Source organism: Arthrobacter cheniae (assembly GCF_003602275.1).
Taxonomy (GTDB): Bacteria; Actinomycetota; Actinomycetes; order Actinomycetales; family Micrococcaceae; genus Arthrobacter_D; species Arthrobacter_D cheniae.
In genome coordinates this window covers 172,152-229,822 of the sequence record NZ_QZVT01000006.1, presented here as the reverse complement: position 1 = coordinate 229,822, position 57,671 = coordinate 172,152, and the positions used below count along the sequence as shown (strand labels likewise).

Here is a 57,671-nt window from a genome sequence, read left to right as displayed (position 1 = left end):
ATGCGCGTCAGGACGAGGGTGGCCTTCTTCCGGCCCTTGCCCGAACCTGTCAGCAGCTGCTTGCGGACCTCCTCGGGAGTGACGGAGGTGCCCCGCTTCTTGATGTCGAGTACGCCGATACCCTCGGAGCGGACCCAGGCCTTGAGCGCCTTCACGTTGTAGGGCCGCACCTCGAGTACGCGGTAGGCGCGGGCGAACGGGGTGTCCGTGTACGTCGGCGCGCAGATGTAGGCGATCATCGGATCCAGGAGGTGACCGCCCAGCTGCGCGGCGAGGTCGGCGACGAGTTCGGCGCGGATGACGGCGCCGTCGGGCTCGTAGAGGTAGCCGCGAGGCTTCCCGATACCGGCGATGGGGCCCTCACCGAAATCGGCCGCCGACGCCATTTCCGCCGAACCCCGCGGCCCGATGACGAGGGCAGCCCGGCGCACGCCTTCGCGGCGCAGGGCGTTGAACCACAGCGCCACTTCGGTGACGTCGCCGTCCACCGACACCCACTGTGCCTCGCAGGTGCCCGGGATGGACTCGTGCGGCATGCCCGGCCCCATCTTCACGCCCACCGGCTTCCCGCTGTCGGCAAGTCCCTGCGCGAAGGACAGCGGAGGCGAGAAGGCCTCGGGATCGAAGAGTCGGGACGTTCCCGACGACGTCGTCGTCCTGCGCGCCGGGTCGAGCCAGACGCCGTCGTACTCCGCCGTGTCGACGAAGGAGGCGTCGGCGTTGACGACGCGCGCGTTCGGGAACGGCATGAGGTTCATCGTCGCCGCGGCGGCTGTCGTCTCGTCGAGCTCGACGGCGGTCACCTCGCGGTCGAGGGTGGCCAGGGCCATGCTGTCCGCGCCCAGCCCGCACCCGAGGTCCGCGACCTTCACGAGGCCGGCGTCGACGAAGCGCTGTGCGTGGCGTGCAGCGACCGTCAGGCGGGTGGCCTGCTCCAGCCCCGCCGTCGTGAACACCATGTGGTCGGCGAACGGACCGAACTTCGCCGAGGCCTTCGCCCGCAGCCGCGACTGGGTGAGGGCGGCGGCAACCACTTCGGGGGAGTGCCCGGCCTTCCGCAGTTGCTCCGTGAGGCGGAGGCTGTCGGCTTCGGTGTAGGGGCCGAGGGAGTTCAGCAGCTCCCAGCCCCCAGGAGTCAGGATGTCTGCGATGTTGTCCGGGGCCATGCGGCCAGCCTAGGCGAAGTACACGCCGATCCTGTTGCCGCGGATCAGCTCCACCTGGATGTCCACGTCGTAGACGTCGCGCAGCACCTCCGGCGTCATGATCTCCTCGGCCGTGCCCTGGTGGATGAGGGCGCCGTCGCGCATCGCGATGATCGTGTCGGAGTAGCAGGACGCGAAGTTGATGTCATGGATGACCAGCACCACGGTCTTCCCGAGGTCGTCGACGAGCCGTCGGAGCAGGCGCATCATGTCCACCGAGTGCTTCATGTCGAGGTTGTTCAGCGGCTCGTCCAGCAGGATGAAGTCCGTGTCCTGCGCCAGCACCATCGCGATGAAGGCGCGTTGCCGCTGTCCTCCCGAGAGCTCGTCGACGAACCGGTCTGCCAGCTCGGTCATGTCGAGGTACTCGAGCGCACGTTCGATGTGCTCGCGGTCCACCACCGTGGGTCTGCCGCCGTTGTGGGGGAAGCGGCCGAACCCCACGAGGTCGCGCACCGAGAGCCGGACGGTCAGCTGGTTCTCCTGGCGGAGGATGGACAGCGTGCGGGCGAGCGTCTGGCCGGAGGTCGTGCTGACGTCCAGTCCGTCGACATGGACCGTACCGGCGTCCAGCGGCAGCAGCCTGCTCATCATCGACAGCAGGGTGGATTTGCCGGCACCGTTCGGCCCGATGATCGAGGTGACGCCGCCCCGCGGGATGGTGGCGCTGACGCCGTCCACCACCGTGATGGGGCCATAGCGCTTGGTGGCGTTGTCGAGGGTGATCACCGGACACGGCCTTTCAGGAGGAGGGCGAGGAAGACGAGGCCGCCGGTGAACTCGATGACGATGCTGAGCGCGGTGTCGAAGGCGAACACCTGCTCGAGGACCAGCTGGCCTCCGACGAGGGCGATCACGCCGAGCAGGACCGCGATCGGCAGGACGACGGCGTGGCGGAACTGGCTGCACAGCTGGTAGGCGAGGGCCGAGACGAGGAGCCCGAAGAACGTCGCCGGACCGACGAGGGCGGTGGAGACGGCGACGAGCACGGAGCAGATCACGAGCACGAGGGTCACGGTGCGCCGGTAGTCGACGCCGAGACCGACGGCCGTGTCGCGCCCCAGCGCCAGGACATCGAGGCGGTGCCGCAGGCGCCACGCCGGTACGCAGAGCCCTCCGACGGCGACCGCAGAGATCAGCAGCAGGGTGGGGTCCACGCGGTTGAAGCTCGCGAAGAACAGGTCCTGCAGGATGATGTACTCGCTCGGATCCATGAGGCGCTGGAGCAGCGACGAGGCGCCGCGGAAGAACACGCCGAAGACGATGCCCACCAGCAGGAGCAGGTGCAGGCTGCGTCCGCCTCCTGTGAAGAGCCACCGGTAGAGCATCGAGGAGAAAGCGACCATGAGGGTGACTTCCACGGCGAAGCGGATCGGCGGGCCGAGCGTCAGCAGCGTGGAGGCACCGAGGGCGAAGGCCAGTGAGGTCTGGATGAGGATGTAGAGGGCATCGAGCCCCATGATCGACGGCGTCAGGATCCGGTTGCCGGTCACCGTCTGGAACAGGACCGTCGACACCCCCACGGCGACGGCGACGAGCACCATGGCGCCGACCCGGTTGAGTCGCCGCGGCAGGACGTAGGCGAGGTTTCCCTCGAGGCCGACCAGCAGGAAAGCCGCCACGAGGGCCGCGGCGGTGACGCCGAGGACCACCAGCCAGACTCGCGGAGGAAGCGTCCGCACGGGTCTCCGTGCCGTCTGCACGACGGCGGCGGGAAGGGCCCCTGTCCTAGCGCGCACCGGCGGTCCTCCTCACGAGGAGCGTGATGAACAGCGCGCTGCCGACCACGGAGACGATGACGCCCACGGGCACTTCGTAGGGCAGGCGGATGACCCGGCCGAGGATGTCGCACAGCAGGACGAAACCGGCGCCGAACACGGCGATCCAGGGCACGGCCCTGCGCACGTTGTCGCCGATGAGCAGGGACACCAGGTTGGGGACGATCAGCCCGAGGAAGGGGATGGAACCGACCACCACGACCACCACGGCGCTGATCAGACTCACCAGCACCAGTCCGAGGTTCATGGTGCGGCGGTAGTTCAGGCCGAGGTTGGTCGTGAACTCCTCGCCCATCCCGGCCACGGTGAACCGGTCCGCGCAGATGTAGCCCACGACGGCGAGGGCGGCGACGATCCACAGGAGCTCGTAGCGGCCGCGGATGACGCCGGAGAAATCGCCGATCATCCAGGTGTTCAGGGTCTGCAGGAGATCGAAGCGGTAGGCGAAGAAGGTGGTCACAGCCGAGATGACACCGCCGAGCATGATGCCGACCAAGGGCACGATCAGGGTGTTGCGCAGGGGGATGCGGCGGAGCACGACCAGGAACAGGGCGGTCCCCGCCATGGCGAAGAGCGCGGCGACGACCATTTTTCCGACGATCGGAACGGCGGGCAGGAGCAGAGTCGCCACGAGGATACCGGCCGTCGCGGACTCCACCGTGCCGACGGTGGACGGCTCCACGAACCGGTTGCGCGCCATGAGCTGCAGGATGAATCCCGCGATACTGAGCGCGACACCGGCCAGGATCACGGCCAGGGTGCGCGGGATCCGGCTCACGAGGAAGGTCTGCCAAACCTCGGCGTCTCCCGCGAGGAGATCGGCCGGTGAGACGTCGGACACTCCGACGAAGAGGCTGATGAGGGCAAGCAGCAGCACGGCTCCGGCGGCCAGCCACAGGGCGGGCGGTCGGACGGAGCCGTGCTGCTGTGCCGGTTGCTTCGACCGGAACATGAGTGTTGCCAAGAGGTACCTGCCGCGGGGGAGCAGTGTGCCGATCAGGCCGCGACGGCCTCGTTGACCGCCGACACCATCGCATCGAGGTTGTTCAAGCCATAGCCGATCAGGTACCAGCTCGCGGAGTCGAGGTAGGTGACGGCGTCGTTCTTCGCGGCGTCGGTGCCGTTCACGAGCTCGTTGTCCAGGACGGCTGCGCCCGCCGCGCCGGCCTCGCCGACGGCGGCGTCGCGGTCGATGACGAACAGGTGCGCGGGATTGACATCGGCGATGTACTCGAACGAGACGGCCTCGCCGTGGGTGCCCTCGGACTTCACGTCCGCGGCGGGCTCGACGCCCAGGACATCGTGGATGAGCCCGAAGCGCGACCCGGACCCGTAGGCCGTGACCTCGCCCGCACTGGTCAGCAGGACGAGGCCGTTCCCGGCGGATGCGGCGGCCTCCTTCGTCTCGCTGATCCCGGACTGGAGGTTCGCAAGGCGTTCGGTCACTTCGTCCTCGAGGTCGAAGATGCGGCCGAGTGCTTCGGTGTGCTCGGTGAAGCTGGCGATCGGGTCGGCGGCATCGACACTGAGATCGATCGTCGGCGCGATCTCCGACAGTTGGTCATAGGAGTCGGCCACGCGGCCCGAGATGATGATCAGGTCGGGCTCGGCGGCGGCGATCGCCTCGAAATCCGGTTCCTTCATGGAGCCGATGTTCGCGGTGTCGCCCCCCTCGTAGTCCGACAGCTGGGCGGGCAGGGTTCCCTGCGGTACGCCGGCGACGTCGACCCCGAGTGCATCGAGCGTATCGAGAGCGCCGAGGTCGAAGGTGAAGACGTTCTGGGGGTCCACGGGTACTACGGTGGTTCCCTGCGCGTGGTCGATGGTGACCGAAGCGGCTGTTGTGGGCTCACCTGCCGCTTCGGAGGATCCACCGCATCCCGAGAGGGCAAGGGTGGCCGCGGCGGCGGCGGAGAGGACGGCGAGTCGCACATGTGCCATGGATTGGCTCCGGAAGGTAAGGGCCGGGCAGGGCCGGCGGTGGAAGTAAGGAGTGCCTTACCTTCTCGAATGTAGAGGGAAGCCGGTGAATTACGCAAACGAAGCGTGACCTATTTGATGGATGGCAGCCACTCACGGTGGCGGAATCCGCAACGGCTGGCACTCGCCTTGACCGAGTGCCAGCCGTTGCATACAGTCAGGACTGGCACTCACTCCCTGTGGGTGCTAATCCCGAGGGAAGCGTTCGCCGGCACCGCGACGACGGTTCACGCCCAGCCCGACGGCCTATATTCCATTGGTATCGAACGCAAAGGAGAGCCCGAGTGTCGGTCTCTATTAAGCCCCTTGAGGATCGTATTGTTGTCCGCCCCCTCGAAGCCGAGCAGACCACTGCTTCCGGCCTCGTCATCCCGGATACGGCCAAGGAGAAGCCCCAGGAGGGCGAGGTCGTAGCAGTTGGACCGGGTCGCGTCGACGACAACGGTAACCGCGTCCCCGTCGATGTCGCCGAGGGCGACATCGTCATCTACTCGAAGTACGGCGGAACCGAGGTCAAGCACGGCGGCCAGGAGTACCTGGTGCTCTCCGCCCGCGACGTCCTCGCAGTCGTCGTCAAGTAGTACCCCGAACGGAGAAGCCCCGGCCCGCGATGGCCGGGGTTTTTTCTCGCTGCACAAGCCTGAAAGGAATCAACAATGGCAAAGCAGTTGGAATTCAACGACGCCGCCCGCCGTGCCCTCGAGGCCGGCGTGGACAAGCTCGCGAACACCGTCAAGGTGACGCTGGGCCCCCGTGGACGCAACGTCGTGCTCGACAAGAAGTGGGGCGCTCCCACCATCACGAACGACGGCGTCACGATCGCCCGCGAGATCGAACTCGATGACCCGTACGAGAACCTCGGCGCTCAGCTGGCCAAGGAAGTAGCCACCAAGACCAACGACGTCGCCGGTGACGGAACCACCACCGCGACGGTCCTCGCCCAGGCTCTCGTCAAGGAGGGCCTCCGCAACGTGGCCGCCGGGGCCGCACCAGGACAGCTCAAGCACGGCATCGAGGTCGCGGTCGAGGCCGTCGCCAAGCGCCTGCTGGAGAACGCCCGCGAGGTCGTCGGCCAGCAGACCGCGAACGTCGCGTCCATCTCCGCCCAGAGCACCGAGGTCGGAGACCTCCTCGCCGAGGCTTTCGAGAAGGTCGGCAAGGATGGTGTGATCACCATCGAGGAGTCCTCCTCCACGCAGACCGAACTGGTCCTCACCGAGGGCATGCAGTTCGACAAGGGTTACCTCTCGCCGTACTTCGTGACCGACGCGGAGCGGCAGGAAGCCATTCTCGAGGACGCGCTCATCCTGATCAACTCGGGCAAGATCTCGTCACTGCAGGAGTTCCTGCCGCTGCTGGAGAAGGCCCTGCAGGCAGGTAAGCCGCTGTTCATCATCGCCGAGGACATCGAGGGCGAAGCGCTCTCGACGCTCGTCGTCAACAAGATCCGCGGAACCCTGAACGTCGTCGCCGTCAAGGCTCCCGGCTTCGGTGACCGCCGCAAGGCCATGATGCAGGACATTGCCACCCTCACGGGCGCGCAGGTCGTCTCGCCGGATCTCGGCCTCAAGCTGGACCAGGTGGGCCTCGAGGTGCTCGGTTCCGCTCGCCGGATCACCGTCACCAAGGATGCGACCACGATCGTCGACGGCACCGGCAGCGCGTCCGACGTCGCCGACCGCGTGGCGCAGATCCGCGCAGAGGTCGAGCGCACCGACTCCGACTGGGACCGCGAGAAGCTCCAGGAGCGCCTCGCGAAGCTCGCCGGCGGAATCGGCGTCATCAAGGTCGGCGCAGCTACCGAGGTCGAGCTCAAGGAGAAGAAGCACCGCATCGAGGACGCCGTGTCCTCGACGCGTGCGGCTCTCGAAGAGGGCATCGTCGCCGGTGGCGGCTCTGCCCTGGTCCATGCCGGCAAGGCACTGGACACGGATCCCGACGTGCTGGCACTCGAGGGCGACGCGGCCACCGCTATCGGCCTCGTCCGCCGCGCCCTGGCCCAGCCGCTGCGCTGGATCGCCGAGAACGCCGGACACGAGGGCTATGTCGTCGTCGCCAAGGTCTCGGACCTCGAGGTGGGTCACGGCTTCAACGCCGCGACCGGCGAGTACGAGAACCTCGTGGACGCCGGCATCATTGACCCGGTGAAGGTGACGCGCTCCGCACTGCGCAACGCTGCCTCCATCGCCGCGCTGGTACTCACGACTGAGACCCTCGTGGTCGAGAAGCCCGAGGAGTCCGACGGCGCGGAAGGCCACGGCCACTCGCACTAGGACACGGGGGCTTCTGGCCCCATCGGCAGTTTCAGAAGCACCCCGGCGCATACCCGCGCCGGGGTGCTTCTGTGTCCGAAGCTTCCAGTGTCGGGCCCGGCGTCCGTTACGGCTGACAGCCCTGTGCCGGCTGCCGATGTACTCCCTAGCATTGTGGAACGACGACGCTCAGAAGGAGGGGGAGGCGTGGCACGACGACTGTTCGGCGAGATATCGCCGCTGACCTACCGCATCGCGACGGAGCGGATGATCCTGCTCAGGCATGTACGGAACCTGCGGCAGAAGGGCACCCTTGCGGTGACGCGGCCGCAGGAGGAACTACCCGTCACGGTCTACCGGCATTCCTCGTTGATCCGGCGAAGGCTCGGCAACGTCGACACGGAGTTGCAGGACAACAAGGCGATCAGCCTCGGTCTGACAGCACCGAAGATCGACGGCATCCTGATCGCCCCTGGTGAGCGCTTCTCGTTCTGGAACCTGGCGGGTCGCTGTTCGGCCAAGGAGGGCTACAGGGAAGGGCTCACCATCAGCAACGGTAAACCGACCCGCGGGATGGGTGGCGGCACGTGCCAGTTCACGAACCTGCTGCACTGGATGGTGCTGCACAGTCCGCTCACCGTCGTGGAGCACCACCACCACAACGGGCTGGACCTGTTCCCGGACTACAATCGGCAGATCCCTTGGGGCACCGGCACCTCGATAGCGTTCAACTATCTTGACTACCAGGTCGAGAACCGCACGCCGTACCTGTTCCAGTTCCGCACGTGGACGACGGACGAGTATTTGCGGGGCGAGCTCCGCGCCGACCGGGAGTTGCCGACCAAGTTCCACATCAGGGAGCGCGACGCGTATTTCTACGAGCAGGAGGGTGAGGTGTACCGCCACAACAGGGTGTTCCGGTCCGAGCGCGACAAGCGCACGGGGCTCGAGCTGTCGGATGAACTGATCCTCGAGAACGAGGGCCGGATCGCCTACGACCGTTCACTGGTCCGTGCAACGATCCTTCCTGCGCGACCCGCACCAAGGGATACCACCCCCTGATCAACGACGGAGCCCGGTACTCCTTCGAGTACCGGGCTCCGTGGTGCTACCCATCGTGTGGGGCGGCGCTGGTCAGGCGTCGACGACGATCGCGGTGACGACGGGCTGGCGGTTGTAGAACCGGCGCATCCAGTTGGCCGTGGCCCGCTCGATGATCTCTTCCGGATCCTGGCGACGTCCGCCCTGTCGGTTCGACGCGGCGTCGCGCAGGGCCTTCTCGACGGCTGCACCGGCCTTGTCGAGGTCCTCGTCGGAGCAGGAGAAGCCCTTGGTGAAGAACTCCGGGACCTCGACGAGATCGCCGTTGTCGGGGTCGATGATCGCGAGGACCGTGACGACACCCTCCTCGGCCAGGCGGCGGCGCTCCACGAGGTCCTCCTCGGTGATGCCCCCGACGCTGTCCCCGTCGACGAAGACCAGGCCCGCCTCGACCTTGCCCGAGATCGTGGCGCGTCCGCGGACGAGGTCCACGGTCACCCCGTCCTGGGCGAGGACGACGTTGCGGGGATCGACGCCGGTAGCGACGGCGATCTCCGAGTTGGCGCGCAGGTGACGCCATTCACCGTGTACCGGCATGACGTTGCGGGGCTTGACGATGTTGTAGCAGTACGCTAGTTCACCGGCACTGGCGTGCCCGGAGACGTGCACCTTGGCGTTGCCCTTGTGGACGACGTTCGCGCCGATCTCGGTCAGGGCGTTGATGATGCCGTAAATCGCGTTCTCGTTGCCCGGGATGAGTGAGCTGGCCAGCAGGACGGTGTCACCCTCGCTGATGCGGATCGCATGGTCCTTGTTGGCCATGCGCGAGAGCGCGGCCATGGGCTCGCCCTGGGAACCGGTGCAGATCAGCACCACCTTGTGGTCGTCGCTGCGCTCGAGCTTCTTGAAGTCGACCAGCAGTCCCTGCGGGATGTTCAGGTAACCGAGGTCTGCGGCGATGGTCATGTTGCGGACCATCGAACGTCCCACGAACGCCACCTTGCGGCGGTGGCGGTGGGCGGTGTCGATGATCTGCTGGATGCGGTGGATGTGGCTCGCGAAGCTGGAGACGATGATCCGGCGCGGTGCGGTGCGGAACACGGCGTCGATGGCGGGCGCGAGGTCCTTCTCCGACGTCGTGAAGCCGGGGACGTCCGCGTTCGTCGAGTCCGTGAGGAAGAGGTCCACGCCTTCGGCGCCCAGGCGGGCGAAGCCCGCGAGGTCGGTGATGCGGCGGTCGAGGGGGAACTGGTCCATCTTGAAGTCACCCGTGTGCAGGACCATGCCGGCCGCGGTGCGGATGGCGACGGCGAGGCTGTCCGGGATGGAGTGGTTCACGGCGACGAACTCGAGGTCGAACCCGCCCATGGTGCGGCGGTCGCCCTCCTTGACCTGGATGGTCTTCGGCGTGATGCGGTGTTCCTTCAGTTTCGCCTCGATGAAGGCGAGCGTCAGTCGCGAGCCGACCAGGGGGATGTCCGCCCGTTCCTTCAGCAGGTACGGGACGCCACCGATATGGTCCTCGTGTCCGTGCGTCAGGACGACGGCCACGACGTCATCGAGCCTGTCCCTGATGTAGGAGAAGTCCGGCAGGATCACGTTGATGCCCGGCTGGTGCTCCTCGGGGAAGAGGACACCGCAGTCCACGATCAGCAGCTTGCCGTCGAACTCGAAGACGGTCATGTTTCTGCCGATCTCACCGATGCCACCGAGAGCGACGATGCGCATGGCTCCCTTGGCCAGTTCCCGTGGTGCTGTCAGTGCGGCAGGTCTTTTATTCACAGATTAGGTTTCTCTCAGTGGTGGCGGGGGCAGGGGAGAGGCCACTGGACGTACGTCGTCGAGGCCGGCAATCCCGGCGGATCCCTGAAGTGGTCCCGGTCGAGCCGGGAAGATACTCCTTCTAGGATACGTCGTCGGGCGCCGCATCGAAGGATCGGGGGCCGCAGATGGCTGGGCGGGACCCGGGGAAAGGTCACGGAACGATAAACTGACCGTTTGCGATCGTCCAGCAGCACCCGCACCCCGAGGAGGGACACCATGACCGCCGTCCTGCCCGCCGCACCGTCGGAGCGTGCCGCCGACGCGTCGTCGGGCCCCGGGGACCGCCGGTTCCGCCCCGAGGTGCAGGGACTCCGCGCGCTCGCCGTCGCCATGGTGGTGGTGTACCACGTGTGGCTCGGGCGGGTATCGGGTGGCGTGGACGTCTTCCTGCTCGTCTCGGCGTTCCTGCTCACGCTCACGTTCACGCGGCGCCTCGAGGCGGGGAAGCCGCTGGCCCTCGCGGCCTACTGGCTCGGCCTGCTGAAGCGCCTGCTGCCCGCCGCCGCCGTCGTGCTCCTCGCAGTCCTCGCGGCGACTGCCGTCTTCATCCCGAGTTCGCGCTGGAGGTCGGTCCTCGACCAGACCTGGGCGGCCCTGACCTACCGGCAGAACTGGGAGCTGGCTGGCAACACTGTCGACTATTACGCACTGGACCACAGCGCCGCGAGCCCGCTGCAGCACTTCTGGTCACTGTCCATCCAGGGTCAGGTGTTCCTCCTGTGGCCGCTGCTGTTCGCGGCCTGCGCCGTGATCGTGAAAATGACGCGGGCCCGGCCGAGGCCGGTGCTGATCGCGCTGTTCGGTGCGGTCTTCCTGCTGTCCCTCGCGTTCTCCGTCCGGCAGACCGGCGCCGACCAGGCTGCTGCCTATTTCGATACGCGCTCGAGGCTGTGGGAATTCGCGCTCGGTTCGCTGGTCGCGCTCGTGCTGCCCTACCTCGTGCTGCCGGTGCGCGTCCGCGTGGTGCTCGGCTGGACCGGGGTGGCGATGATGCTCGCCTGCGGAATGCTCCTGCAGGTGCAGCAGCACTTCCCGGGCTATATCGCGCTCTGGCCCACCCTCGCGGCGGCCGCCGTGATCGTGGCCGGGCGAACCGGCAGCCCCGCCGGCGTCGACCGCTGGTTGTCCTCCGCACCGCTGATGCGGCTCGGGGACGCGTCCTACGCGCTGTACCTGTGGCACTGGCCCGTCCTCGTTATCTGGCTCATCGTCGCGGACAGGCAGGCCGCGGGGATCCTCGACGGCGCGGTGATCATCGGTGCCTCCCTGGTACTCGCCGGCGCGACCACGGGGTTCCTCGAGAAGCCTGTCCGCTCATGGAGGTGGCCCTCCGTCCGGCGGCGGCGGACCGGTCTCGTCGCGGCGGTGGCCCTCGCCCTGGTCGTGGTGCCCCTGTCCGGCTGGGAGTACCGGGTGCAGGCGCAGGAGGCCGCGGTGGAGCAGCAGACGCAGGCCGACAACCCGGGTGCGGCAGCGCTGCACCCCGATTTCGAGTTCCGTGGGGCTACTGATGCCCTGGTGAAGCCGCTCGCCAGCAGCCTCGGCGCGGAGTGGGCAGCGGTGGACGGACCGTGCTCGCGGGCGCTCATGCCCGCGGACCCGCTGCTGGCCTCGTGCGTGCAGACGGGTGACGACGCGACGGCGGAACGGACCGTTCTCGTGCTGGGGGATTCCCATGCCCAGATGTGGATGACAGCCCTCGGGGGTATGACGACGGCCAACAACTGGGTGGTCGTCTCCGTGCACAAGCCCAACTGCAGGTTCGTCGATTCACCCGCAACCGTGGACCCCGAGTGCCAGGCATTCAACGAGGCCGTGACGGACTACGCCGTGGCCTCGGCGCCCGACGTCGTGCTCACCGTGGGCTCGCGCACGGAGTTGAGCTCTCCGGAGGAGAAGGTGCCGGCAGGGTTCGAGGCCGGTATCGCGCCCCTCATCGAGGCCGGCATCCCCGTGGTGGGCCTCCGGGACACGCCCCGCTTCGAGGAGGACATGGCCGAGTGCACGGCCCGGAATGCCACCGATACGGCGGTATGCGACATGCCCGTCGCGGAGGTGCTGGCACCGTCGTCGCCGCTCGCCGCCGTAGCCGCCGGTATCCCCGGACTGGAGTACCTGGATCTCACCGACCTCGTCTGTGCGAAGGCCATGTGCTCCGGCGTCATCGGGAACGTACGCGTCTATATGGACCATGACCACCTGTCGAAGACCTACGTCGAGACGACCATCCCTGTCTTCGAGGAGCGACTGAAGTCCGTGCTCGGCTGGTGACGTGAGGCCTGTCACCGGAATAGGGCACCCCCGCGATCCGTTCTAGACTGAAAGAGCCCGCCGGCGCATCGTAGCCGAAGGTCCCTTCCCCACCCGGTGACACCGAAAGAGGCGCAGCAGTGAGCCAGCAGTCCGGCCAGAACGAAACCCACGACCCCTTCGGATTCATCGGCCTGACGTACGACGACGTGCTCCTGCTCCCCGGCCACACCGACGTCATCCCCTCGGAGGCGGACACGTCCTCGCTCATCTCCAAGCGCATCACGGTCAAGACGCCGCTGCTCTCCTCAGCCATGGACACCGTGACCGAAGCGCGCATGGCGATCGCCATGGCCCGCCAGGGCGGCCTCGGCGTCATCCACCGCAACCTGTCCGTCTCCGATCAGGCGGAACAGGTGGACCGCGTGAAGCGCAGCGAGTCCGGCATGATCACCAATCCGCTGACCATCGGACCAGAGGCCACGCTGCAGGAACTCGACGAGCTCTGCGGCCACTACCGGGTGTCCGGCCTGCCCGTGGTCGACGACGCCGGTCACCTCCTCGGCATCGTCACGAACCGTGACACCCGCTTCGTGATCGAGCGGGACTTCCCGAGCATGCTCGTGCACGAGGTCATGACGAAGATGCCGCTCGTCACCGGGCGGGTCGGCATCAGCGGGGACGACGCCATCAACCTCCTCGCGGCTAACAAGATCGAGAAGCTCCCCCTCGTCGATGACGAGGGGGTCCTCCGCGGGCTGATCACCGTCAAGGACTTCACCAAGGCCGAGCAGTACCCGCTGTCCACGAAGGACGACGACGGCCGCCTCCGCGTCGGTGCGGCGATCGGCTTCTTCGGCGACGGCTGGGAGCGCGCCATGGCGCTCGTCGACGCCGGTGTGGACGCCCTCTTCGTCGACACCGCCAACGGGCACAGCGCCGGCGTGCTCGAGATGATCGCCCGGCTCAAGGCCGAGAAGTCGCTGGCCCATGTGGACATCATCGGCGGCCAGGCCGCGACCCGCGAGGGTGCCCAGGCACTGATCGACGCCGGAGCGGACGGCATCAAGGTGGGTGTGGGCCCCGGCTCCATCTGCACCACGCGCGTCGTCGCCGGCGTCGGCGTCCCGCAGGTCACCGCCATCTACGAGTCCGCGAAGGCAGCCATTCCCGCCGGCGTCCCCGTGATCGCCGACGGGGGTCTCCAGTACTCGGGCGATATCGGCAAGGCCCTCGTTGCCGGTGCCGACACCGTGATGCTCGGATCGCTGCTCGCCGGGTCCGCGGAAGCCCCCGGGGAGCTGATCTTCGTCAACGGCAAGCAGTTCAAGACCTACCGCGGCATGGGCTCCCTCGGCGCCATGCAGACGCGCGGCAAGAACACCTCGTACTCGAAGGACCGCTACTTCCAGGCGGATGTCACGGGCGACGACAAGCTGATCCCCGAGGGTATCGAGGGACGCGTCGCCTACCGCGGTCCCCTCGCCTCCGTGGCCTACCAGCTCGTCGGCGGCCTGCGGCAGACCATGTTCTACACGGGCGCCCGCACCATCCCCGAGCTGAAGGCCAAGGGCAAGTTCGTGCGCATCACGGCTGCGGGCCTTAAGGAATCCCACCCGCATGACATCCAGATGACGGTCGAGGCACCCAACTACGGCTCCAAGTAGCAGCTCCGCACCGGTTCTTCCCGGGCAGCACGGCTGGCGGGCTGATCCGGCATGAGCGGACTTCCGCAGCCGGAAGTCACCGCGCGCCGCAAACTCCGCCTCGGGCCCTACGCACGCGCCGTCGGGCAGGTCCTGGTGGTGAGCGCGAAGGCCTCACCCGGCGCCGTCGCCATGAAAGTCGCCGGGTCGCTCATCTCCGCGGTCCTGCCGCTGGTCACCACGTATTTCGCGTCCTTGACGACCACGGCGCTGGCAGCCGCCTACTCAGGCGATCCGACCGCGGGGCGGTCTGCCATCACCTACGTGATCATCACCGCCGTCCTCGGCCTGCTGTGGGGGGCCTTCACGAGCGTCGACCGCTACATCCAGCAGGTCCTGAGCTTCCGTGTCGGCGCCATCGTGGGCGACCGCATGTACGAGCGCTTCCTGGTGCTCGAGTTCTGGCGGTACGACGACAAGGAGACGGTGGATCTCTACGACCGGGCCCGCCGGTTCTCCGACTCGTACGCGCGGGTGCTCGACCGCATCGCGGCGATCTTCACCCAGCTGGTCTCCGTGGTCCTCGCGATCGTCGCGCTGCTCCTGGTCAGCTGGTGGATCGCGCTGATCGTCCTCGTGGCGATCATCCCGAGCGTGTACCTGCAGTTCCGGCTCTCACGGGAGCAGATGGCGCACTGGAACACGCAGGTGGACTCGAGGCGGCAACGGCGCATGATCGAGAACAACCTCATGAAGCCGCAGCACATCGCCGAGATGCGCCTGTACGGGATCGTCCGTTACCTCATGGACCTGCGTTCCACGCTCCGTGACGCCGACGAGAAGCGGCGGCTCGACTTCCAGAAGCGGTACATCCCCAAGCAACTGCTCGCCGACGCGCTGCAGTACGGCGCCGAACTGCTCGCACTGGTGTGGATCGTGGGACAGATCATCGCCCGGGCGCAGCCCGTGGGCCAGTTCCTGTACGTCCAGCAGATCGTCAGCAGGGCGCTGAGCACGGCGAACAACCTCGTGTCCTCCCTGAGCTCCATCGACGAGGACCTCGCCAACCTCAAGGACTACGAGCAGTTCATGGACTTCCCGCTGTCCACCGACGCCGACGGCCGACTGGAAGCCGCACCGACCGTCGTCGACCTCCGCGACATCCACTTCACCTACGCGGGGAGCGAGGACGAGGTGCTGCGGGGCATCTCCATGACCTTCGAGCGCGGTACGCACGTCGCCATCGTGGGGGAGAACGGCGCGGGGAAGTCGACGCTGATCCGGGTCCTCGCAGGCCTCTACCAGCCGAGCAGGGGAGAGGTACTGCTCGACGGACGGAACCTGCGGGACATCGGTATCGACGACTGGCACCGGCACCTGGCCGTCATGTCACAGGATTTTCTCCGGTACGAATTCGCGACGGCCGCCAACAATATCTACTTCGGTGATGTCCTCCACCCGCGGAACGACGACCTCGTGCGCCGGGCCGCTGCGGATGCGGAGGCAGCGGACTTCATCGAGAAGATGCCGAGCGGGTTCGACAACTACGTCAGCAACTGGATGGAGGATCCCCGCGGACGGAAGGGCAGCGGGCTCTCCGGCGGGCAGTGGCAGCGGCTCGCGATGGCGCGCAACTTCTACCGGGACGCTCCCTTCATCGTCATGGACGAGCCGACGTCGGCCATCGACGCCCTGGCGGAGCACCGCATCTTCACGCGACTCTTTGCGGACCGCTCCCGGACGATCATCGCGATCAGCCATCGGCTCGCCACCATCGAGAAGGCCGACGTGGTGTACATGCTGGAGGACGGGCGGGTCGTCGAGTCGGGCACGCACCGCGAACTCGTCGCCCTGCGCGGCCGGTATTTCCGGATGTTCGAGAGCCAGTTGCCGGAGGAGTGACCAGGGGCGGCGACCATCGGGCTGTCCCGCCAACACGCGGTCCGACACCCGGCTCACTACCCGGTGTGCCACCCGGTCGGTGAGGCTGTCATTCGTGGCCCTCCGGTTCCCTGAACTCCGCGGGGACATCGTCAGGATCACCGGACGGGGCCAGGAAGAGGTGCACATGCCCTCTGTCCGAGTCGAGGGTCAGGGTGTCCAGTTGCGCTGCTCCGGCCTGCCACAGGCGCACGGCTGCATCGCGCCGCTCCGCCACGGTTGCGGCAAGAGCGGTCTGCTCGTCGGGGGACGCCGCCAGATAGTCCCCATAACCAGAAGCCGCCGAGTCCAACAGGTGAGCGGCACCGATGAAGGCCTCCCGTGCAACGGTCTGCTCACTCGTGCCGTCCTGCACCTCGCCCAGGGCATCCGATGCAAGCATCACGTTTCGCTTCCACCCGTCCACCTCCTCGACGCCGGCCGGATCCGGACCGGCGGAACCATCAAGCTGCACAGCGGGCGCGAGTTCCTGCAGGACCTGCGCCAGATGCCCCTGCGCCTCTTCGGCTGCCGCAGCCAGATCGGCAGTGAGCTCGGTCTTCTCCTCGGCCTGTCCCGTCGCGAGTTCTTCCGCAATTGCTTCGATCGAGCCCGCCTCGGGAGTAAGGGGTTCGTTTCCAGCCCGCCCCGCGATGAGGGCGCCGGCCACGGCGATCAGTAGTGCGACCACGGCGGTCAGGGTGAGCAACCGCGTTGTCCGGGGATGGCGTGGTGAGCGTTTCAAGAGGATGTACTACCTTCGTTGACGGCGGCGGTGTCCGCCGCACCGGCGTGTCGAGCAGTAGCCGGTGCGGCAGACGCCATTCCTATTGCTGTTCGCTCTGCCAGGTCTGCAGGTCGCGTACCTTCCCGAGCAGCAGGTCGTGTGCCGGTGAATCACGGTCGATGTGCGCACGGACCTGCCCCGCGGCCGCGTTCAGCTTGTCCGCCGAATCGGCATGGAGGCCGGCATCCGCGAGCTCCTGGGCCTTGTCCAGCTGTTTCGCCAGCTGCGTGGAGGCCTGCGAAGAGATCTGGCCGTCGGCCAACAGGTCCGCTGTCAATGACTCGACCTCGTACCAGGTGACGCAGTCGCCGCCGCCGCTCACAGCACCGGCGGACCACTCGATGCCGCCCAGGAGGTGCTTCAGGAACACGGGATCGACGTACGATGCCTCCGTATGTCCTCCGCCTGTGTACCAGGAGCGGGCGGACTCGAAGTTCTGGCACCAGGACAGCGGGTGGTCGGCACCCATGCTGCCGCCGCCGGCGTTGTACGTGGTTTCGTCGAGGTTCGTGAGTACCCGCACAGAATCGCGAGGGCTTTGCGTGAAGTTGTACCACTCATCGAAGCGAGCCCAGGTACCTGGCAGGTGTTCTGTCGAAGGATGGGTTCCGTCTTCAACCACCTGCACGGCATTCTGCTGCTGTGGATGGCTGACGAAGCGGGCTCCGCCACCGGTCAGCTGGCTGTACCAAGGGATCGTGTGCATGGAATCTGTTGCTGCATGGACGCCGGCGAATCCGCCCCCGTCCCGGATGTAACCCTGGAAAGCGTCGAGTTCGGTCTTGTTCAGCAACGTCGGTTTCGCGGGATCGAGATTATTGGTGCCATCGACGGTGGAGACGAACACGATGGTTTCGTACTTGTCGAGGTCTGAGGCGCTGGTGAATGGAGTGCTGGGCAGCGTGCGATCGGGCTGCCCCTTGTTACTCGGTGACGTCGCGGGGTCCCAGACCTCGACGCTGAACCCGTTCGCCTTGCCCAGCGCCATGATCGCCGTTGTGGCCTCGTCGATGCTGCTGTGGCGGAAACCGGTCGTCTTGCCGACGACGAGTACGTCGTAGTCCTGCACGATCTCGGCCTGGGCCGGCAGGGAGCCGGCCTGGGCCTGAGCCGCGAGTGCGGGGACGACCAGCGCTGCTCCAAGTACGCCGAGGACTGCCTGACAGATGTATCGCTTCATTGCGCTCCTTCTTCGGTGACGGTGTCTCGGCAGGCTTGGCTGGGCCAGGCACATCCAGAGAAGGCCGTGGACCCGATACTTCGATCTTTCATCGATGAAAGGTCGACGGGCCGACGACTTAACCCTCAGTAAACACAGGATCCGCCTGACAAGCCATGGATTTGTCGACATTGGCAACATATTCTTTCGCCCTCGTTCAGGGGAGGAGGGCAGCCGATGCGGTGTCCGCGAGGAAAGCCATCTCGCATCGGAAGATCGAGAGGGCTGCTTACCGCACACGCGATCCGAGACCGCCGAGCTCACCGCGACGGCAACACGGTCCGGACGCTCGTCGTGAGCCGCCGCCCGATCCACGGCCGGAGCCGCCGCCCGATCCGCCGCCGCCCGATCCGCCGCCGCCCGATCCGCCGCCTGTGCCGCCGCCTGTGCCGCCGCCTGTGCCGCCGCCGGTGCCGCCGCCGGTGGGCGACCCGCGCTGGGCTAACCTAGAGCAGTGACTTACGAGATCGAGATCGGCCGAGGCAAGCGCGGACGCAGGGCTTATTCGCTGGATGACGTCGCGGTGGTGCCCTCCCGGCGCACCAGGGACCCGCTCGACGTCTCGGTGAGCTGGCAGATCGACGCCTACCAGTTCGAGATGCCCGTCGTCGCCGCGCCCATGGACTCGGCGATGTCCCCGGCCACCGTCATCGCCATGGGCCGGCTCGGGGGTCTGGGTGTCCTCAACCTCGAAGGGCTGTGGACACGCTACGAGGATCCGCAGCCGGTCCTCGACGAGATCGCGGACCTCAGCACGGAGAACTTCAGCCCGGCCGTGACGCGGCGCATGCAGGAGCTCTACGACGCACCGATCCAGGCAGGGCTCATCACCAGCCGCCTCGCCGAGATCCGCGAGGCCGGAGTGACGGTCGCAGGATCCCTGACGCCGCAGCGCACCCAGCAGTTCTACAAGACCGTGCTCGCGGCCGGCGTGGACATCTTCGTCATCCGCGGCACCACGGTGTCCGCCGAGCACGTGTCCAAGAACGAGCAGCCGCTCGACCTCAAGAAGTTCATCTACGAGCTCGACGTCCCCGTGATCGTCGGCGGAGCCGCCGGCTACACGCCCGCCCTGCACCTCATGCGGACGGGCGCCGCAGGCGTGCTCGTCGGCTTCGGCGGAGGGGCGACGACGACGACGCGCCGCGCACTCGGCATTCATTCGCCGCTCGCTTCGGCGATCTCCGACGTCGCCGGGGCAAGGCGCGACTACATGGACGAGTCCGGCGGCCGGTATGTCCATGTCATCGCCGACGGTGGCATGGGCGCCAGCGGCGACATCGTCAAGGCGATTGCCATGGGCGCCGACGCAGTCATGCTGGGGTCCGCGCTGGCCCGCGCCGAGGAGGCGCCCGGCAAGGGGTGGCACTGGGGCCAGGAGGCGCACCACCAGGAGCTGCCGCGCGGGGACAGGGTCAACATCGGCACTGTCGGACCGCTCCGGGAAGTGCTGTGGGGTCCCTCCCACCACACCGACGGCACGTCCAACCTCATCGGTGCGCTGCGCCGTGCCATGGCCACCACCGGCTACTCGGACCTCAAGGAATTCCAGCGGGTGGAAGTGGTTCTCTCGCCCTACGTGACCACCGACTGATCAGCGTTCAGGCGCGGTAGCTCCCTCCGGGCGCCCGACCGGACCGCGGCGCATACAGCGCTCGGACGGGAGTGCCCGGCGCTGTCCCGGTAAGCTGGGAGGGCCGGGGGAGGCCGCGTCCAGCGGCCGTCATCGGCGCGCAGCGGCCGCTACCCCGGCCACCTCGGCCGGTGGGAACTTCGAAAGGCACATTGTGAGCGAACGGTCCCCTGAGCTGTACGACGCCGAACTCACCACCCCCGATCTCGTGATCCTCGAGATGGAGGCGTCTTCGAAGGACGACGCCGCAGCCCAACTCGCAGGCAGGCTCCACGAGGCCGGCCGCATCTCGGACCTCCAGGGGTTCCTCGACCAGGTCAACTCCCGCGAGCACCAGATGGCCACGGGCCTGCCCGGCGGCATCGGTCTGCCGCACGCGCGGAGCGAGTACGTGAACCAGACGTCCATAGCCGTCGGCGTCACGCGCTTCGGCTACAGCCTGGACTTCGGGGCCGTCGACGGCCCGGCGACGCTCGTGCTGCTCATGGCGACCCCGGCGCAGTCCTTCTCGGAGCACCTCGAGGTGCTCGCGACCATTGCCCGCAGCCTCTTCAAGGAGAACTTCCGGGAGTCGCTGCGCAGGGCACACGACGCCGAGGTCATCGCGGAGCTGATCAACTCGTCGCTGGTCTTCTTCGACCACTAGCGCCCGCTCGGTCCCAGGAAGCGCCCTATTCGCTCCGCCACGAGTTCCAGAGCGACGCGTAGGCACCGTCCAGCGCCAGCAGTTCGTCGTGCGATCCGAGTTCGGCGATCCGACCCTCCTCGACGACGGCCACGCGGTCGGCGTCGTGCGCGGTGTGCAGCCGGTGCGCGATGGCGATGACGGTGCGGCCCTCAAGGACGGCGTTGAGCGAGCGCTCGAGGTCCCGCGCAGCCTGGGGATCGATCAGCGACGTCGCCTCGTCCAGTACCAGGGTGTGCGGATCGGCGAGGATCAGCCGGGCCAGCGCAAGCTCCTGGGCCTGCGCGGGCGTCAGCTCGTGTGCACCTGAGCCGACCTCCGTCTCCATCCCCGCGGGCAGCTGCTGAACCCAGTTGAGCGCGCCGACGCTGCGCAGGGCGTCCTTGATCTCACCGTCCACCGCATCGGCACGGCCGAGGCGGACGTTGTCGGACACGGAGCCCACGAAGACGTGGTGCTCCTGCGTCACGAGGGCCACCTCGCGTCGCAGGTCGTCGAGCGGCCGGTCCACGAGGGGCACGCCGCCCACGGTGACGGAGCCCGACGTCGGCGGGTGGATGCCGGCGATCAGGCGCCCCAGCGTTGATTTGCCGGCGCCTGAGGGCCCGACGACGGCGAGTCGCTCGCCGCGCACCAGTACGAGGTCGATGGAGTGCAGCACGTTGTGCCCCGGGCGGTAGGCATAGCTCGCTCCCGACACGACGATGTTCTCGTTGACGGGCTCCGCCGTCGTCGCCTGCCGGTCCGGTTCGACGTCCTTGATACCGACGATGCGTGCCAGCGACGCGGCCCCCACCTGGATCTCGTCAGTCCACATGATGAGCAGGTCCACGGGGTCTATCAGCCGCACCGCGAACAGGGCGACGGCGGCGACCGCCCCCGGCGTCACGATGCCCTGGCCTGCGAGCCAGCCGCCCCAGAGCAGGACGGCGGCGGCGGGCAGCCAGAAGGCGATGTCGGCCGCGGGGAACAGGATGGACCTCAGCCACAGCGTGTAGCGCTCCGCCTGGAAGCTCGTGCCCAGGGCGTCGTCCAGGTCCTTCCTGCGCAGCGCACCCAGGCTCAGTGCGTCCACGGTGCGGGCGCCCTCGATGGTCTCGGTGATCGTCCCGTTCACGACGGCGTAGGTCTCGCGCTCGCGCATGTACCCGCCCGCGCTGCGCTTGAGGTACCAGCGCGTCACGGGCCAGAGCAGCGGCAGCCCCACGAGGAGTGCGAGCGACAGGACGGGGGAGGTGACGACGGCGGCGCCGAGGGTCAGGATGATGGTCACCACCGACACGACGACCTGCGGCACGCCGAAGCGCACGGTGTGGGACACCGCGTCGATGTCGTTCGTGGTGCGGGCCACGAGGTCGCCCGTCCCCGCCTTTTCGACCGTGGACAGCGGAAGCGCGGTGACGTCCGCCAGGAAGTCCTCGCGCAATTCGGCGAACACGCGCTCGCCGAACACCATGCCCGACCGCACGGCGTACCGGCGCAGCACGGACTGCACCGCGAGGAATCCGAGCATGGCGAGGGAGAGGCCGGCAACGAAGCCGGCCGATGTCCCCCCTGCGAGCGCATCGATGAGGAGGCCGAGCAGGAGCGGCCCGGCGAGCCCTGCGATGGCGGAGCCGACGTAGAGGGCGATCACTGCGCCGAGGCCCCGGCGGTGGTGGCGGATCAGCCGCGAGGCCTCGTTCCGCACCGATCTCGGCCCGGCGACGGGAAGCTTGGCCGTGTCACTCACTGCGGATCACCACATTCCGATAGGCGGTACTGCCGGCCATGAGGTCCTTGTGGCTGCCTTGGGCGGTCACGCGGCCGTCCTCGAGGAAAAGGACGCGGTCCATCGTCCGCAGCATCAGCGGACTCGACGTCACGATGACGGTCGTCATCCCGTCCCGTCGTCGGGTTCCACCGAGCCGTGCGGCGATCCGCTGTTCCGTGTGGGCGTCGACGGCGCTGGTCGGTTCCACCAGGACGAGGGTCTCGGCCCCGGTGAGGTAGGCGCGCGCGAGCACGAGGCGTTGGCGCTGCCCGCCCGAGAAGCCCCTGCCGCGTTCGGTGACCTCATGGCCCAGGCCGCCGTCGAGGCCGTCCAGGATGTCGAGCGCGCTCGCGGCTTCCAGTGCTGCAAGGAGGGTATCGTCGTCGTGCCTGCCGGAGGGGTCCAGCTGACGGCGGAGCGGTCCACTGAAGAGTTGCGGGCTCGCCTCGCTGACCACGACCCGGGCGCGGATGTCCGCCAGCGGCACGTGCCGCAGGTCGGCGGCACCCCATCGGACGGTCGCCTGTTCGAGGACGGCGTCCTCGAAGCGGCCGAGGCGGGTGACGGCCTCTGTGGCCTCCGCGGGCTCGCGTGAGACGACGGCGGTGAGGAGCCCGGGTTCGACGACGACGCCGGATCGCTCATCGACCAGCACCGAGCAGGCAGGGGGAGCGGGCACAGGGGATCCGCTCTCGGAGACGTTCGCGTCGACGGACAGCACCGCGATGATCTTCCGCGCGCCGACGTGCGCGCGGATGAAACGGGCCACCGAATCGGCGGCTGCCCGGATGGGTGTCATCAGGAAGATGGAGAACCCGTAGAGGGCCACGAGTTCGCCGGGGGTGATGTCGCCGGACAGGACCAGGGACGCGCCGACCCAGGTGAAGACCACGCTGAAGGACCCGGCGATGAAGACCTGCGAGGCCTCGAGGTCCGCGAGGGAGCGGGCTACCCGGATGCCCGAGTCGCGGGTCGCGGCGGACTTCACGCGGTAGCGGTCCACGAAGATGTGCTCGCCGCCGATGCCGCGTAGCACGCGGAGCCCGGCGACGGTGTCCGCACCCACGGCCGTCATCTTCCCCGAGGCCTCACGCTGTTCGCGCTGCCGCGCCTGCATGGGCTTCACCACGAAGAGGAGGAGGCCGCAGCAGACGGGCACGCCCGCGAGCACGACGACGCCGAGCACGGGTGAGGTCTGCCAGATCAGGACCGTCACGACCAGCCAGGCAGCGGCTGCTCCCGCGAGGCGCGTCAGTACCTCGTACACCTCGCCGAGCCGGAACGCGTCCGACGCGGCGGTCGACACAACCTCGCCCGTCGAGAGCGCCGTCGGCAGGGCGTCACCGGTCCGGCTGATCTTGTCGCCGACCAGGCGGACGGACCGGAAAGCCGCCTGCATCCAGTTGCTGACTCCCGCTCGGTGGGTCGCGGTATCGGACACGGCCTGGACCACCATGAGTCCGAGAAGTGCCCCGGCCCAGCCCACCAGGGCTCCTGTGTCTCCGCCGATCACGCCGTCGTCGATCGCCCTGCCGAGCACGAAGGGCATCACAGCCTGCGACGCCATCCACACGGTCCCGAGGAGGATTCCCGCGGCGAGTGTCGCCTTCTGGAAGCCCCCGAGCCACAGCAGGTACCGCGCGGGCGAGCGCAGGTCCGGCGCAGGGTCGGGGGATAGGGAAAGGAGCGCACGAGGGTCAAGCGTAGACTGCGACGGGCCAAAGTGATAGGGATGTCCCAATCAGTGAGTCGGCTGCCCGCTCCTGTCCAGCACCACCATCAGCATTCGCTGTTCTACAAAGGCACGAAGTACCGTTGAGGAGTGTTGAAGACCGCGCTCAGGCCCCGATGGATCCTCATGCTGATCCTCGCGATGGTGATCGCCGCGGTCTTCGTGCTCCTCAGCCAGTGGCAGTTCAATTCCTCCCGTGAAGAGCCTCCACCCGCGCCCAGTTCGACGGAGGACGTGCGGCCGCTGACCGACGTCCTTCAGCCCCTCACCCCGCTCTACGCCACCACCGCCGACCAGATGGTCTCGCTCGACGGCGAGTTCGTGCCGGACACGCGTGTCCTGGTGCAGGACCGACTTCGCGACGGCGACGAGGGGCTCTGGGTCGTGCAGGCGTTCGCCGTCGACAGCGCTGCCGCGGCAGAAGCAGCCGACGCTCCTGAGGACGCAGTCATCCCCCTGGTGCTCGGCTGGGTGCCCGAGGCGGACAACGCGTCGTCCGTACCCGAGCAGCAGGGCCGGGCATCCGTCGTCGGACGATTGCTGCCGCCCGAAGCCCCGGTGGTGCAGCGGCCCGTCGAGGGACAGGTGCCCACCCTCTCCACCGCGGAACTGTCGAACCTGTGGGACGCGCCCATGTACTCGGCCTTCGTCGTCGCCTCGGACGTGACGGCAGGTGGCTCGGCAGTGCCCCTCGGCGCCGACATGGAGCGCGTGGTGGTGGGGCCGCAGCCCCAGGAGACGCCCGTCAACTGGCTGAACATCTTCTACGCCGTCGAATGGGTCGTCTTCGCCGGTTTCGCCTTCTTCCTCTGGTGGCGCCTCGTCGCTGATGACCACCGGCGGACGCTCGAGGACGCGGCCGACGCCGCCGAGGAGGCGCAGGCAGGGGAGATCCCGACCGGCACCGATGCGCCCGTCACTCCCGATTCGTCCGGGGGGTTGCCGTTCGCCGGCACCAGCCCGACATCCCAGACGCCCTCCCCTAGTGAAAGCGGTGCACACCGTGACTGAGCCAGCCCCCCGCCCGACCGCAGGAAAAGGCGGGACGACTTCCACGGGGAAGCCGAAGCGGCGGTTCGGCGGCACGCACGCGCAGATCCGGTCGGCACTCACGTTCTACAAGGTGCTCGCCTACGCCACCGGAGTCATGCTGCTCCTCGTGGTCGTCGAGATGATTGCGAAGTACGGTTTCGGCTCGGAGATCATCGCAGGCGGGGGAGCACCCCTCCAGCTCCTGCCCGAGGTCGTCGCCGAGACGGCGGGGGGATTCAACCTCTCGACGGCGGTCCTGATCGTGCATGGATGGCTCTACGTGGTCTACCTGATCGCCGACTTCCGCCTCTGGCAGTTCATGCGCTGGCCGTTCGGCCGCTTCGTCCTCATCGCGCTCGGCGGCGTCGTTCCGCTGTTGTCCTTCTTCGTGGAGAGAAGGATCCACAACCAGGCCGAGGAAGACCTCGCCGCACATCCCGAGGCGGCACCGCGCTACTAATCGCTGCCGCCAGGGCGGGCACGCCGCCTCCACCACCCGCCCGGGCCCGTCTGCCGCTTCCGCCGCCCGCCCGTTGATGTGCGACGCCGGAGTACGCAGACTATTGTTGACGGGTGACTACCCCCGACAGCAGCTCCGAACACCGCCCTGTCCTCGTCGTGGACTACGGCGCGCAGTACGCCCAGCTGATCGCGCGGCGGGTACGCGAAGCCGATGTCTACTCCGAGATCGTGCCGCATACGCTGAGCACTCAGGAGATCCTCGCCAAGAACCCTTCGGCGATCATCCTGTCCGGCGGTCCCTCCAGCGTCTACGCGGAGGGAGCGCCCGCGGTGCAGGCCGATCTGTTCGACGCCGGAGTGCCGGTCCTCGGTATCTGCTACGGCTTCCAGGCCATGGCCAACGCACTCGGCGGCACCGTCGCGAAGACGGGTCTGAGGGAGTACGGGTCCACGGACATCCGGTCCGACGGCGCATCCCGCTCCATCCTCGCCGGAACCCCTGAGCACCAGAACGCCTGGATGAGCCATGGCGACAGCGTGCAGTCCGCTCCGAAGGGTTTCGACGTCCTGGCCAGCACTGCCGGCGCTCCCGTCGCCGCCTTCGCGAACGAGGAGAAGGGGCTCTACGGAGTCCAGTGGCACCCCGAGGTCAAGCACTCCCAGCACGGCCAGGCGGTCATCGAGAACTTCCTCTTCCGGGGCGCACGCCTGAACCCGAACTGGACCACGCGCAACATCCTCGAGGAGCAGGTCGAGCGCATCCGCGAGCAGATCGGCGACGCGCGGGTGATTTGCGGACTGTCCGGTGGTGTCGATTCGGCTGTTGCAGCCGCGCTCGTGCAGCGCGCGGTGGGGGAGCAGCTCACCTGCGTCTTCGTCGATCACGGGCTGCTGCGCGAGGGTGAGGCAGAGCAGGTGGAGCGCGACTTCGTCGCGGCCACGGGCGTCAGGCTGTACGTCGCCAACGAGCAGAAACGCTTCCTCGAAGCGCTCGCCGGCGTCTCCGATCCGGAGACGAAGCGCAAGATCATCGGCCGGGAGTTCATCCGCGCCTTCGAGGAAGCCGAGCGCGCCATCATGCGCGAGGCCGAGGCCGAAGGCGAGCCCATCCGGTTCCTGGTGCAGGGAACCCTCTACCCCGACGTCGTCGAGTCCGGCGGCGGCCAGGGAGCGGCGACCATCAAGAGCCACCACAATGTGGGCGGCCTGCCCGAGGATCTGCAGTTCGAGCTCGTCGAGCCGCTCCGCGCGCTGTTCAAGGACGAGGTGCGTGCCGTCGGCGCCCAGCTCGGCCTGCCCGCGGAGATCGTGGGGCGCCAGCCGTTCCCCGGACCCGGGCTCGGCATCCGCATTGTCGGGGACGTCACGGAGGAGCGCCTGGAACTCCTGCGCAAGGCCGACGCCATCGCGCGCGCCGAGCTCACTGCTGCCGGTCTCGACAACGAGGTCTGGCAGATGCCGGTGGTCCTGCTCGCCGATGTCCGCAGCGTAGGTGTCCAGGGTGATGGACGCACGTACGGGCACCCGATCGTCCTGCGGCCCGTCTCGAGCGAGGACGCGATGACCGCGGACTGGTCGCGGCTGCCGTACGACCTCCTGGCACGCATCTCCAACCGGATCACCAACGAGGTGGACGGCGTCAACCGCGTGGTGCTCGACGTGACGAGCAAGCCACCGGGAACCATCGAATGGGAGTAAGCGGACACCGGAGGAGGAGCAATCCCACTCCGGTCCGCCCGGGCCGCGTTGCTATCCGCGGGGTCCGTTCGCTTTTCGGATAGCTTGGAAGATATGCCCATCTGGTCAAGATCAGCACGTGACAATGCAGGAAAGAAGGCGGTCGTGCCGGAGCAGGACCAGCGGGACGCGGAAGGAACGCCGTCGGAACGCCAGCAGGAGGGCACTCACGGCGCCGTGGTTGGGCCTCGACCGACGCAGTCCACCGATGATTCGTCGGCCCAGGACTTCCTTCTGCCCTGGCTCGAGGGGCTCGGCCCGCAGGCCACCGGCGATACGCTGCTGCACTTCCGGCCATCCGCCGGTACGAGTATCGACCTGACGCACGCACACCCCTCCGGCCTGGCTCAGCTCCTCGCCGGACGCCGCACGCGCCTGTCGACGCTCCTTCGTGATCCCGTGCAGTACAGCGCGGCCAAGGCCGCTGCCCGTGCCCTGCGTGCCAAGATCTTCGAACTGGGCACGGAGCGCGGGATCGACGTCGGTTACCTCGCCGCCGGCACGGCGTCCTGGCGATCCGTCGATGGCTCCGGGCGCTCCGAGACGCTGAACGCTCCCGTGCTCCTGACCGCGGTCTCACTGACGGTCCATGCCTCGCAGGACGACTACGAGCTGCAGATCACCGAGCAGGCCCGCATGAATCCGGCGCTCGTGCGCCACCTGCGGAACCAGCAGGGCCTCGAGGTGGATCCGGCCGGTATCGCGCGGCTGGCCTACGGAACGGCACGCTTCGATCCCCACCCCGTCCTCGAGCGCATGCGCGCCCTGGCCGATGGTGTACGCGGCATGTCGGTGGAGCACCGTGTCCTGGTGTCCACCTTTGCCGACCTCGCCGGGGTCAAGGGCGATCCCGCCCTGCGTCCGGACCACCCGGTCCTCGCGGCCCTGATGGGAGCGGCGCGCGGTGACGCGGAAGCGGCCTCGGCCCTCACCGCATCGGCGGACGGGCTGCATTTCCCGCCGGCGGACGAGCGCGATCCCGGCAGTGAACTGCTGATCCTCGACGCCGACAGGGCGCAGCAGGACGTCCTCGACCTCGTCGATGCCGGCGTGAGCCTTGCTGTCGCAACCCCGCCCGGAACCGGTCAGACCCAGACGGCCCTCAACGTCGCGGCAAGGGCCGCGGTCGCCGGCAAGCGGGTGGTCGTCGCCGCGGAGCGCCGAGGCACCCTGAACGAGTTCGTCCAGGACCTCGATGGGCTCAATCTCGGCTCGCTCGTCCTGCAGCTGGGGAGCCAGACCGGTCCGGCGCAGCTCCGGGAGTCCGTCATCCGCGCCCTCGTGCGGAACGAGAAGGCCGTCGAGCCTCAGCTCGACTCCCTGCATTCCACCCTGACGGGGCACCGGTACCAGCTCATGGAGCACGTCCGGAGCCTTCATAACGTCCGCACGCGGTGGGGCTGTTCGCCCTACCAGGCGATGCAGGCCCTGGCCGGCCTCACCGCGCTCGATCCGGCGCCGTCGACGACCGTCCGGCTCAAGCGCAGCGTGCTCGATTCGATCGCGGATCGCAAGGAGCTCACGGAACGCCTGCAGCGTGCGGCCGAACTGGGTAGCTTCAGCAAGGCCTCCACGGAGAGTCCCTGGTACGGGGCGCAGTTGCTCAACCGCAAGGAAACCGAACACGCACATGGCCTTGCCGAGCAGGTGGCCACCGAGATCCCGGATCTGCGCAGCAAGGTGCAGCGCGTCGCGGAGCACTCCCACATCACGCTCGGCGAAACCTTCAGGGAGTGGGGCGAGCAGCTCGAACTCCTCGTCGCCGTGCGGGAGAGCCTCGACAAGTTCACCCCCGACATCTTCGACCGACCGGTCACGGACCTCATCTCGGCGACGGCTCCCTCGTCGTGGCGCAAGGAGCGCGAGATCGAGATGAGTTCGATGACCCGCTCCCGGCTGCGTCGCGTGGCCAAGGAGTACATCCGGCCGGGCGTACACATCTCGGACCTCCATACCTCCCTGCTCGAGGTGCAGCAACAGCGCACCCTGTGGACGCGCTATGCACTGACCGAACGGCACCCCTCGGTACCCACGGGACTCGCCGAGATCCATGCGTCCTACCGTGCGGTGGAGGCCCGTCTCGAAGAGCTGACCACGATCCTCCGGCCCACGTCCGGACGGCCAGACCTCGCTTCCCTCGACCTCGATGGTCTCGAAGGAATCCTGCGGGACCTTGCAGCCGACAGGGAGACGCTCGAGACGCTGCCCGAACGGACGCTGCTCCTCGACGAGATGCGCGAGCAGGGCCTGGCCGAGCTGCTCGACGATCTCGCCGCGCGCGAGATAGCCGCCGAGCGTGTGGGATTCGAGCTCGAGCTTGCATGGTGGCAATCGGCCCTCGAGGCGATGATCAGTGGGGACGACTACCTCGCCATGTCCGACGGCGACAGTCTCCGGAAGCTCGAGGCCGAGTTCCGGCTTGCCGACAACGCGCACATCGCCGCCGGACCGGCAAGGATCCGCTGGAGCCTCGCCGAGCGGTGGCGAGCAGCGGTGGAGAGTCACCCGGAAGACGCCGGGCGCCTCCGGCAGGAGCTCAAGGACGGGACGCTGACGCTCGAGGTTTTCGCCGGTCTGCACCAGGACATCGTCGCGTCGCTCCTGCCCGTCTGGGCCGTGAGCCCGTTGACCATCAGGGGTGCGGTACCCGAGGGTCACCGCTTCGACCTCGCCGTAATCCTGGACGGCGAATCGATGTCGCTGCAGAGCGCTGTCCCCTGCGTCGCCCGGTCCGGGCAGGTCGTGGTCCTCGGGGACGATCGCCTCGCCGGGCCGACGCGCTTCAGCATCGAGGTGCAGCCGGCCGACCGGGCATCGGCACTGGAGCCCCTGCCCAGCGCTTTCGATTCCCTGCGCGATGTCCTGCCCGTCCGCGGTCTCACGCAGATCTACCGGGGTGTCGACCGCGGCCTCGACACGTACCTGAGCGAGACCTTCTACGACGGGAAGCTCTCGAGACTCCCGCAGGCCTCCGAAGTCACCGGGGAGGGCCGCGGACTCGTGGTCGAATACCTGCCCAACGGCACCGGCATGCCCAGTTCGGAGCACGACGGCGTCGAGAGCGTCGCCGTCGAGGTGAACCGGGTCGTCGAACTCGTGTTCGAGCACATTCGCCACCGTCCGAGTTTCTCGCTCGCCGTCGTGACGGCGAGTCCGCGGCACGCTGCACGCGTGGGGGAGGCAATCCGCCTGCAGATGGCGCAGTTCCCGTGGGCCGCGGACTTCCTCACCCCAGGAAGGGAGGCCTTCCGCGTGGTCCCCGTCGAGCGGGCCGGAGGGCTCGTGCGTGATGACATCATCTTCTCGCTCGGCTATGGACGGACGCCCCACGGACGCGCCCTGCACTCGTTCGGACCGCTGTCGGCGCCCGACGGACGCCGCAACTTCGTCATGGCGATGACGCGCGCACGCCGGCTGCAGCACGTGCTGACCTGCTTCGAGCCCTCGGACCTCGATCCGGAAAGGCTCACGGCGGGCGCCCTGGACTTCTTCGAGCTCCTGCAGCGTGAGCTCGGTTCGGACGGCGTGCAGCATCCGACCGCATCCAGCGGTAACGAGGACCCGCTCGTGGCGGATCTCGTGGACCGGTTGCGGTATCGCGGGGCCGACGTGTGGGACCACTACGCCGGAGTCCTCGACATCGTCGCGGTCAGACCCGCCGACATCAGTGCCGACGGCAGTGCTGCGACCGTGAACGACGAAAGGCCGGCTCCGCTGGCGATCGAATCGGATGGAACAGGTCGTTATGGGGCGATGTCCGTCCGGGAGCGCAGCCGGCTCCGCCCCCAGGTTCTCGAGCGGATGGGCTGGCGGTACATGCCGCTGTGGACCATCGAGGTCTTCACCGACCCGGACGGTTGCGCCGAGCGCGCCTCTTCGGTGATCGGTCTGCCACCCCGCGAAAGTGCCGATCAGCCGAAGACACGGAAGGACGCCGCCAGGATGCGGAAGGACGAGCAGCACCCGGGTCGCGGGATCGTCGTAGGACGTGAGGCCGAAAGTCCGGACCAGGCCTCCAGCGCACTGCCGAAGACTGCGGGCGAGGACGATGCCCGGTCGTGGGGAGACGTTGAGGACAACCAGGATGAATGGCTCAAGGAGCAGCGGCCCCCGCACTGGGGCTGACCCCGCCTCCGGATCGGCGTGGATCGCGCCCTGCGCACGGGTGTCATGGGCAAGCGGTTGTTGACCCGTGCCCGGCTCGTCCGGGTGCGCCCCGGACTTCACCGCGCCGTCAGGACAAGGTGGACGTCCCCCGAACTCGAAGATCCTGCGAGGGCGGCTGCGTCCTCCGGGCTCGCCGCGATCACCACCAGTCCGCCCTCGCCGCCGCCGGGCCAGGCGCCGGGGTCGCCCGGGTCGGTCCACAGGATGGCGACGGATTGGGCGAGGACACTGGAGTCCGCGGCGACGTCGTAGCCGTTGCCGGTCCTCAGGATGACATCCACGAGCTGCCCGGGCGCCAGGAGTTGCACCGTCGCTGGGTCGGCGGGGCGAAGGGGCACCGCCACGGTTCCCGGCGGCGTACCGGTCAGCAGGCTGTCGCCCACCAGGGATGTCGCCGATACCGGTGCGCCCTCCGGCAGGGGGGTGGCTACCTGCTGGCCCACCACGTCGGCAGGACTATCGGCAGCGCCGATTGCCACTGCTTGCTCGGGCAGGCGGACCACGGTGACGTCCGATTCCTGCAGGATTGTCCCGACGGCGAGGTCCCGAGTGGCGCTGACCACCGTCGTCGTCGCATAGTCGTCTCCCACGGCCGCCTCCACGGCTACCCCTGCGGCGGCACTGAAGAGCAGGGCGGCGATCAGCCTCTTGCGTCGATGGACCGTCCTGCGCAGGCGGTGTCGAAGGGGAGGACCGTGGGGTTTGCCGGTCGGGTTCATGGCCCGACCCTAGGCGGGTGCGCTCCCTCGCCCGCGGGGGGGCTTCGGCTATGTGGATATCAGCGAGAGCAGCCCGTTCGATCAGGCGGTCTACCCGACGGGGTCCTCAGGACGCGGCAGCAGTCCCGCCGCCCGACGAGGACGAAGCGCCGGCCTTGGATTTGGCGGAGCTCGACGAGGACTCGGAGGATGAACTGCTCGACGGCCCGGAGCCCGAAGCAGCAGGCGCCGAGGGGGAGGAGGAGACCGAGGACGATCCGGCGTCCGTGCTCGTCGTCGTGGCTCGTGAGTCGTTGCGGTAGAAACCCGACCCTTTGAACACCACGCCCACACTGTTGAACTTCTTGCGGAGCGTGCCGCCGCATATGGGACAGTCCTTCAGGGAATCGTCCGAGAACGACTGCTGGATGTCGAAGGCGTGGCCGCAGGCCTTGCAGGCATAGGCGTACATGGGCATGGAATTCCTCCTGGACGAGCTTCGTGGTCCCCGGATGGCACATTCCTGCGACTGTTGTTGGCACTCTCCGGGGTCGAGTGCCAGTCTACACCGGGAGATCGTCGGTTCGGAGCCGGATGAGGCCATCGGCCGTCATTACTGCATCGAGGGGCTGATCGTGCGGTTCGGCCGGTATGGCGCCCTCGGGCAGCACCTCGGACCGGTACACCATGCCGATCCGCGGCACCGCGTCCGCCCGGTTCCGCGGATGGCGTGCGAGGAACCGGTCGTAATAGCCGCCTCCCTGGCCGATGCGCTGCCCTGAGCGGTCCACCCCGAGTGCGGGAACGAGGATCAGACGCACGCCCGACAGCTCCTCGAAGGTTCGCCGGGGGCCGACGGGCTCATCCACCGGGGCGCGCACCGAACGCTGCAGTGCGACGCCCGGCGTCCAGACGGTCCAGGACAACCGGTACTGCGGCTCGCAGACGGGCAGGACGACGTCGACGCCGAGTGCGTGCAGCCGGGCCAGGAGTGGCGCGGTGTCGGGCTCAGGGTCGACACCCAGATAGGCGGTGACGACGGCGTGCCCCGTCGCGGATCCGCCGGAGGATCCCAGCAGGCCACTGACGTACTCCGCGACCATCCCGGCCATCGCGTGCGACTGCTCGTGCCGCTCGATCGGGTCCAGCCCGGCGCGGTTCGAGCGGAGCACCGAGCGCAGGCGGGCCTTCTCCGTGACATGTTCGGGCGGGGTCATACCCCCATTGTGGTCATGCGGGGGGAATACCTCACCCGTTATGTAATGTGGAGCCATGACTTTGCGATCACGCGTGACGAAGGCCGTTATCCCCGCGGCCGGCCTGGGGACCCGCTTCCTTCCTGCCACCAAGGCGATGCCGAAGGAAATGCTTCCCGTCGTGGACAAGCCCGCCATCCAGTACGTGGTCCAGGAGGCCGTCGACGCCGGTCTGTCCGATGTCCTGATGATCACGGGGCGTAACAAGCGGGCGCTCGAGGATCACTTCGACCGCGTTCCCTTCATCGAGCAGACCCTCGAGGCCAAGGGCGACCTCGACAAGCTGGCAGCCGTACGCCGCCCGTCCGAGCTCGGCGACATCCACTACCTCCGTCAGGGCGACCCCAAGGGCCTAGGCCACGCCGTCCTCCGCGCCAAGCTGCACGTCGGCAACGAACCGTTCGCCGTCCTTCTCGGCGATGACCTGATCGACGAGCGTGACCCCCTCCTGGAGACCATGATCGCGGTCCAGGCGAAGACGGGCGGCTCCGTCATCGCCCTGATCGAGGTCGATCCCCGGCAGATCAGTGCCTACGGCTGCGCCGACATCACGGGGATCGACGGTGAGGACCACGTCCGCGTGAACCAGTTGGTCGAGAAGCCCGCCGTCGAGGATGCGCCGTCGAACCTCGCAGTGATAGGTCGGTATGTGCTCCACCCCCGCGTGTTCGAGGTCCTCGAGACGACGGCGCCGGGTCGTGGTGGCGAGATCCAGCTGACCGATGCGCTTCAGACCCTTGCAGCCGCCGAGGGCGAGGGGTCAGGCGTGTACGGAGTCGTGTTCCGGGGGCGCCGCTATGACACGGGCGACAAGCTCAGCTACCTGAAGGCCGTCGTGACACTGGCATCGGAGCGTGAGGACCTCGGTCCGGACCTCCGGGCGTGGATCAAGGACTTCAGCAAGAACATCTCGGACTAGATCGCCATGTGGTCGGCACTCAGCTGGCCCGTGACCCTCAGGACCGGTTCGCTGGTCCTGAGGCCCATCCGTCACAGGGACAAGGCGGCGTGGACCGCACTGCGCCACCGCAATGCCGGCTGGCTGGCCCCCTGGGAGGCATCCAATCCCGATCCGGAGGGCTTCCTCCCGACGTACCACCAGATGGTGCGCTCCCTGACCGCCCAGGCGCGCCAGGGTTCGGCTCTCCCCTTCCTCATCACGGAACAGGACCCGGGTTCGCGGGACGCCCGGCTCGTCGGCCAGCTGACGGTGTCCGGTATCACCTGGGGTTCTGCGATGACGGCGACCCTTGGCTACTGGATCGATTCCGAGCGTGCGGGTCGCGGCCTTGCTCCGACGGCGGTGGCCCTCGTCACCGACTACTGCTTCCGCGAACTCGGCCTGCACCGTATGGAGATCAACATCCGTCCGGAGAACAGTGCCAGCCTCCGCGTGGTGGAGAAGCTGCGCTTCCGCGACGAGGGGCTGCGCCCGAGGTACCTGCACATCGCCGGACAGTGGGCTGATCACAGGAGTTTCGCGCTGACGTCCGAGGAGGTTCCGCGCGGTCTCCTGGCTCCCTGGCTCGAGAGCCTGCAGCCCCGCCAGGAGTGACACGGGGGTCGAATGCCGTGAGCAGCATATTAGCTCCCGACACACCGGGAACAATGCGGGATGCCGGGCCGAAGTGCTCCTACGGTTTTGAGTGTGGTCTTCTCCCTGGATAGCTCGTTGGTGCTCGTCGCAATCGTCGGTCTCTGGCTGGTTTGGGTGGCACCCTCCGTCCTCCGGAGGACCACGCCGGACCTCGCCGGAGCCTCACACCAATCGCCCATCGCCGGGACACGCCGTTCCATGGAGAGCATGATGACAATGACCGCGCCGCAGGACGATCACGCCCGCTCGGGAAACACCCACGAACCGCACCCCGCGACGACCGACAAGGCCGTAGCGCATGCCACCGGTGCGTCGTGGCGGCCGGACAGCTCGGGAGTGTCGATGCTGCATCGAGGTCGCATCGGTGTGGCGCTCCTGGGACTGCTCGCGCTGCTCGCACTCCCGGTGACCCTCATCCTGAGTGCGTTCGGTGTCGTCTCACTCCTCGTCCCTCTGGTGAGCGTCGGTGTCGCCGTCGCCGCGGTTCTCACGTTGCGCGCCATGGCCATCCGGAGTCGGCGTGCCCGGGTGGAGCGTGCCTTCGCGGAGGCCATGGCACCCGTCCGGATCGATGCTCCTGTCGAGGACCACCCTCCGGTCCACGACGTCCCGACGGCGCCCCGCCGCCCCACGACCCTTTTCGACGCCGAGGAAACTCCAGTGCGTCCCCTGACCCCCATGGAGCTGCGGACGGCCGCACTCGCCGTCGCGCACGGTTCATCGATCGTGGATGTTCGCAGCTCGGTTCCGCCCGCGCCGTCCGAGAGCGCCGGTCAGTCTGCCGGTACCACCGCGTGGGCGCCTGTCGAGGTACCGCGCCCCACCTATGTCGACGCAGCCAAGGCCGAACGCCAGGCGCCGGCTCCGCTGGACCTGCCCGAGGCTCCGAGGCCCCTGTCGAAGACGCCCATCAAGGCATCCGAGGCAGCAGCCCGGGTTGCGGCAGCGACGGAGGAGGCCGAGGCGCTCGACGGCAGTGCGGCGCCGGCGACAGGACGGATCAACCTCGATGACGTGCTGCAGCGTCGGCGCGCCTGAGCGATCGGTCGTGGCGGGGGAACCGGCACCACGGCGTGCGCCCCTAGGTATCTCCTAGGCGTCGGATGAGGGTGAGGGACGCACGCATCATGCGTGAGCAGGGCACCATCGCGCTCCTGGCCTCGGACGCTCCACGCGAGCTGCTGAGCCGGGCGCTCGGCGCCGCGGGCTGGGAGTTGGTGTCATGGCAACCGGCCTCGATCCATCACCGGCCGGGAGCCGGAGTGACCGGTGTCTTCCCGATCGAGGTACGGGCCGTGTCAGGTATGCCCGCACGCCGGCGGCCGACGGCCGGGGAACCACCTCCCAGGTACGCCTGCATCACCTCCTGCGCCCTTCAGCACCCCTCCGACGGCGTCGTGGTCGTCCCCGGGTACGGCGCCGATGTCCTCTCGGTGTGGATGCATCCGAAGGATCCACTGCTGCCGGGGCTTCCCCTGGCCCTCGATCCCGAACGCGTCACCGCGTTCGCTTTCGGGCCCGGGCATGAGCCGGGGGATACCGTGCTGGACCTGCTCAGTTACCGCCCCCTGCGGCGCGCCGTCGTCCTTGCCCGCAACGGCGAGGACCGCCGCTACCTCAAGGTCCTGAGGCCTGATGCCGCGGTGTCGCTGGCGGAACGCCACCGCCTCCTGGAGGCTGCCGGCGTCCCGGCGCCGGTCCTCGACGGCGATCCCGTCCAGGACGTCGTCGCGATGCGTCCGGCCCGTGGAAGACCGCTCGCCGAGCTCCTGATGGCCGACGGCGCGGCCGACGTCGATCCCCGTGATGTGGTGCGCGTGCTCACCTCGCTCCCGTCCGCCGTCCTCGCTCTGCCCGTCCGGCCGCCATGGTCCGCGAGGGTGCGGGACTACGGTGAGGCTGCGGTCGCGGCGCTCCCGGTCGAGGCCGACCACATCCGGCGGCTCGCTGCCGAGATCGACGACGCCGTCCGCTCGAGCGATGCCGGACCGCTCGTGCCCACGCACGGCGATTTCTACGAAGGTAACCTGCTCATCCAGGACGGAGCGGTCTCAGGACTCCTCGACGTCGATGCGCTGGGTCCGGGACATCTCGTCGACGACCTCGCCTGCTTCCTGGGACACCTGGCGGTCCTGCCCGGACTCCACGCGGGCTACACGCACGTACCGGAGGCATTGCGGCGCTTCACCGCGGGGTTCGACCACTTCGTCGACCCTGTGGCCCTCCGGAGCCGTGCGGCAGCGGTGAGCCTGACGCTGATCGCGGGGGCCCGACGCCGGGCGGAGCACGACGGCGGGGACAACGAGGCGATCTCGCGGCTGCAGGTCGCAGAGCGTTTCCTCGCGGAGGCACGGGTACTCGGCGGGTTCCGCCGGAAGGGTATCGTCCAGGGCCGGTCAGGAGCCTAGGACCGGTCAGGACGGACCGGGCACTGCGACCCGCGTGTCCATCTGCAGGACCGGTGTCCCGTCGGCGTCGTCCAGTTCCAGCCGGACGGCGACGTCGATCCCGGCCAATGACGTGAGGTGCGTTCCGCCGCAGGGGATCTCGGCGCGCTCGCCGGGGAGCCCGCAGACCCATCGGCGGCGGTCGGTCAGCCCCGGACCGTCAGCCTCGATGCTGATGGAGGCACCCGTCGCGGTCCACTCCGCGAGGGTGGCGTCGACCTCAGCAGCGATCGCGTCGGTGTCCAGATCCTCGACGACGAAGCCCTTCCGGCGGAGGGACTTGCCCAGCCGGTACCGGTCCACCGAACCGAACTCACCGATGACCGTGGTGTCGATCGCCAGTGCGTCGAAGTTCGGAGCGCCCAGGGCGTCCGGTGCCACGTCCTTCTTCCAGCGGCCCGACAGCGCGCGGTTGAGGGCCAGGGACGCGAGGTGACAGCCGGTGTGCCCGGCGGACACCGCCACACGATGCGTTGCATCGACACGGACGACCACCTCGTCGCCCTCCGCGGGTCCGCCGTCGGGCTCGCTCCGGGAGCCCTCGATGACATGCACGACGACGAACGCCCAGCCGTCGGTGCCCTTGCGGACCGGCGACCCGGCGCCCAGGTGGAGGGTGGTGCCATCGGTGGCGCCGACCACGCAGTCCGTGACCGGCCAGGTGCGCGTGCCCGCTACGAGTACCCCGCGGTCGGGTCCCTGGTCCGGCCAGGCGGAGTCGACCGGGTGGAAAGCGGTGGTGTCGAGCAGGACCACCCGCCGGCCGTCGTCGCGCATCTCGACATGGAGTACCCGCGAGACCGCTTCCACGGCTCCTGCGGGGTAGGTGACGGTGGTGTCGGACGCGGGCAGGGTCATCATGGTCTCCTCGGGTGATGCAGCGGCGGTCTGGCGGTCCGGGTATGGGCCGTGCACGATCAGGCGTCGGCGGGCAGCTGTGCCAGCCGCTCGAGCAGCGGTTCGGTGCGGTAGGGGATGTGCTCGTGCAGTGCGAGCACCGTCTCGGTGCGGATGACGCCCTTCAGCCGGAGCACGGAGCGGAGCGCTGCCTGCAGGTTGTGGGTGTCCGTAGCGGCGACGCGGCACCACACATCACCGCGGCCGGAGATCTCGTGGACCTCGAGAACCTGGTTGAGGGTGCGCAACCCGGCGATCACGCCATCGAGCTCACGGTGCGCCACCTCGATGGTGACGAACGCGACGACGTCGTACCCGAGCGCCTCGAGGTCGAGCTCGCGTCCGCTATGGCGCAGGATCCCGGTCCGCAGCAGGCGGCGGATGCGGCTCTGCGCGGTATTGCGTGCGACGCCGAGCAGTTCTCCCAGCTCGCTCACCTGGGCGCGGGGATCGCGCACCAACTCGAGCAGCAGTCGCAGGTCGAGGTTGTCCAGCTTGCTCATCAAGCGCACTTCCCGTCAGTTCTTCGTGCCTCTGTTGCGCACGGCGCTCAAAAGCAGCTCCTGTGACGCTGCAGGGCGGGCAATCTGCTCCATCCTATAGAGGTCCGGGCGCCGCTGCGCCCGAAAGAAGCGCCTACTCTGGGCGCGTGGGTGCAAGGAGGAGTGCGATGAGCGTCATCAACGAGCTACGGATGAGACCCGGCAGTGCCGGACAGCGCAGTTGGGACGCGTCCCTGGCCATCCGCCTCGCGCTCGCCGTGACCGTGATCTCCGCCCTTCTCGTCGGGGCCAACCTCGCTACCCCGATCTACCCGCTCATCCAGGCCGACCTCGGCCTGACCCCCTTCGCCATCACGGTCGCCTTCGCCTCCTACGTCTTGGCGCTGGTCGGCGGGCTCATCCTTGCCGGCCACTGGTCGGACCACATCGGGCGGCGGGCCGCCCTCGTCCTCGCCGTCCTCCTCGGACTCCTGGGAGCGGCGCTCTTCGCCGTCGCCACGTCGCTACCCATGCTGGCGGCCGGCCGCGCGCTCCAGGGCGGCGCCGTCGCCCTCGCCACCGGAGCAAGTGCCGCGGCCCTCCGCGACCTGCTCCCGTCCCGCCCCGACTGGGCGTCGCGCTTCACCCTGATGGCCTCGGCCGGGGGAGTGGCCGCGGGTCCCGTCATCGGAGGGCTCCTGTCCCTCCTGCCCGCACCGACCAGGACCCCGTTCGTCGTCTACCTTCTGCTGCTGGCGAGCCTCCTGATCCCCCTGGTGCTGCTCCGCGCACGTCCCGCCATCAAGCCCGCCGCCGGGGACCGTCCGCTGGCAGCGCTCCGCCCTCGCCGCCCGGCCGTCTCACGGGAGGCACGGCGGTCCTTCTGGACCGCGTCCCTCGTGGGGTTCCTCAGCTTCGCCGTCTTCGGCTTCACGCTGAGCCTGGCCCCCACCTGGTTCGCGGGCATCGCAGGGACATCGTCACGGCCGCTGATCGGACTCCTCGCCGCCCTCGTCCTCGCCTCGTCGGCACTCAGCCAGCTCCTCTCTCCCCGCGGCCGGCTCGTGGTCCCGATCGGGCTTGCAGGGATGGCGGTGGGCGTCGGCCTGCTGCCCGTCGCGGCGGGAACCGGCAGCCTCCCCCTGCTCGTCGGAGCCTGCGTCCTGGCCGGTTTCGGCCAGGGCATGGCCTTCCGGGTGGTGTTCAACGAGGTGTCCATCCGGGTGGATCCCGCGCTGCACGCCCAGACGGTGAGCGCCGTGTACGTCCTCACCTACCTCGGCAGCGCCGTCCCCGTGCTGGGCCTCGGGGCCGCGGCCGGAATCTGGGGCCTCAATGCCTCCGTCACCGTCTTCGCGCTCGTGGTCGCGGGCGCCTGTGCGGTCCTCGCGTCGGCTTCGCTGGTCCTGCGCCTTCGCGCAGGCTCCTAGCGCGGGAGGGGCCTCCGCGCAGCCCGCCGGTGCGGACGGGGTCCGGGCATTTTGTAGGCTGTAGCCATGCCCGACACTCCCGCTCCAGCCTCGCTTCCCCTGACAGGTGACAGCGGTGACGCCGGTGACGGCTCGCTGGAGGGGTCCCTCGTCGTCGGGCTGGACATCGGCGGATCCAAGACCCACGGAGCGCTGTGGCGGGACGGCGTCCTCGTCACCGAAGCCAGGGCGGGAAGCGCCAACGTCCAGAACGTGACTTCGGAAGACGCCGTGCAGAGCCTCGCCGAGCTCTTCCACGAGCTCCTTCCCGGTGGGCAGTCGGGTGTCACGCGCGTCGTCGCCGGTTCCGGGGGAGTGGACACCGCGGCCGACGCCGACCGGCTGCGAGCGCTGATCGCACCGCACGCGCACGGAGCCCCCATCGACGTCGTGCATGACACACGGCTCATCCTCGCGGCTGGAGGGGCCCGCACGGGCGTCGCTGTCATCGCAGGCACCGGCTCGGTCGCCTGGGGCGTCGCGGCGGACGGCAGGGAAGCGCGCTCGGGTGGCTGGGGGTACCTGCTCGGCGACGAGGGTAGCGGCTACTGGGTGGCACGTGAGGCGGTGCGTCGCGCACTGCACCGTCACGACATGGGGCAGCTGCCCGACGATCTCGACTCCGCCGTCCTCGCCCTCAACCGCGTCTCCACGCCGACCGAGCTGATCGGACTCTTCCACTCGGGCGCGGGACGCACCTACTGGGCCGCCCAGTCCCGTGCCGTGTTCGACGCGGTGCGGAACGGGCACCAGGAGGCCATCGGCATCATCGAGCGGGCAGCAATCGACCTCACACGCCTCGTGCTCGACGTCGTCGGCGTCGTCGGCCTCCCCGGTCCGGTGGTCGTCGGAGGTGGTCTCGCGATGAACCAGCCGGATCTTCAGGCACGGCTGAGGGCGCGGCTGGGAACCGAGGGCATCACCGACGTCGTATTCCTCGAGCAGGACCCCGTGAGGGGTGTCCGCTTCCTCGTGGCGGGTGGGACGTAGAACGCCGGCCGAGGCTCGACCAGGTCGCGGATCCCTCCGGCAGGGGGTCCTGCGACCGAATTGATGTATCCGTGACCCATATGCTGCCCTGTCCGCTTCGAAGTTCTGGTTAGACTCAGAACTTCCGACAGCTTGGACTGACCGCTGTGCGCCCCGCCCAGCAGACAACCAGACGGCACGCCGGAATCGCACCTCGTGCGGACCCGCGGGCGCAGCCCGGCCGAGAAGCTCCTGCCCGGAAAGGCACAGCTGCCATGACATCGCTACAGCAGTCCCCCAGCGGGCTCCCGATGATCCAGTTCCGCCGGGTCACCAAGACCTACGACGGCGGACGCCCCGCGGTCGATGAGCTGACCATGGACATCGACCGCGGAAAGATCACCGTCCTCGTCGGCCCGTCCGGCTGCGGCAAGACCACCTCCCTGCGGATGATCAACCGGATGGTGGAGCCGACGTCGGGCACCATCCTCCTCGACGGTCAGGACGTGTCGCGGCAGAAGGCCGCGGACCTCCGCCGCTCCATGGGCTACGTCATGCAATCCTCCGGACTCATGCCGCACCGCTCCGTGATCGACAACATCGCCACCGTCCCGAGGCTCAACGGGGTGAAGAAGGACGAGGCCCGCAGGCGCGCGCAGGAACTGCTCGACGTCGTCGGCCTCGCCCCGGACCTGGGCCGCCGCTACCCCGGGCAGCTCTCGGGGGGCCAGCAGCAGCGCGTCGGCGTGGCGCGGGCCCTCGCAGCGGACCCTCCCGTCCTCCTGATGGACGAGCCGTTCAGCGCCGTGGATCCCGTGGTCCGTGCCGAGTTACAGGAGGAACTGCTGCGCCTGCAGCGGGACCTCGCCAAGACCATCGTCTTCGTCACCCACGACATCGATGAGGCGACGATCCTCGGCGACAAGGTCGCCGTCTTCGCCGTCGGTGGTCGCCTCGCACAGTTCGCCGCCCCCGAGGAGATCCTCCGGGCGCCCGTGGACGACTTCGTCGCAGGCTTCGTAGGGCGCGACCGCGGATTCCGCCACCTCTCCTTCCAGGAGGGGAACCACATCACCATCCACCCCGTGGAAACCATCGAGGAGGACCGGCTGGCCGACCCCACGGTGTCGGTCCGCTCACCCTGGACGCTGCTCGTCGACGCTGACGGAAGACCGCACGGCTGGGTGCCGCAGGCTACGCGCGGCAGCATCACGAAGCAGGCCGAAGCAGTGCCGGGCGGGTCCCTCTACACGCGCGGTGACACGCTCCGGCGTGCGCTCGATGCAGCGCTGTCCTCCCCCTCGGGACTCGGCGTGACGGTCGACGACGAGGGACGCGCACTGGGCGTGGTTCGTGCAGCCGAGGTCTTCGACCTCATCGAATCCGCACGGCTGGACCGCGGCCGCGCAGACCACAACACGGCGGTCTAGGCGTGGACTCGATCCAGGGCATCATCGACTACGTCCCCGCGAACGCGGCGCTCCTCCGCGAGCTCGTCGGCAACCACCTCGTCCAGTCGATCCTCCCGATCGTGTTCGGTGTCCTCATCGCCGTCCCCCTCGCCCAGGTCGCGCGGCTCAACCGGTCCGCCGGGGCGGTTCTGCTGACGGTGTCGTCGCTGCTCTACACGATCCCCTCCCTGGCCATGTTCGTCTTCCTCCCACTGGTGCTCGGAACAAGCATCCTCAGCATGGTCAACGTCGTCGTCGCCCTGACGATCTATGCCGTCGCCCTGCTGATGCGGTCGACCGTCGACGCGCTGAACTCGATCGACGACGGCGTCCGCCAGGCTGCCGTCGCGATGGGCTACACGCCCCTGCGCCGTTTCCTCACCGTCGACCTGCCGCTGTCCATACCGGTGCTCATCGCGGGCATCCGGGTCATCTCGGTCACGAACATCTCGATGGTCAGCGTCGGCGCGCTGATCGGGGTACCGAGCCTCGGCCGGCTCTTCACCGACGGGCTGACGCGCAACTACCCTGAGCAGATCGCCGTCGGGATCCTCGCGACGCTGCTGCTCGCCCTGCTGCTCGACCTCGTCCTCGTCGTCCTCGAGCGCCTCCTGACTCCGTGGACCCGGGCGACGCCGGTGCGCACCGCCCGGGCCGCTGCCCCCGACGTGCGGACGGTGGCTGCCTGATGGACTACTCCAGCAACAACCTGTTCGTCCAGATGGGCGAGTGGTTGTCCGATCCCGTCAACTGGAGCGGACCGCGCGGCATACCGATGCGGATCCTGGAACATCTCGGCTACGTCGGTCTGACCATGCTCATCGCCATGGCGATCGCCATTCCCCTCGGGATGTTCGTCGGTCACACCGGACGGGGACGGGTACTCATCGTGTCGGGCCTCGGCATCCTCCGCGCCCTCCCGACCCTCGGCATGGTCTTCCTCTTCGCCCTGCTGTTCTCCCGCGGTGTGCTGCCCTCGGTCTGGGCACTGGTGCTGCTCGCGGTGCCGCCCGTGCTCAGCGGCGTCTATGCGGGCATCTCCTCCGTCAACCGCACGGTGGTCGATGCGGCGCGCAGCATGGGACTCACCGAGTGGCAGATCCTCCTCCGGGTGGAAGTACCCAATGGACTGCAGGTCATGATCGGTGGTGTGCGGGCCGGCATCCTGCAGGTCGTCGCGACCGCCACGGTGGTTGCCTACGCGAAGGCGGACGGGCTGGGCGTGTTCCTCGTGGAGGGCACGCAGATCAACGACAACGGTCGGCTGTTCGGCGGCGCCGTCGTGATCGCAGTCCTGGCTGTCGCCGTCGACGGGCTGATGGCGCTGATCCAAAAGTTTGCGATCCCTGCGGGACTGCGTGCCACGCGCCCGGGTGCGGGATCGCTGAAGGAATCTGGCCGGCAAGAGGCCGTTGCCAGTGCACAAGGAGGAACAACATGAAGAACCTGTCACAACCGCGCGCCGCTCGACGCGCCATGATGGGACTGGCCGGCGGCCTGACGGCCGTGCTGGCGTTGACTGCCTGCGGTGCCAACAGCGACCCTCAGGGGGAAACGGAGAGCACCGGGCCCACTGGGTCCATCGTTGTCGGTTCAGCTGATTTCCCGGAGAGCCAGATCATTGCCGAGATCTACGCGGGCGCGCTCAATGCCGCCGGCGTGGAAGCCACGACGAAACCGAACATCGGCTCGCGTGAGATCTACTACCAGGCCATGGAGGACGGCTCCATCAACGTCATCCCCGAGTACAGCGGCAATCTCCTGCTCCTGGCGGATCCGGCCGCGACGGCTGCCTCCGCCGAAGAGATCCTGGCCGCCCTGCCCGATGCGCTTGCAGCCAAGTCCCCGGATGCGAACCTCGGTGTCCTCGAGCCGAGCGAGGCCGAGGACAAGGATGCGCTCGTCGTCACTGCTGCGACGGCGGAGAAGTACGGCCTCACGTCGATCGCCGACCTCGCCGAAGTATGCGGCGAGATCACGATCGGTGCGCCGAGCACGTTCCAGGAGCGCGCCTACGGCCTGCCCGGACTCAAGGAGAAGTACAACTGCGAGCCCGGCGGCTTCGAGGCCCTCAACGACGGCGGTGGAGAGTTGACGCTCCAGGCCCTGCTCAACGACGAGGTGCAGGTCGCTGACATCTACACGACGACGCCGTCCATCGCGGACAACGACCTGGTGGTCCTCGAGGATCCCGAGAACAACTTCATCGCCCAGCAGGTGCTGCCGCTCATCAACATGGACACCGTGGGCGAGGAGGCGCAGAACGTCCTCAACGAGGTGTCGGCGCAGCTGACCACCGAGGATCTGCTCTCGCTGAACCGCGAGGTCAGCGGTGACGAGAAGCGCAACCCTGCAGACGCAGCCGCCGACTGGCTGTCCGAGAAGGGACTGGCAGGCTAGTCCTGCACAACCCCGAAGCATCCAGCAGGGGCCCGATGCGCGGCATTGCTATGCCGCGTGCCGGGCCCCTGCTGTGGCATCCTGATCCAATGGCCACCTACAAACAGTCGGATAAGCTCCGTAACGTCCTCTACGACATCAGGGGACCGTTGCTCGAACACGCCATGACCATGGAGGCCCAGGGCCACCGGATCCTCAAGCTCAACATCGGCAACCCGGCGCCCTTCGGCTTCGAGGCCCCCGAGGCAATCCTCGTGGACATGATCCGTAACCTGCCCAAATCCCAGGGCTACAGCGATTCCCGTGGCATCTTCTCGGCGCGCACCGCCGTAGTGCAGTACTACCAGAGCCGGGGCATCAAATCGATCGATGTCGACGACGTCTACCTCGGCAACGGGGTCAGTGAACTCATCACGCTCTCGATGCAGGCCCTGCTCAATGCGGGCGACGAGATCCTGATCCCCACTCCCGACTACCCGCTGTGGACGGCGTCCGTGGCGCTGGCCAGCGGCACCCCCGTCCACTACCTGTGCGACGAGGACAACCACTGGTGGCCGGACCTCGAGGACATGGCCTCGAAGATCACGCCGAACACCAAGGGCATCGTCCTCATCAATCCCAACAACCCGACCGGATCGGTGTACCCGAAGCCCATCCTCGAGGGCATCGTCCGCCTGGCCCGCGAGCACGGCTTGATCCTGTTCGCCGACGAGATCTACGAGAAGATCCTGTACGACGACGCGGTGCACATCAACGCGGCGTCGGTAGCCGGGGAGGACGTCCTGTGCCTCACGTTCAGCGGCCTGTCGAAGGCCTACCGGATCGCCGGCTTCCGCAGTGGCTGGATGGCCATCTCCGGACCGAAGCGCGACGCCGCGAACTACATCGAGGGCATCAACCTGCTCGCCAACATGCGCCTGTGCGCGAATGTCCCCGCGCAGCACGCCATCCAGACGGCGCTCGGCGGATACCAGAGCATCAACGACCTGATCCTGCCCGGCGGCCGCCTGAAACAGCAACGTGACAAGGCAGCGCAGATGCTGAACGCGATCGACGGCGTGAGCTGCGAGGTGGCGCAGGGCGCGCTGTACCTGTTCCCCAGGCTCGATCCCGAGGTGTACCCCATCAAGGACGACGAGAAGTTCGCCCTCGACCTCCTCAAGCAGCAGAAGATCCTGATCTCCCACGGCAGCGCATTCAACTGGATCAACACGGACCATTTCCGCATGGTGACGCTGCCGAGCGTCGAGGTCATCGAGGATGCAATCAACAGGCTGGCCGATTTCCTGTCCACCTACAAGCCCTGAGCATCACCGCTCCACGATGACACCGACCTCACCAGGAGGAATCATGGCCACGACGACCGACAGCACGGCGGAGATACGCCGTCTCCTGATGGCAGGGCCGGACTTCACCCTGGCCGCCGTCGATCCGCGGTCCACTCCGGGCTTCGACGGCGGGAAGAGCAAGGGTACGGCGGCACTCGCCGCCGGCGCGAAGGCATTATCGGGGCTGCAGGAGAAGCTGTTCGCCGAGAGCCGGTCCGGAAGCGGCATCTCGGTCCTCCTCGTCCTGCAGGGAATGGACACCTCCGGCAAGGGCGGGATCGTCCGCCACGTCGTCGGGCTGGTGGACCCGCAAGGTGTGCAGCACCATGCGTTCAAGGCGCCCACCGAGGACGAGCGGAACCACGATTTCCTCTGGCGTATCCGCCGTGAGCTCCCCACGCCGGGAATGATCGGCGTCTTCGACCGCTCGCACTACGAGGATGTCCTGGTCCAGCGGGTCCGCGGCCTCTCCTCTGCCGACGAGGTCGAGGAGCGGTACGGCGCTATCCGGACGTTCGAGAACGAGGTGGCAGCGTCGGGCACGCGGTTGCTCAAGGTCATGCTGCATATCAGCAAGGACGAGCAGAAAACCCGGCTCGCGGAGCGGCTCGAACGGAACGACAAGTACTGGAAGTACAACCCCGGGGACGTCGACGAGCGCGGGTACTGGGAGCAGTACCAGGAGGCGTACCAGCTCGCGGTCGAGCGGACGAGCACGCCCGACACCCCGTGGTACGTCGTTCCGGCTGACCGTAAGTGGTACGCCCGGCTCGCCGTCCAGCACCTGCTCACCGGAACACTCGAGGACATGCAGTTGAGCTGGCCGCGTGCGACGTTCGACGTCGAGACGGAGAAGCAGCGGCTGCAGGCCTCGTAACGGCTTGGAGGGTGTAGCGCGTCGGGAGGGTGGCTACTGGCCCTCGGCCTTGTCCCGGGCGGCTGCAAGCCGCGCTTTGGCGCCTTCAAGCCAGGCTTCGCAGCGATCCGCCAGGGCTTCGCCGCGCTCCCACAGCGCCAGGGATTCCTCGAGGCTCACGCCTCCCGCTTCGAGGCGAGAGACGACGGCGACAAGCTCCTCGCGGGCCTGCTCGTAGGACAGTGTGTCTACTCCGGCCGGCTGGGGCTCCGGCGGGGTGCTGGCTGTCATGGCATGTTCCTTAGCTGCTCGATGGTCCGTCTCCGGACCCCTTTTGACTTCTCATCTGGTGCGTGGCCGACGCCGACGCCGGCCTCCGGTCCGGGGCGGGACCGGACCGAGGTACGAGCGACGGCATGGTTCATGATGCTGCGCCCGGCACCGGTTCGTCCTCGGCAACCACTCCGAACTGACCTCCTGCAACCCGCACCCGCAGGGCTCCACCGGCCTCCACCTCGGATGGGTCCCGGACCACGTGCCCGTCCGGCGTCTGGACGACGGCGTAGCCGCGGTCAAGTGTCTTCTGGGGTGACAGGGACCGGACGCGCTCCCGGAGATGGAGGACGGCATCAGCCTCCCGATCCACGGCGGCGGAGGTGGATCTTCGTGCCCTCGAACGCAGTCGTTCGACGTCGGCTTCCCGCACGTCGATCATGCCCTCCGGTCTGGCGAGGGAAGGGCGCGAGCGCAGGTTCGCCAAACTCTCACTCTCGCGGTGCACCAGCACGCGGATCGACCGCTCCAGCGTAGCGCGCGCCTGTGCGATCCGCCCCAGTTCCTCGCTGACGTCCGGCACCACGCGCTTGGCCGCGTCGGTCGGGGTCGACGCACGGAGGTCGGCGACCTCATCGAGCAGTGGCCGGTCGGCCTCGTGGCCGATGGCGCTGACGACGGGAGTAGCAGCTCTCGCCACGGCACGTACCAGGGACTCGTCGCTGAAGGGCAGGAGGTCCTCGAGGGCTCCACCGCCCCGGGCGATGATGATGACGTCGACGAGAGGATGTGCGTCCAGCTCGGCCAGGGCCGCGGACACCTGCGCCACGCTGCTGACACCCTGGACGGCAACCTCCCGCACTTCGAACTCGACCGCCGGCCACCGAAGTGCGGCATTGCGCATCACGTCCTTCATCGCGTCCGAATTGCGCCCGGTGATCAGTCCGATCCGATGCGGGAGGAGCGGTAGCGGCTTCTTGCGTGCAGCAGAGAAGAGACCTTCGGCTGCCAGCGCCTGCCGCAGGCGTTCGATGCGGGCGAGGAGGTCACCGATACCGACCGGTCGGATGTCGATCGTCTGCATCGAGAGCCGACCCGTCTTGATCCAGAAATCGGGCTTGAGGCGGGCAACGACCCGCGAGCCGCGCTCCAGGGGTGAGGACACGCGGTCCATCACGGTCCCATAGACGGACAGGGAGAGGGACACCTCCGAGTCGACGTCGCGCAGGGTGATGTAGCACATGCTCGAGCGGCGAGTCAGTTCGATCACCTGACCTTCGACCCAGGCCGCCGGAGCCCGCTCGATATGGGCCTTCAGCTTCTCCGACAGGAGGTGCAGCGGCCAGGGCGAGTCAGGGGACGTCTCGGCCGCCGTCGCCGGGACAGTGGACGCCGGCCGCGCTTCGTCAGCAGGCGCTCGCAATCCCTCGCTCGTCATCAGTGTCCTGTCCTCGGGCCTGTCGGTGGTGCTGCCTCCGCGTCGGAGGACTGCACTGTTCATCTGTACCATCCCCGACCCCCAGGGGCCGTCATGGTCACGGGCATGTGCGTTTCGAGGGTACCCGCCACCGCCCGGCGTGCTGTGTCGAGTGCGGGCGGAACGGGCATAATCGGACGTTGTACCTCAAGTTTAAGGACTTCATGCGGACCTTCCTCTCTGCCCTCCTGGCTCTCCTGTCGCTCGTGGTCACTGCCGGAGGTCTCGCGTCGGCGTGGATCGACGGAAACCTCGTGCAGGAGTCGGGGTTCGTGGCGCTGGCGGCTCCACTCGCGGACGACGCCGATTTCCAGGCGGCGCTCTCGGACTCGCTGGTGAAGGAAGTCACAGGGAACACGGGGCTTCCCGAGCGGCTCGACTCCTTCGTGGAGCCGCTCATCCGCGATGCCGCAGGAGCGGTCACGGGGTCACCCGGCTATTCCGCGGCGTGGACGGAGACCCTCCGCCTGTCCCACGCGTTCACCTTCGCCCGGGCACCCGAGCCCTCGGAGCCCGCGCCGGCTGTCCTGACCCTGGATCTCGGCCCGGTGGTACGCCTCGTGGCGGAGAGCCTCGGGGGAGGCCTCGGCCTCGACATCCCGCTTCCGTCGGACACCACGATCGATATCGGATCCATCGAGCGTGGAGGTGTGCTGAGCGGTGTCGCCGAGGCGGTGCAGGCCTGGAAGCTGTACCTTGCCGGTGCGGGGATCCTGGCGCTGCTGGCGCTCGTGATCGCACAGCGGCGTGGCACCACTCTCGCGTTGCTCGGGCTCGGGGTCGCGGGGATCGGAGTGGTGGGACTGCTGGCTCGGATCTGGGTGCCGGGAAACGCGGCACGTGCCCCGGGGAGCGGGACGAGTGCCATCGCTGACGTCTTCGTCACCGGTCTCGCTGAGCGGGCCGGTGCGGACCTCGCCGCTTCCAGCATGCCGGTGGTCGTCGGGGGAGTCCTCGCGCTCGTCATCGGCGTCGTCGGGCAGTTGGCCTTCGGGCGCAGGCGTCGGGCTCAGCCCACAGCGCAGCCGTAGGGGGATCAGCCTGTCGCCGGGCATCGACCCGGTAGAATCGCCGTATGACCAGCACCACCGTTCAGGTCCCCATGCCCACCATCCCGCGCAGGCGCCGCTCCCCGGGTGACGTCCTTGCAGCCGCACCGGTGGCAGGGGAGAAGAAGGTGCTGCTCGCGGCGCCCCGGGGTTATTGCGCGGGCGTGGACCGCGCCGTCATCGCTGTCGAAAAAGCCCTGGAGCACTACGGCCCCCCGGTGTACGTACGTAAGCAGATTGTGCACAACCTGCACGTCGTTGCGACGCTCGAGGCGAAGGGTGCCATTTTCGTCGACGAGACGGACCAGGTCCCCGAGGGTGCGCTCGTCGTCTTCTCCGCTCACGGAGTCTCGCCCGCCGTCGTCAAGTCCGCGGAGGACCGCGGCCTTCGCACCATCGACGCCACCTGCCCCCTCGTGACCAAGGTGCACAAGGAGGCCCAGCGCTTCGCCCGCGATGATTTCGACATCCTCCTGATCGGTCATGAGGGTCATGAGGAAGTGGAGGGCACCGCAGGGGAAGCACCGGACCACATCCAGATCGTGAACGGACCGGAGGACGTGGACAAGGTCCAAGTGCGTGATCCCGATCGGCTCATCTGGCTCTCGCAGACCACGCTCAGCGTCGATGAGACCATGCTGACGGTGAACCTGCTCAGGGAACGTTTCCCCACGCTTCAGGATCCGCCGAGTGATGACATCTGCTACGCGACCTCGAACCGCCAGGCGGCCATCAAGAAGATCGCACCGCAGACGGATCTCGTGATCGTCGTGGGGTCCGCCAATTCGTCCAACTCCATCCGCCTCGTGGAGGTCGCGCTCGAATACGGCGCGAAGGCGTCGTACCGGGTCGATTTCGCCAACGAGGTCGACGAATCCTGGTTCGAGGGCGTGACGACCGTAGGCGTCTCCTCCGGTGCTTCCGTTCCCGAGAACCTCGTGCAGGACGTGCTGCGGCTGCTCGCGGAGTACGGCTACGGCGACGTCGAGGAAGTCGTGACGGCCGAGGAGGACATCATCTTCTCGCTGCCCAAGGAAATCCGTGCCGCACTGAAGGCGATGGGAGATCCGTCCGAGGGCCGCGGCGGACGTGGCCAACGGCAGGACCGTACCTCGCTCAACTGAATCGCACCTCGCTCAACCGACCGGAACGGCGGCTCTTCCTCTGGGAGGGCCGCCGTCCCTGTGCTCGGTCGGCTCCGCCTCCGTCCGGGGCAACTGCCGGTGCCTACCCCGCTGTCCCGTCGAGAAGTTCGTGCGCCGTGAGGGAGCGTGGCGTGGCGTCGATCGTCGCCGCGGCCTGGCTCGTGCCGCCCTGCGCGCCTGCACGCTGCGCGCGGGCAGCGCCCAGCACGCTCACGTCGGCGCTTTGCCCGGCAGGCCGCGCTCCCTCCGCACCGTCGACCGCTGCATCGATGACGTCGAGGGACGCCGAATCGAAGGCGCCGATGCGGCGAGCGGTCGGCAGCACCCTCGATTCGAGAGCTCCGACGAAGGAGTTGTAGCGCTCCACCGACGTCTTCAGTGACGCCCCGAGGCGGGTCACATGGCCGCCCATGGTGCCGAGGCGTTCGTAGAGCTGCTTGGAGAGGTCGAACAACTCACGGGCGTTGTCCGTGAGGACGGCCTGTCGCCAGCTGAACGCCGCACCCTTCAGGATGCCGAGCAGGGAGACCGGGGACGCGAGGGCCACGTTGCGGGAGAAGGCGTAGTCGAGGAGTTCGGGATCGGCCCGCAGAGCCTCGGACAGGACTGATTCGACCGGGATGAAGCAGATGACCAGCTCAGGAGAGTTGGCTGCACCCTCCCAGTACTTCTTCCGGGCCAGCGCGTCGATGTGCGCGCGGAGGGCCTTGCCGTGCTGCCGGAGCAATTCGGCCCTGCGCACGTCGAGGGCACCTCCCTCCGCACCGGCAGGACCATCCGCCGCGCTGCTCAGCTCCTGTGCCGCGAGGAAGGCGCTGAGCGGCACCTTCGCATCGATGACGAGCTGTTTGTCCCCGGGTAGCTGGACCACCATGTCCGGCCGCGCCCGCTCGCCGTCGTCGCCCGCGCTGAAGGAGACCTGCTCCAGGAAATCGACGCGGGAGAGCATGCCCGCGGCCTCGACGACGCGGCGCAGCTGCACCTCTCCCCACTGGCCGCGGGCGCTGTTGCTGCGCAGGGCTCCTGCCAGGGAGTGCGTCGTCGAGAGGAGCCGTGCGTCCACCTCACGCGCCTCCTCGAGCTGCCGGGCGAGCTGCCCGTACTGCTCCACACGATCACGTTCCAGCAGGCCTACCTGCTGCTGGACCTGCGTGAGCTTCTCCGCAACCGGGGCAAGGGCCCGCAGTACGTCATGGTCGGTGGACGTCCTCCCGGACAGCTCACGGTTGTGCTGCTGCAGCAGGTCGCGCTGCGCCGCTGCCGCTGCCAGCTCCGTCGTCGTGCTGCCCAGGCGTTCGATCGCGTCGTCGAGCTCCGCACGTAGCTCACCCGTACGGAGCCGGAGTACGCGGCCGACGAGGAAGGCTCCGACGGCACAACCGAGGACGAAGGCGAGGACGACGAGGAGTGCGGCGGTGGTGCTCATGCCCACACTGTCGCAGGAACCTCCGACATTCAGGGTTGCGACACCGCCGGGCGGCCCTTCGATGGCCGGTAGACTTGTCTCCCGTGGCTCTTACTATCGGCATCGTCGGACTGCCCAACGTCGGCAAATCAACACTTTTCAATGCGCTGACACGCAACAACGTTCTGGCGGCGAACTATCCGTTCGCCACCATCGAACCGAATGTCGGCGTGGTCAGCCTTCCCGACCCGCGCCTTGCGCAGCTCGCCGAGGTCTTCGGGTCGAAGCAGATCCTGCCGGCCACAGTCTCCTTCGTCGACATCGCGGGGATCGTCAAGGGTGCCTCGGAGGGCGAGGGCCTGGGCAACAAGTTCCTTGCAAACATCCGTGAGGCCGAGGCCATCGCCCAGGTCATCCGCGTCTTCGATGATCCCGACGTCATCCACGTGGACGGCAAGGTCGATCCCCGCTCCGACATGGAGACCATCAACACCGAGCTGATCCTGGCCGACCTGCAGACCCTCGAGAAGGCGATCCCGCGCGTCGAGAAGGAAGTGAAAATCAAGAAGCGCGAGGCCGCGCAGCTCACCGCGATGCAGGCGGCCGAGAACGTTCTGGAGCGCGGCGACACGATCTTTTCCTCTGTGAAGAGCGACAAGCTCGAGATGGAGCACCTGCGTGAGCTGAGCCTGCTTACCGCCAAGCCCTTCATCTACGTGTTCAACGTCGACGACGCCGTGCTCGGGAGCCCGGAGCGCCAGGAGGAGTTGCGCCAACTCGTGGCTCCCGCCGACGCCATCTTCCTCGACGCCAAGCTCGAAGCCGACCTCGTGGAGCTCGACGAGGCCGAGGCCCGCGAGATGCTCGAGATGAACGGCCAGGAGGAGTCGGGGCTGGATCAGCTGGCACGCGTCGGCTTCCATACCCTCGGCCTGCAGACCTACCTCACCGCCGGTCCCAAGGAAACCCGTGCCTGGACGATCAAGAAGGGTGCCACGGCCCCGGAGGCCGCAGGGGTCATCCACTCCGATTTCCAGCGAGGCTTCATCAAGGCCGAGGTTGTCCACTTCGAGGACCTCATGGACGCCCGGACCATGGCTGAAGCCAAGTCCCGCGGCAAGGTGCGCATCGAAGGCAAGGAATACGTGATGTCCGACGGCGACGTGGTCGAATTCAGATTCAACGTATAGGCCCCTCGCCTGAATTAGCAGAAATGCCGCCCTTTCGAAACGTATAGGGCTGATTCCCGTGCCGCGGCCATAACTTGAATGACCTCGGGCGGGTGCTCCCTGGCCGGCCGGGGCAGGAGGCACTGAATCAGGTGTTGTCCGGGTGGGACAGGTCGAGCAGCGACGTCGAGGCGCGGGGTCTGTAGCGTCCAGATTGCCGCGTTGCGCAGTGCCGGTGATAGTACCGAGGCGGGATGGGGTCGTTCCGCGATGTCGGATACGAGGCTGCACGCCTTTGATCGTCTGCATGCTGCTCTGCGCCGGGGGCGGTCCTGGTTCCTTCGCGGCAGCTACTGACCGACTCATTGCGGCCCGGTGAGCCCGGACCCGGATGAGTCTAGGCGGGTCCGTCGACCGGGACCCCATGGCGCAGCCGATCCACGGCCGAGTACCGACAACGGGAGTGTGCTCGATCATGCCGTATTGGAAGCGCGTTAGCCTGAACGGCATGGACCGTAGAGACATGGACGACGCCGCGACGCTCATGACCCTGCTGCATCGCGGGAAGCACCCCTCGTCGCTCCGGGCGCTGCTGCCGGGGTGGGACATGCTGCAGGCCGACGTCCCTTCACGGGAACAGATGGAGACGGCTGTATCGATCCTGGTCGGTTCCGGCCTCGCTGAGGTGGACTGATCCTGGAGGATGCGGCTCACGGACCAGGGCGGACAGCTCCGGCGGTCGGTCAAAGGTTCTGGTGGGATGCGAATGGTTCCGAGGGCAATCAGCAATCTGCTGTCAGGACGTGAGCTGACCCGGGCGCCGCTGAGTCTGCCTGAGACAGTCTTTGCCCCGGCGCGCGAGGACTATCTGGACGCGGGACGTCGAAGGGCTGAGCGCGCCCGATCGCACCGACATCGATGGTGGTGGCTCAACCCGTCCAGGCGTCCCGGCCGATGAGCGCTCGAGTGAGGATCGTCGCGACTACCAGAGACCTTTCTTCATGACGTAACGTGGTCGATTTCAGATTCAATGTCCGAGCTTTGATTTTTCGTTACGAGGTTGCCTGATGATTCTCGGGTGAATTAAGCGACTTGCATAGCGACCGGCTCCGCCTGCCTCGGTAGGTTCGGGGCCGGTCGTCGTCATATCGGCTGCGAGGACATTGCAGATGGATTGTGAATGCGTCCGTGCCGAGCCACTCTGGATCCACGGACACCAGGCGAACAGAAAAATACCTCGAGACCATCAAAGCTTTCCGACGAGTCGCAAGACATGGGATGCCGCCATGGTCATTCTTCATCGTCTGAAAGGGAATTTTCGTCCGAGGGTGGATCGACCAGGAATCTGGCGGTTCAAGAAAGGCTTTTTCGCGAGGATAGGTCAGCACACCGTTGCAGGGGGAGGCTCTGGCTGGAGGCCCTCCGTATAGCGAATCGACCCCTCGAGGTGGGCGTCCTCCTTGATGGTGGACGGACGCCGGCGTGTGTACCGGCTACCCGCCGTTGTAGGTCAGGACCTGTTGCAGGACGATCGCTACAATGACCGCGATCATCAACCCCACGCCCGACATCAGGACGAAGATGGCTTTGCTTCAGGCGCCTCGGCCGAATCGGTACCTGTGCCGCGTCCTCAGCCAACGATCAGGTAGATCTGCGCGATCAGGTATATGACCGGCATGGCAAAGAAGAAGAACGTATGGAAGGTGCTGGTGCAACCGAAGCTGTTATCCGTGATCACGTACGCGACGCCGGAACGCTGCTCAATCGCCGCGCATTCATTAACTCACTGGGTCGAACGCTGCGAATCCAGGGTTCCGCCCCAAGCCGACAACCAAACCGTGTACGAAGGCTTTCAGTTCATTCTGGTCGACCAAGGATCGCAGTGGAGTCAGGGCGATGAGTAGGCCCAGGCGTTGCGGCAGGGATGTCTTGACCAGAGAAGAGCTTCCGCTTCGGGTTCTCGGTTTTCTCGACCTCGGCAAACACTGCCATGTCTCGCACGTTCTTCTGAACGGTGATAGCTCCGAAGAGAGACATCAGCATGGCCAAACCGTAGAAGCCCTTCTCGGACAGAAGCATGTCGGCATTCCAAAGACCGATGATCAGGAGCGAAAGTGACGCAATAACGGAGAACCATGCCACCCCGTAGTAGATGTTCGTGACTGGAATATCCTCAGCTCGATCTCGAATCGTCTTCTGGATGGAGATTACCGCGAACAGTCCGAAGAGTAGGATCGTGAAGTAGTATCCCTTCTCGTTGAGCTCCATGTTCGTTGCGTTCCAGAGACCGACGAGATAGGACGACACTCCGACGAGCAATGCAACCCAGCTAGCTCCGATGAATGCTCCCGTGGGCCTCTGCGGGACAAGTTTGGACTCAGCCATGTGTTTTTCCTTCGATTGGATTGAGCAGATTGCGATTGTATATCAGGTGTGTGTTCAATCGTTCGAATTGATCAACACCATGTTCAATCCGCTCCACTACATCGGGCGAATTGCTGTGTCCTTCGCTCGAGGTGATGATTTCGGCTACTCGGAGGTGGCGTAATCGTCCCGGCGCATCGAGATGATCGCCCGGGCGACAAAGAGAGCTGCTGCGATGAGCATCATGCAGGAGCCCATGATCAGGTACCAAGCATCAGCCTTGATGAGCGACGCGGCCCCGACCAAAGCAAAGAGCACTCCTCCGAGCGCCCAGATGATAGTGTCTCGTCCCGCTTTGCTTGAGCGTGGCTGTAGTTGTCCGTTCGTCCCCATGGTCATGCTCGTGAGTCTAGCGAGGCTTGTGGTGGCTGACTGGTCAACGGCGTACGGCACGGTACGGCTCAGTGCTCCTAACCCATGAAGACGCTTTCGGAATCAGTAGCGATTGACCACGATCTGCACCGTGGTGTTGTCATCCTTCGGTCCGAAGTCATTGACGGTGATGCGAACGTCCCAGCCGTCGATGACGCCGAAGGCATGGCAATTCAGTTCTCCAGCGTTGATCCGCTGGTTCCTTTCGCAGTCTTCTAGTTCCTCGGGTACCAACCCGACCTGCTGAACATACTTCTTCAGGTCGCCCTGCACATACGTCTCGCGAGTCGCCCACCGGTACGAATACTGGGAGCAGGGCCCGTCAAACGGGATGCACACTGCAGCACCGACCGGCGGCTGTGTGCTCAGGAACTCCCACTCGGGCCCGGGTTCCAAGCGATCCGCAATTGACTTGAGCTCGGAAATGGTCTGGTTGCTCTTCCAGGATGACCAGAGAGAGAGGGCGGCGACAGTAGCGACCATGCCGGTCAGCAGACCGAGCATATTTTACGGCTTTTGCTCATTCTCTTCCTGCTCTGCACGGTGTACCCGTCTCGATGCGGCGAGTAAGGGGCCTCAACCTGCAGGTCCGGCATGACGCCGCTCTATTGTCTGCGCCGCGAACGGCGATTGCCCTGCATCCGGCTAATGCGTCTCAGTCGACTCATGTCCGCTGGGTCGCTATTTTGTGCCCGCACAACGATGTCCGATGAGGCTGGTCATCAACGAGCCGCATAACCGCTCACCGCGCTTCGACTCGGGCGCCGGTTCGGGATTCACTGCCGAATTTGGATCGATCTTCAGAACAATCACTTCCCGTCCGGAGAATCAACCTTCCGGAACGGTGCCCACCTGCTTTGCTGGCACACCAACGACCACTGCCCCCGCGGCCACGTCCTTTGTGACGACTGCACCCGCGCCCACTACGGCCCGATCGCCAATCGTCACGCCTGGCAAGACCGTTACGTTGGCTCCGAACCACACGCCCAGCCCGATAACCACCCGGGCCGGGTGCATATCGGCCCGTCGGCTCGGCAACATGTCGTGGTTCAGTGTCGTGATAACAGCGTTATGGCCGATGAGGGATCCATCGCCGATTTCGATGCCGCCCTGGTCCTGAAACCGGCAGCCGCTGTTGACGAACACATCCGTGCCGAAGCTGATGTTCTTGCCGAAATCAGCGCTGAACGGCGGGAAGAGTTGGAGGGACTCGGGGACCTTGCGTCCGGTCAGTTCGCTCATCAGGGCCCGCACTTCTCCGGGCGGGTGGTACCGTCCATTGAGCTCGGCGGTGATGCGCAGTGACTCCTGGCTTGCGGCGTGCATCGCCTCATGGTGGGTTGAAGCTCCGGGGATCGTCTCCCCGGCGTTCAGTGCGGTCAGGAGCTCGTCGAGACCTTGTGT

Annotated in this window: 50 protein-coding genes and 1 pseudogene (2 of these 51 cut by a window edge); 29 read left to right on the top strand and 22 right to left on the bottom strand. The window is 67.5% G+C overall.

From position 1 onward, the window contains the following. The 5 genes in view from D6T63_RS12985 to D6T63_RS12965 are tightly spaced (at most 32 nt apart) and all read right to left on the bottom strand, a layout consistent with a single transcriptional unit that may run on beyond the window. Nucleotides 1-1,166, bottom strand: the 5' portion of a protein-coding gene (locus D6T63_RS12985) for a THUMP-like domain-containing protein (protein WP_120149467.1). 49 nt of this gene lie to the left of the window's left edge; the window shows 1,166 of its 1,215 coding nt (coding positions 1-1,166); its start codon is at nt 1,164-1,166; its stop codon lies off the left edge, out of view. Nucleotides 1,167-1,175: 9 nt separating this feature from the next. Continuing rightward, entirely contained in the window at nt 1,176-1,934 is a 759-nt protein-coding gene (locus D6T63_RS12980; protein WP_120149466.1) for an iron ABC transporter ATP-binding protein, read from the bottom strand. After that, entirely contained in the window at nt 1,931-2,944 is a 1,014-nt protein-coding gene (locus D6T63_RS12975) for an iron chelate uptake ABC transporter family permease subunit (RefSeq protein ID WP_120149465.1), read from the bottom strand. Before D6T63_RS12975 ends, D6T63_RS12980 begins: the two co-directional genes overlap by 4 nt. Beyond that, the gene (locus D6T63_RS12970) at nt 2,934-3,947 is read right to left on the bottom strand and encodes an ABC transporter permease (RefSeq protein WP_235830737.1); all 1,014 of its coding nucleotides are present in this window, start codon (nt 3,945-3,947) and stop codon (nt 2,934-2,936) included. Before D6T63_RS12970 ends, D6T63_RS12975 begins: the two co-directional genes overlap by 11 nt. 32 nt (nt 3,948-3,979) lie before the next feature. After that, nucleotides 3,980-4,924, bottom strand: coding sequence for a siderophore ABC transporter substrate-binding protein (locus D6T63_RS12965; protein WP_120149463.1), 945 nt, complete (start codon nt 4,922-4,924; stop codon nt 3,980-3,982). Nucleotides 4,925-5,247: 323 nt separating this feature from the next. Between D6T63_RS12965 and groES the strand changes: the two genes are divergently transcribed. From groES to D6T63_RS12950, 3 genes are all read left to right on the top strand, one after another. Next, on the top strand, nt 5,248-5,544 hold the full coding sequence (groES, locus tag D6T63_RS12960; RefSeq protein WP_055768411.1) for a co-chaperone GroES: 297 nt from the start codon (nt 5,248-5,250) through the stop codon (nt 5,542-5,544). 75 nt (nt 5,545-5,619) lie between these two features. Next, nucleotides 5,620-7,236, top strand: coding sequence for a chaperonin GroEL (gene groL / locus D6T63_RS12955; protein WP_120149462.1), 1,617 nt, complete (start codon nt 5,620-5,622; stop codon nt 7,234-7,236). A 186-nt stretch (nt 7,237-7,422) separates the two neighbouring features. After that, a complete protein-coding gene (locus D6T63_RS12950) occupies nt 7,423-8,277 on the top strand; it encodes a VanW family protein (RefSeq protein ID WP_120149461.1) in 855 nt (284 codons plus the stop codon). Nucleotides 8,278-8,349: 72 nt separating this feature from the next. Here D6T63_RS12950 and D6T63_RS12945 read toward each other — a convergent pair whose 3' ends face one another. Continuing rightward, nucleotides 8,350-9,984 carry a ribonuclease J gene (locus tag D6T63_RS12945; protein ID WP_120149460.1) on the bottom strand — a complete coding sequence of 545 codons (1,635 nt, stop codon included), beginning with the start codon at nt 9,982-9,984 and terminating at the stop codon, nt 8,350-8,352. Nucleotides 9,985-10,296: 312 nt separating this feature from the next. Here D6T63_RS12945 and D6T63_RS12940 point away from each other — a divergent pair, with 312 nt between their 5' ends. From D6T63_RS12940 to D6T63_RS12930, 3 genes are all read left to right on the top strand, one after another. Beyond that, complete coding sequence (locus D6T63_RS12940; RefSeq protein ID WP_120149459.1) at nt 10,297-12,351, top strand: acyltransferase family protein; 2,055 nt, start codon at nt 10,297-10,299, stop codon at nt 12,349-12,351. 119 nt (nt 12,352-12,470) lie between these two features. Next, nucleotides 12,471-13,997: an IMP dehydrogenase gene (gene guaB / locus D6T63_RS12935; RefSeq protein WP_120149458.1), complete on the top strand. Its 1,527-nt coding sequence runs from the start codon at nt 12,471-12,473 to the stop codon at nt 13,995-13,997. A 51-nt stretch (nt 13,998-14,048) separates the two neighbouring features. Next, entirely contained in the window at nt 14,049-15,878 is a 1,830-nt protein-coding gene (locus tag D6T63_RS12930; RefSeq protein WP_120149457.1) for an ABC transporter ATP-binding protein, read from the top strand. 88 nt (nt 15,879-15,966) lie between these two features. On the opposite strand, the gene D6T63_RS12925 is transcribed toward D6T63_RS12930, so the two are convergent. Together D6T63_RS12925 and D6T63_RS12920 are read right to left on the bottom strand one after the other, a co-directional pair. After that, nucleotides 15,967-16,587: a hypothetical protein gene (locus D6T63_RS12925; RefSeq protein ID WP_220725934.1), complete on the bottom strand. Its 621-nt coding sequence runs from the start codon at nt 16,585-16,587 to the stop codon at nt 15,967-15,969. A gap of 136 nt (nt 16,588-16,723) precedes the next feature. Beyond that, nucleotides 16,724-17,863 (bottom strand): ThuA domain-containing protein, encoded by a 1,140-nt coding sequence (locus D6T63_RS12920; protein WP_182976995.1) that lies wholly within the window; start codon nt 17,861-17,863, stop codon nt 16,724-16,726. Nucleotides 17,864-18,356: 493 nt separating this feature from the next. Here D6T63_RS12920 and D6T63_RS12910 point away from each other — a divergent pair, with 493 nt between their 5' ends. Both D6T63_RS12910 and D6T63_RS12905 read left to right on the top strand, forming a co-directional pair. Then, a complete protein-coding gene (locus D6T63_RS12910) occupies nt 18,357-19,496 on the top strand; it encodes a GuaB3 family IMP dehydrogenase-related protein (RefSeq protein ID WP_120149454.1) in 1,140 nt (379 codons plus the stop codon). Nucleotides 19,497-19,689: 193 nt separating this feature from the next. Continuing rightward, a complete protein-coding gene (locus tag D6T63_RS12905) occupies nt 19,690-20,181 on the top strand; it encodes a PTS sugar transporter subunit IIA (RefSeq protein WP_120149453.1) in 492 nt (163 codons plus the stop codon). A gap of 25 nt (nt 20,182-20,206) precedes the next feature. Here D6T63_RS12905 and D6T63_RS12900 read toward each other — a convergent pair whose 3' ends face one another. Then, nucleotides 20,207-21,952, bottom strand: a complete 1,746-nt coding sequence (locus D6T63_RS12900) for an ABC transporter ATP-binding protein (protein WP_120149452.1) — start codon at nt 21,950-21,952, stop codon at nt 20,207-20,209. After that, entirely contained in the window at nt 21,945-23,540 is a 1,596-nt protein-coding gene (locus D6T63_RS12895) for an ABC transporter transmembrane domain-containing protein (protein ID WP_235830736.1), read from the bottom strand. Before D6T63_RS12895 ends, D6T63_RS12900 begins: the two co-directional genes overlap by 8 nt. A 255-nt stretch (nt 23,541-23,795) precedes the next feature. Here D6T63_RS12895 and D6T63_RS12890 point away from each other — a divergent pair, with 255 nt between their 5' ends. The 4 genes from D6T63_RS12890 (at nt 23,796) to D6T63_RS12875 (ending at nt 31,061) form a co-directional block, all read left to right on the top strand. After that, entirely contained in the window at nt 23,796-24,716 is a 921-nt protein-coding gene (locus D6T63_RS12890; protein ID WP_235830735.1) for an SURF1 family protein, read from the top strand. Next, nucleotides 24,709-25,197, top strand: coding sequence for a DUF3817 domain-containing protein (locus D6T63_RS12885; RefSeq protein WP_235830734.1), 489 nt, complete (start codon nt 24,709-24,711; stop codon nt 25,195-25,197). The genes D6T63_RS12890 and D6T63_RS12885 overlap by 8 nt, the downstream gene beginning before the upstream one ends. A 113-nt stretch (nt 25,198-25,310) precedes the next feature. After that, the gene (gene guaA, locus D6T63_RS12880) at nt 25,311-26,897 is read left to right on the top strand and encodes a glutamine-hydrolyzing GMP synthase (RefSeq protein ID WP_120149448.1); all 1,587 of its coding nucleotides are present in this window, start codon (nt 25,311-25,313) and stop codon (nt 26,895-26,897) included. 93 nt (nt 26,898-26,990) lie between these two features. After that, nucleotides 26,991-31,061 carry a DUF4011 domain-containing protein gene (locus tag D6T63_RS12875; RefSeq protein WP_120149447.1) on the top strand — a complete coding sequence of 1,357 codons (4,071 nt, stop codon included), beginning with the start codon at nt 26,991-26,993 and terminating at the stop codon, nt 31,059-31,061. 98 nt (nt 31,062-31,159) lie between these two features. Here D6T63_RS12875 and D6T63_RS12870 read toward each other — a convergent pair whose 3' ends face one another. Next, nucleotides 31,160-31,822 carry an RcpC/CpaB family pilus assembly protein gene (locus D6T63_RS12870; RefSeq protein ID WP_120149446.1) on the bottom strand — a complete coding sequence of 221 codons (663 nt, stop codon included), beginning with the start codon at nt 31,820-31,822 and terminating at the stop codon, nt 31,160-31,162. Nucleotides 31,823-31,977: 155 nt separating this feature from the next. Here D6T63_RS12870 and D6T63_RS20115 point away from each other — a divergent pair, with 155 nt between their 5' ends. Continuing rightward, nucleotides 31,978-32,124 (top strand): hypothetical protein, encoded by a 147-nt coding sequence (locus D6T63_RS20115; RefSeq protein ID WP_326963238.1) that lies wholly within the window; start codon nt 31,978-31,980, stop codon nt 32,122-32,124. 14 nt (nt 32,125-32,138) lie between these two features. Here the strand turns inward: D6T63_RS20115 and D6T63_RS20110 are convergent. Then, nucleotides 32,139-32,273 (bottom strand): annotated as a pseudogene (locus D6T63_RS20110) (FmdB family zinc ribbon protein); the annotation flags it as partial. 91 nt (nt 32,274-32,364) lie between these two features. Continuing rightward, nucleotides 32,365-33,018, bottom strand: coding sequence for a 5-formyltetrahydrofolate cyclo-ligase (locus tag D6T63_RS12860; RefSeq protein WP_182976994.1), 654 nt, complete (start codon nt 33,016-33,018; stop codon nt 32,365-32,367). Nucleotides 33,019-33,073: 55 nt separating this feature from the next. Here D6T63_RS12860 and galU point away from each other — a divergent pair, with 55 nt between their 5' ends. From galU to D6T63_RS12840, 4 genes are all read left to right on the top strand, one after another. Continuing rightward, the gene (galU, locus tag D6T63_RS12855) at nt 33,074-33,976 is read left to right on the top strand and encodes a UTP--glucose-1-phosphate uridylyltransferase GalU (RefSeq protein ID WP_120149443.1); all 903 of its coding nucleotides are present in this window, start codon (nt 33,074-33,076) and stop codon (nt 33,974-33,976) included. A gap of 6 nt (nt 33,977-33,982) precedes the next feature. After that, a complete protein-coding gene (locus D6T63_RS12850) occupies nt 33,983-34,612 on the top strand; it encodes a GNAT family N-acetyltransferase (RefSeq protein ID WP_120149442.1) in 630 nt (209 codons plus the stop codon). Nucleotides 34,613-34,705: 93 nt separating this feature from the next. Then, nucleotides 34,706-35,692: a hypothetical protein gene (locus tag D6T63_RS12845; RefSeq protein ID WP_147394372.1), complete on the top strand. Its 987-nt coding sequence runs from the start codon at nt 34,706-34,708 to the stop codon at nt 35,690-35,692. A 71-nt stretch (nt 35,693-35,763) separates the two neighbouring features. After that, nucleotides 35,764-37,062, top strand: a complete 1,299-nt coding sequence (locus tag D6T63_RS12840) for a phosphotransferase family protein (RefSeq protein ID WP_182976993.1) — start codon at nt 35,764-35,766, stop codon at nt 37,060-37,062. Nucleotides 37,063-37,068: 6 nt separating this feature from the next. On the opposite strand, the gene D6T63_RS12835 is transcribed toward D6T63_RS12840, so the two are convergent. Next, nucleotides 37,069-37,962, bottom strand: a complete 894-nt coding sequence (locus D6T63_RS12835) for an alanyl-tRNA editing protein (RefSeq protein ID WP_235830732.1) — start codon at nt 37,960-37,962, stop codon at nt 37,069-37,071. Nucleotides 37,963-38,018: 56 nt separating this feature from the next. Continuing rightward, complete coding sequence (locus tag D6T63_RS12830; RefSeq protein ID WP_182976992.1) at nt 38,019-38,501, bottom strand: Lrp/AsnC family transcriptional regulator; 483 nt, start codon at nt 38,499-38,501, stop codon at nt 38,019-38,021. 167 nt (nt 38,502-38,668) lie between these two features. Between D6T63_RS12830 and D6T63_RS12825 the strand changes: the two genes are divergently transcribed. The 8 genes from D6T63_RS12825 (at nt 38,669) to D6T63_RS12790 (ending at nt 46,974) form a co-directional block, all read left to right on the top strand. Continuing rightward, nucleotides 38,669-39,910, top strand: coding sequence for an MFS transporter (locus D6T63_RS12825; RefSeq protein ID WP_120149437.1), 1,242 nt, complete (start codon nt 38,669-38,671; stop codon nt 39,908-39,910). Between the two features lie 66 nt (nt 39,911-39,976). Continuing rightward, nucleotides 39,977-40,939, top strand: coding sequence for an N-acetylglucosamine kinase (locus D6T63_RS12820; RefSeq protein ID WP_120149436.1), 963 nt, complete (start codon nt 39,977-39,979; stop codon nt 40,937-40,939). A 290-nt stretch (nt 40,940-41,229) separates the two neighbouring features. Next, nucleotides 41,230-42,348: an ABC transporter ATP-binding protein gene (locus D6T63_RS12815; protein WP_120149435.1), complete on the top strand. Its 1,119-nt coding sequence runs from the start codon at nt 41,230-41,232 to the stop codon at nt 42,346-42,348. Nucleotides 42,349-42,350: 2 nt separating this feature from the next. After that, nucleotides 42,351-43,058 (top strand): ABC transporter permease, encoded by a 708-nt coding sequence (locus D6T63_RS12810; RefSeq protein WP_328588675.1) that lies wholly within the window; start codon nt 42,351-42,353, stop codon nt 43,056-43,058. Beyond that, entirely contained in the window at nt 43,058-43,810 is a 753-nt protein-coding gene (locus D6T63_RS12805; RefSeq protein WP_120149434.1) for an ABC transporter permease, read from the top strand. The genes D6T63_RS12810 and D6T63_RS12805 overlap by 1 nt, the downstream gene beginning before the upstream one ends. Then, nucleotides 43,807-44,769: an ABC transporter substrate-binding protein gene (locus D6T63_RS12800; RefSeq protein ID WP_120149433.1), complete on the top strand. Its 963-nt coding sequence runs from the start codon at nt 43,807-43,809 to the stop codon at nt 44,767-44,769. The genes D6T63_RS12805 and D6T63_RS12800 overlap by 4 nt, the downstream gene beginning before the upstream one ends. A gap of 89 nt (nt 44,770-44,858) precedes the next feature. Next, nucleotides 44,859-46,076 carry a pyridoxal phosphate-dependent aminotransferase gene (locus D6T63_RS12795; RefSeq protein ID WP_120149432.1) on the top strand — a complete coding sequence of 406 codons (1,218 nt, stop codon included), beginning with the start codon at nt 44,859-44,861 and terminating at the stop codon, nt 46,074-46,076. Between the two features lie 43 nt (nt 46,077-46,119). After that, the gene (locus tag D6T63_RS12790) at nt 46,120-46,974 is read left to right on the top strand and encodes a PPK2 family polyphosphate kinase (RefSeq protein WP_182976991.1); all 855 of its coding nucleotides are present in this window, start codon (nt 46,120-46,122) and stop codon (nt 46,972-46,974) included. A 33-nt stretch (nt 46,975-47,007) separates the two neighbouring features. On the opposite strand, the gene D6T63_RS12785 is transcribed toward D6T63_RS12790, so the two are convergent. After that, the gene (locus D6T63_RS12785) at nt 47,008-47,244 is read right to left on the bottom strand and encodes an exodeoxyribonuclease VII small subunit (protein WP_120149430.1); all 237 of its coding nucleotides are present in this window, start codon (nt 47,242-47,244) and stop codon (nt 47,008-47,010) included. A gap of 130 nt (nt 47,245-47,374) precedes the next feature. After that, nucleotides 47,375-48,664, bottom strand: coding sequence for an exodeoxyribonuclease VII large subunit (xseA, locus tag D6T63_RS12780; RefSeq protein WP_120149547.1), 1,290 nt, complete (start codon nt 48,662-48,664; stop codon nt 47,375-47,377). A gap of 179 nt (nt 48,665-48,843) precedes the next feature. On the opposite strand from xseA, the gene D6T63_RS12775 reads away from it, so the two are divergent. Further along, nucleotides 48,844-49,734: a hypothetical protein gene (locus D6T63_RS12775; protein ID WP_147394371.1), complete on the top strand. Its 891-nt coding sequence runs from the start codon at nt 48,844-48,846 to the stop codon at nt 49,732-49,734. A 44-nt stretch (nt 49,735-49,778) separates the two neighbouring features. Then, on the top strand, nt 49,779-50,876 hold the full coding sequence (locus tag D6T63_RS12770) for a 4-hydroxy-3-methylbut-2-enyl diphosphate reductase (RefSeq protein ID WP_120149428.1): 1,098 nt from the start codon (nt 49,779-49,781) through the stop codon (nt 50,874-50,876). A gap of 103 nt (nt 50,877-50,979) precedes the next feature. Here D6T63_RS12770 and D6T63_RS12765 read toward each other — a convergent pair whose 3' ends face one another. Then, nucleotides 50,980-52,323, bottom strand: coding sequence for a DNA recombination protein RmuC (locus D6T63_RS12765; protein ID WP_120149427.1), 1,344 nt, complete (start codon nt 52,321-52,323; stop codon nt 50,980-50,982). A gap of 83 nt (nt 52,324-52,406) precedes the next feature. Here D6T63_RS12765 and ychF point away from each other — a divergent pair, with 83 nt between their 5' ends. Further along, nucleotides 52,407-53,492, top strand: coding sequence for a redox-regulated ATPase YchF (gene ychF / locus D6T63_RS12760; RefSeq protein ID WP_120149426.1), 1,086 nt, complete (start codon nt 52,407-52,409; stop codon nt 53,490-53,492). Nucleotides 53,493-53,979: 487 nt separating this feature from the next. After that, nucleotides 53,980-54,165: a hypothetical protein gene (locus D6T63_RS18965; protein ID WP_147394370.1), complete on the top strand. Its 186-nt coding sequence runs from the start codon at nt 53,980-53,982 to the stop codon at nt 54,163-54,165. A 1,163-nt stretch (nt 54,166-55,328) separates the two neighbouring features. On the opposite strand, the gene yiaA is transcribed toward D6T63_RS18965, so the two are convergent. From yiaA to D6T63_RS12735, 4 genes are all read right to left on the bottom strand, one after another. After that, nucleotides 55,329-55,856 carry an inner membrane protein YiaA gene (gene yiaA / locus D6T63_RS12750; RefSeq protein WP_120149424.1) on the bottom strand — a complete coding sequence of 176 codons (528 nt, stop codon included), beginning with the start codon at nt 55,854-55,856 and terminating at the stop codon, nt 55,329-55,331. 144 nt (nt 55,857-56,000) lie between these two features. Continuing rightward, nucleotides 56,001-56,234 (bottom strand): hypothetical protein, encoded by a 234-nt coding sequence (locus D6T63_RS12745; RefSeq protein WP_147394369.1) that lies wholly within the window; start codon nt 56,232-56,234, stop codon nt 56,001-56,003. A gap of 96 nt (nt 56,235-56,330) precedes the next feature. Then, a complete protein-coding gene (locus D6T63_RS12740; RefSeq protein ID WP_120149422.1) occupies nt 56,331-56,771 on the bottom strand; it encodes a hypothetical protein in 441 nt (146 codons plus the stop codon). A 324-nt stretch (nt 56,772-57,095) separates the two neighbouring features. Next, nucleotides 57,096-57,671 carry the 3' portion of a DapH/DapD/GlmU-related protein gene (locus tag D6T63_RS12735; RefSeq protein ID WP_120149421.1) on the bottom strand. 9 nt of this gene lie beyond the right edge of the window, so 576 of the gene's 585 nt are visible here — the last part of the coding sequence; its start codon lies beyond the right edge, outside the window; its stop codon occupies nt 57,096-57,098.

Bases quoted from the DNA above. Each gene is read 5' to 3' on its own strand.
- galU (WP_120149443.1), top strand. From the start codon at position 33,074: ATGACTTTGCGATCACGCGTGACGAAGGCCGTTATCCCCGCGGCCGGC.
- D6T63_RS12770 (WP_120149428.1), top strand. From the start codon at position 49,779: ATGACCAGCACCACCGTTCAGGTCCCCATGCCCACCATCCCGCGCAGG.
- D6T63_RS12745 (WP_147394369.1), bottom strand. From the start codon at position 56,234: ATGACCATGGGGACGAACGGACAACTACAGCCACGCTCAAGCAAAGCG.
- D6T63_RS12740 (WP_120149422.1), bottom strand. From the start codon at position 56,771: ATGCTCGGTCTGCTGACCGGCATGGTCGCTACTGTCGCCGCCCTCTCT.
- D6T63_RS12815 (WP_120149435.1), top strand. From the start codon at position 41,230: ATGATCCAGTTCCGCCGGGTCACCAAGACCTACGACGGCGGACGCCCC.
- D6T63_RS12870 (WP_120149446.1), bottom strand. From the start codon at position 31,822: ATGAACCCGACCGGCAAACCCCACGGTCCTCCCCTTCGACACCGCCTG.
- groL (WP_120149462.1), top strand. From the start codon at position 5,620: ATGGCAAAGCAGTTGGAATTCAACGACGCCGCCCGCCGTGCCCTCGAG.
- D6T63_RS12835 (WP_235830732.1), bottom strand. From the start codon at position 37,962: ATGATGACCCTGCCCGCGTCCGACACCACCGTCACCTACCCCGCAGGA.
- D6T63_RS12805 (WP_120149434.1), top strand. From the start codon at position 43,058: ATGGACTACTCCAGCAACAACCTGTTCGTCCAGATGGGCGAGTGGTTG.
- D6T63_RS12825 (WP_120149437.1), top strand. From the start codon at position 38,669: ATGAGCGTCATCAACGAGCTACGGATGAGACCCGGCAGTGCCGGACAG.
- D6T63_RS12965 (WP_120149463.1), bottom strand. From the start codon at position 4,924: ATGGCACATGTGCGACTCGCCGTCCTCTCCGCCGCCGCCGCGGCCACC.
- D6T63_RS12830 (WP_182976992.1), bottom strand. From the start codon at position 38,501: ATGAGCAAGCTGGACAACCTCGACCTGCGACTGCTGCTCGAGTTGGTG.
- D6T63_RS12790 (WP_182976991.1), top strand. From the start codon at position 46,120: ATGGCCACGACGACCGACAGCACGGCGGAGATACGCCGTCTCCTGATG.
- D6T63_RS12800 (WP_120149433.1), top strand. From the start codon at position 43,807: ATGAAGAACCTGTCACAACCGCGCGCCGCTCGACGCGCCATGATGGGA.
- D6T63_RS12820 (WP_120149436.1), top strand. From the start codon at position 39,977: ATGCCCGACACTCCCGCTCCAGCCTCGCTTCCCCTGACAGGTGACAGC.
- D6T63_RS12860 (WP_182976994.1), bottom strand. From the start codon at position 33,018: ATGACCCCGCCCGAACATGTCACGGAGAAGGCCCGCCTGCGCTCGGTG.
- D6T63_RS12875 (WP_120149447.1), top strand. From the start codon at position 26,991: ATGCCCATCTGGTCAAGATCAGCACGTGACAATGCAGGAAAGAAGGCG.
- yiaA (WP_120149424.1), bottom strand. From the start codon at position 55,856: ATGGCTGAGTCCAAACTTGTCCCGCAGAGGCCCACGGGAGCATTCATC.
- D6T63_RS12920 (WP_182976995.1), bottom strand. From the start codon at position 17,863: ATGAAGCGATACATCTGTCAGGCAGTCCTCGGCGTACTTGGAGCAGCG.
- D6T63_RS12930 (WP_120149457.1), top strand. From the start codon at position 14,049: ATGAGCGGACTTCCGCAGCCGGAAGTCACCGCGCGCCGCAAACTCCGC.
- D6T63_RS12785 (WP_120149430.1), bottom strand. From the start codon at position 47,244: ATGACAGCCAGCACCCCGCCGGAGCCCCAGCCGGCCGGAGTAGACACA.
- D6T63_RS12940 (WP_120149459.1), top strand. From the start codon at position 10,297: ATGACCGCCGTCCTGCCCGCCGCACCGTCGGAGCGTGCCGCCGACGCG.
- D6T63_RS12795 (WP_120149432.1), top strand. From the start codon at position 44,859: ATGGCCACCTACAAACAGTCGGATAAGCTCCGTAACGTCCTCTACGAC.
- D6T63_RS12895 (WP_235830736.1), bottom strand. From the start codon at position 23,540: ATGGCGTCGCAGGCTGTGATGCCCTTCGTGCTCGGCAGGGCGATCGAC.
- D6T63_RS12945 (WP_120149460.1), bottom strand. From the start codon at position 9,984: ATGCGCATCGTCGCTCTCGGTGGCATCGGTGAGATCGGCAGAAACATG.
- D6T63_RS18965 (WP_147394370.1), top strand. From the start codon at position 53,980: ATGGACCGTAGAGACATGGACGACGCCGCGACGCTCATGACCCTGCTG.
- D6T63_RS12765 (WP_120149427.1), bottom strand. From the start codon at position 52,323: ATGAGCACCACCGCCGCACTCCTCGTCGTCCTCGCCTTCGTCCTCGGT.
- D6T63_RS12850 (WP_120149442.1), top strand. From the start codon at position 33,983: ATGTGGTCGGCACTCAGCTGGCCCGTGACCCTCAGGACCGGTTCGCTG.
- xseA (WP_120149547.1), bottom strand. From the start codon at position 48,664: ATGACGAGCGAGGGATTGCGAGCGCCTGCTGACGAAGCGCGGCCGGCG.